Annotated in this window: 48 protein-coding genes and 4 tRNA genes (1 of these 52 cut by a window edge); 41 read left to right on the top strand and 11 right to left on the bottom strand. The window is 64.4% G+C overall.

The window, feature by feature from the left end; genetic code table 11:
* The first annotated feature begins 374 nt into the window (after positions 1-374).
* From ruvB to D002_RS0104000, 21 genes are all read left to right on the top strand, one after another.
* The gene (gene ruvB, locus D002_RS0103900) at positions 375-1,418 is read left to right on the top strand and encodes a Holliday junction branch migration DNA helicase RuvB (protein ID WP_018140603.1); all 1,044 of its coding nucleotides are present in this window, start codon (positions 375-377) and stop codon (positions 1,416-1,418) included.
* Positions 1,415-1,834 carry a tol-pal system-associated acyl-CoA thioesterase gene (gene ybgC / locus D002_RS0103905; RefSeq protein WP_018140604.1) on the top strand — a complete coding sequence of 140 codons (420 nt, stop codon included), beginning with the start codon at positions 1,415-1,417 and terminating at the stop codon, positions 1,832-1,834. The genes ruvB and ybgC overlap by 4 nt, the downstream gene beginning before the upstream one ends.
* 32 nt (positions 1,835-1,866) lie before the next feature.
* Complete coding sequence (tolQ, locus tag D002_RS0103910; protein ID WP_018874453.1) at positions 1,867-2,541, top strand: protein TolQ; 675 nt, start codon at positions 1,867-1,869, stop codon at positions 2,539-2,541.
* A gap of 3 nt (positions 2,542-2,544) precedes the next feature.
* A complete protein-coding gene (tolR, locus tag D002_RS0103915; protein ID WP_026181508.1) occupies positions 2,545-2,997 on the top strand; it encodes a protein TolR in 453 nt (150 codons plus the stop codon).
* A 10-nt stretch (positions 2,998-3,007) separates the two neighbouring features.
* On the top strand, positions 3,008-4,027 hold the full coding sequence (gene tolA / locus D002_RS0103920) for a cell envelope integrity protein TolA (RefSeq protein ID WP_018140607.1): 1,020 nt from the start codon (positions 3,008-3,010) through the stop codon (positions 4,025-4,027).
* A 30-nt stretch (positions 4,028-4,057) separates the two neighbouring features.
* Positions 4,058-5,344, top strand: a complete 1,287-nt coding sequence (tolB, locus tag D002_RS0103925; protein WP_026181509.1) for a Tol-Pal system beta propeller repeat protein TolB — start codon at positions 4,058-4,060, stop codon at positions 5,342-5,344.
* 47 nt (positions 5,345-5,391) lie between these two features.
* On the top strand, positions 5,392-5,955 hold the full coding sequence (pal, locus tag D002_RS0103930) for a peptidoglycan-associated lipoprotein Pal (RefSeq protein ID WP_018140609.1): 564 nt from the start codon (positions 5,392-5,394) through the stop codon (positions 5,953-5,955).
* 125 nt (positions 5,956-6,080) lie between these two features.
* On the top strand, positions 6,081-6,803 hold the full coding sequence (gene ybgF / locus D002_RS0103935) for a tol-pal system protein YbgF (RefSeq protein WP_051068445.1): 723 nt from the start codon (positions 6,081-6,083) through the stop codon (positions 6,801-6,803).
* A complete protein-coding gene (gene queE, locus D002_RS0103940; protein ID WP_018140611.1) occupies positions 6,800-7,495 on the top strand; it encodes a 7-carboxy-7-deazaguanine synthase QueE in 696 nt (231 codons plus the stop codon). The genes ybgF and queE overlap by 4 nt, the downstream gene beginning before the upstream one ends.
* Position 7,496: 1 nt before the next feature.
* Positions 7,497-8,183 (top strand): 7-cyano-7-deazaguanine synthase QueC, encoded by a 687-nt coding sequence (queC, locus tag D002_RS0103945; protein WP_018140612.1) that lies wholly within the window; start codon positions 7,497-7,499, stop codon positions 8,181-8,183.
* Between the two features lie 138 nt (positions 8,184-8,321).
* Entirely contained in the window at positions 8,322-9,593 is a 1,272-nt protein-coding gene (locus D002_RS0103950) for a YeeE/YedE family protein (RefSeq protein WP_018140613.1), read from the top strand.
* A 94-nt stretch (positions 9,594-9,687) separates the two neighbouring features.
* Positions 9,688-9,763: transfer RNA gene (locus D002_RS0103955), tRNA-Lys, on the top strand.
* A gap of 103 nt (positions 9,764-9,866) precedes the next feature.
* Positions 9,867-9,953: transfer RNA gene (locus D002_RS0103960), tRNA-Leu, on the top strand.
* A gap of 93 nt (positions 9,954-10,046) precedes the next feature.
* On the top strand, positions 10,047-11,354 hold the full coding sequence (gene tig, locus D002_RS0103965) for a trigger factor (RefSeq protein ID WP_018140614.1): 1,308 nt from the start codon (positions 10,047-10,049) through the stop codon (positions 11,352-11,354).
* Complete coding sequence (gene clpP / locus D002_RS0103970; RefSeq protein WP_018140615.1) at positions 11,351-11,992, top strand: ATP-dependent Clp endopeptidase proteolytic subunit ClpP; 642 nt, start codon at positions 11,351-11,353, stop codon at positions 11,990-11,992. The genes tig and clpP overlap by 4 nt, the downstream gene beginning before the upstream one ends.
* Positions 11,993-12,132: 140 nt before the next feature.
* On the top strand, positions 12,133-13,413 hold the full coding sequence (gene clpX / locus D002_RS0103975; protein ID WP_018140616.1) for an ATP-dependent Clp protease ATP-binding subunit ClpX: 1,281 nt from the start codon (positions 12,133-12,135) through the stop codon (positions 13,411-13,413).
* Between the two features lie 81 nt (positions 13,414-13,494).
* Entirely contained in the window at positions 13,495-15,960 is a 2,466-nt protein-coding gene (gene lon, locus D002_RS0103980; protein WP_018140617.1) for an endopeptidase La, read from the top strand.
* Positions 15,961-16,221: 261 nt separating this feature from the next.
* On the top strand, positions 16,222-16,494 hold the full coding sequence (locus D002_RS0103985) for an HU family DNA-binding protein (RefSeq protein ID WP_017940837.1): 273 nt from the start codon (positions 16,222-16,224) through the stop codon (positions 16,492-16,494).
* 11 nt (positions 16,495-16,505) lie between these two features.
* Positions 16,506-16,581: transfer RNA gene (locus tag D002_RS0103990), tRNA-Val, on the top strand.
* 36 nt (positions 16,582-16,617) lie between these two features.
* A tRNA-Asp gene (locus D002_RS0103995) sits at positions 16,618-16,694 on the top strand.
* A gap of 395 nt (positions 16,695-17,089) precedes the next feature.
* Positions 17,090-18,979: a SurA N-terminal domain-containing protein gene (locus tag D002_RS0104000; RefSeq protein ID WP_018140618.1), complete on the top strand. Its 1,890-nt coding sequence runs from the start codon at positions 17,090-17,092 to the stop codon at positions 18,977-18,979.
* A 340-nt stretch (positions 18,980-19,319) separates the two neighbouring features.
* Here the strand turns inward: D002_RS0104000 and D002_RS0104005 are convergent, their stop codons facing one another.
* Positions 19,320-20,120, bottom strand: a complete 801-nt coding sequence (locus D002_RS0104005) for an enoyl-ACP reductase (RefSeq protein WP_018140619.1) — start codon at positions 20,118-20,120, stop codon at positions 19,320-19,322.
* A gap of 253 nt (positions 20,121-20,373) precedes the next feature.
* Between D002_RS0104005 and D002_RS0104010 the strand changes: the two genes are divergently transcribed.
* The 4 genes from D002_RS0104010 to D002_RS0104025 are packed head-to-tail and all read left to right on the top strand — an operon-like array spanning position 20,374 to position 26,533.
* The gene (locus tag D002_RS0104010) at positions 20,374-22,233 is read left to right on the top strand and encodes a peptide-binding protein (protein WP_018140620.1); all 1,860 of its coding nucleotides are present in this window, start codon (positions 20,374-20,376) and stop codon (positions 22,231-22,233) included.
* A 46-nt stretch (positions 22,234-22,279) separates the two neighbouring features.
* On the top strand, positions 22,280-23,659 hold the full coding sequence (locus D002_RS0104015) for an ABC transporter permease (RefSeq protein ID WP_018140621.1): 1,380 nt from the start codon (positions 22,280-22,282) through the stop codon (positions 23,657-23,659).
* Positions 23,652-24,914, top strand: a complete 1,263-nt coding sequence (locus tag D002_RS0104020) for an ABC transporter permease (protein WP_018140622.1) — start codon at positions 23,652-23,654, stop codon at positions 24,912-24,914. Before D002_RS0104015 ends, D002_RS0104020 begins: the two co-directional genes overlap by 8 nt.
* 2 nt (positions 24,915-24,916) lie before the next feature.
* Positions 24,917-26,533 carry an ABC transporter ATP-binding protein gene (locus D002_RS0104025; RefSeq protein ID WP_018140623.1) on the top strand — a complete coding sequence of 539 codons (1,617 nt, stop codon included), beginning with the start codon at positions 24,917-24,919 and terminating at the stop codon, positions 26,531-26,533.
* A gap of 387 nt (positions 26,534-26,920) precedes the next feature.
* Here the strand turns inward: D002_RS0104025 and mutM are convergent, their stop codons facing one another.
* The 3 genes from mutM to D002_RS0104045 are packed head-to-tail and all read right to left on the bottom strand — an operon-like array spanning position 26,921 to position 29,898.
* Positions 26,921-27,736, bottom strand: coding sequence for a bifunctional DNA-formamidopyrimidine glycosylase/DNA-(apurinic or apyrimidinic site) lyase (gene mutM, locus D002_RS0104035; RefSeq protein WP_018140625.1), 816 nt, complete (start codon positions 27,734-27,736; stop codon positions 26,921-26,923).
* Complete coding sequence (locus D002_RS0104040; RefSeq protein ID WP_018140626.1) at positions 27,729-28,676, bottom strand: hypothetical protein; 948 nt, start codon at positions 28,674-28,676, stop codon at positions 27,729-27,731. The genes mutM and D002_RS0104040 overlap by 8 nt, the downstream gene beginning before the upstream one ends.
* A 7-nt stretch (positions 28,677-28,683) precedes the next feature.
* Positions 28,684-29,898: an EAL and HDOD domain-containing protein gene (locus tag D002_RS0104045; RefSeq protein ID WP_018140627.1), complete on the bottom strand. Its 1,215-nt coding sequence runs from the start codon at positions 29,896-29,898 to the stop codon at positions 28,684-28,686.
* 376 nt (positions 29,899-30,274) lie between these two features.
* On the opposite strand from D002_RS0104045, the gene D002_RS0104050 reads away from it, so the two are divergent.
* Complete coding sequence (locus D002_RS0104050; protein WP_018140628.1) at positions 30,275-30,505, top strand: DUF6967 family protein; 231 nt, start codon at positions 30,275-30,277, stop codon at positions 30,503-30,505.
* A 90-nt stretch (positions 30,506-30,595) separates the two neighbouring features.
* Here D002_RS0104050 and rpmG read toward each other — a convergent pair whose 3' ends face one another.
* From rpmG to D002_RS0104065, 3 genes are all read right to left on the bottom strand, one after another.
* Entirely contained in the window at positions 30,596-30,766 is a 171-nt protein-coding gene (gene rpmG, locus D002_RS0104055; protein ID WP_012983362.1) for a 50S ribosomal protein L33, read from the bottom strand.
* 12 nt (positions 30,767-30,778) lie between these two features.
* Positions 30,779-31,015 carry a 50S ribosomal protein L28 gene (gene rpmB, locus D002_RS0104060; protein WP_018140629.1) on the bottom strand — a complete coding sequence of 79 codons (237 nt, stop codon included), beginning with the start codon at positions 31,013-31,015 and terminating at the stop codon, positions 30,779-30,781.
* A 452-nt stretch (positions 31,016-31,467) separates the two neighbouring features.
* Positions 31,468-33,192, bottom strand: a complete 1,725-nt coding sequence (locus D002_RS0104065) for a bifunctional diguanylate cyclase/phosphodiesterase (RefSeq protein ID WP_018140630.1) — start codon at positions 33,190-33,192, stop codon at positions 31,468-31,470.
* A gap of 188 nt (positions 33,193-33,380) precedes the next feature.
* Here D002_RS0104065 and D002_RS0104070 point away from each other — a divergent pair, with 188 nt between their 5' ends.
* The 15 genes from D002_RS0104070 (at position 33,381) to D002_RS0104140 (ending at position 53,524) form a co-directional block, all read left to right on the top strand.
* Positions 33,381-34,313 carry a LysR substrate-binding domain-containing protein gene (locus tag D002_RS0104070; protein WP_018140631.1) on the top strand — a complete coding sequence of 311 codons (933 nt, stop codon included), beginning with the start codon at positions 33,381-33,383 and terminating at the stop codon, positions 34,311-34,313.
* A gap of 6 nt (positions 34,314-34,319) precedes the next feature.
* A complete protein-coding gene (locus tag D002_RS0104075) occupies positions 34,320-35,066 on the top strand; it encodes a type 1 glutamine amidotransferase (RefSeq protein ID WP_018140632.1) in 747 nt (248 codons plus the stop codon).
* Positions 35,063-35,551 carry a hypothetical protein gene (locus tag D002_RS0104080; protein ID WP_018140633.1) on the top strand — a complete coding sequence of 163 codons (489 nt, stop codon included), beginning with the start codon at positions 35,063-35,065 and terminating at the stop codon, positions 35,549-35,551. Before D002_RS0104075 ends, D002_RS0104080 begins: the two co-directional genes overlap by 4 nt.
* Complete coding sequence (locus tag D002_RS0104085) at positions 35,548-36,660, top strand: AI-2E family transporter (RefSeq protein ID WP_018140634.1); 1,113 nt, start codon at positions 35,548-35,550, stop codon at positions 36,658-36,660. Before D002_RS0104080 ends, D002_RS0104085 begins: the two co-directional genes overlap by 4 nt.
* An 81-nt stretch (positions 36,661-36,741) precedes the next feature.
* Positions 36,742-38,298 (top strand): Rne/Rng family ribonuclease, encoded by a 1,557-nt coding sequence (locus tag D002_RS0104090; RefSeq protein ID WP_018140635.1) that lies wholly within the window; start codon positions 36,742-36,744, stop codon positions 38,296-38,298.
* 253 nt (positions 38,299-38,551) lie between these two features.
* Positions 38,552-42,472 carry a YhdP family protein gene (locus D002_RS0104095; protein ID WP_018140636.1) on the top strand — a complete coding sequence of 1,307 codons (3,921 nt, stop codon included), beginning with the start codon at positions 38,552-38,554 and terminating at the stop codon, positions 42,470-42,472.
* A gap of 29 nt (positions 42,473-42,501) precedes the next feature.
* Positions 42,502-43,332, top strand: a complete 831-nt coding sequence (locus tag D002_RS0104100) for a carbon-nitrogen hydrolase family protein (RefSeq protein WP_018140637.1) — start codon at positions 42,502-42,504, stop codon at positions 43,330-43,332.
* A gap of 166 nt (positions 43,333-43,498) precedes the next feature.
* Complete coding sequence (gene tldD, locus D002_RS0104105) at positions 43,499-44,941, top strand: metalloprotease TldD (RefSeq protein WP_018140638.1); 1,443 nt, start codon at positions 43,499-43,501, stop codon at positions 44,939-44,941.
* 70 nt (positions 44,942-45,011) lie between these two features.
* Positions 45,012-45,275 (top strand): hypothetical protein, encoded by a 264-nt coding sequence (locus D002_RS0104110; RefSeq protein WP_018140639.1) that lies wholly within the window; start codon positions 45,012-45,014, stop codon positions 45,273-45,275.
* Positions 45,276-45,377: 102 nt separating this feature from the next.
* Entirely contained in the window at positions 45,378-46,766 is a 1,389-nt protein-coding gene (pmbA, locus tag D002_RS0104115; protein WP_018140640.1) for a metalloprotease PmbA, read from the top strand.
* Between the two features lie 171 nt (positions 46,767-46,937).
* A complete protein-coding gene (locus tag D002_RS0104120; RefSeq protein ID WP_018140641.1) occupies positions 46,938-48,845 on the top strand; it encodes a M48 family metalloprotease in 1,908 nt (635 codons plus the stop codon).
* A gap of 341 nt (positions 48,846-49,186) precedes the next feature.
* Positions 49,187-49,390, top strand: a complete 204-nt coding sequence (locus D002_RS0104125; protein ID WP_018140642.1) for a cold-shock protein — start codon at positions 49,187-49,189, stop codon at positions 49,388-49,390.
* A gap of 269 nt (positions 49,391-49,659) precedes the next feature.
* Complete coding sequence (locus D002_RS0104130; RefSeq protein ID WP_018874437.1) at positions 49,660-50,082, top strand: rhodanese-like domain-containing protein; 423 nt, start codon at positions 49,660-49,662, stop codon at positions 50,080-50,082.
* Positions 50,083-50,152: 70 nt separating this feature from the next.
* Positions 50,153-52,498 carry a bifunctional diguanylate cyclase/phosphodiesterase gene (locus D002_RS0104135; protein ID WP_026181512.1) on the top strand — a complete coding sequence of 782 codons (2,346 nt, stop codon included), beginning with the start codon at positions 50,153-50,155 and terminating at the stop codon, positions 52,496-52,498.
* Between the two features lie 42 nt (positions 52,499-52,540).
* Positions 52,541-53,524 (top strand): GGDEF domain-containing protein, encoded by a 984-nt coding sequence (locus tag D002_RS0104140; RefSeq protein ID WP_026181513.1) that lies wholly within the window; start codon positions 52,541-52,543, stop codon positions 53,522-53,524.
* A gap of 87 nt (positions 53,525-53,611) precedes the next feature.
* On the opposite strand, the gene D002_RS0104145 is transcribed toward D002_RS0104140, so the two are convergent.
* From D002_RS0104145 to purM, 4 genes are all read right to left on the bottom strand, one after another.
* Positions 53,612-55,018, bottom strand: a complete 1,407-nt coding sequence (locus D002_RS0104145; protein ID WP_018140646.1) for an NAD(P)/FAD-dependent oxidoreductase — start codon at positions 55,016-55,018, stop codon at positions 53,612-53,614.
* A 168-nt stretch (positions 55,019-55,186) separates the two neighbouring features.
* On the bottom strand, positions 55,187-55,945 hold the full coding sequence (locus D002_RS0104150; RefSeq protein ID WP_026181514.1) for a DUF3108 domain-containing protein: 759 nt from the start codon (positions 55,943-55,945) through the stop codon (positions 55,187-55,189).
* Positions 55,946-55,952: 7 nt separating this feature from the next.
* Positions 55,953-56,663 carry a phosphoribosylglycinamide formyltransferase gene (gene purN / locus D002_RS0104155; RefSeq protein ID WP_018140648.1) on the bottom strand — a complete coding sequence of 237 codons (711 nt, stop codon included), beginning with the start codon at positions 56,661-56,663 and terminating at the stop codon, positions 55,953-55,955.
* On the bottom strand, positions 56,660-56,962 hold the 3' portion of the coding sequence (gene purM / locus D002_RS0104160; RefSeq protein WP_018140649.1) for a phosphoribosylformylglycinamidine cyclo-ligase. The gene runs 756 nt beyond the window's last position; 303 of the gene's 1,059 nt are visible here — the last part of the coding sequence; the start codon falls outside the window, past its right edge; the stop codon is at positions 56,660-56,662. Before purM ends, purN begins: the two co-directional genes overlap by 4 nt.

Here is a 56,962-nt window from a genome sequence, read left to right on the forward strand (position 1 = left end):
CCCCCTGTTTTCCGAGACAAGGCGCGTCGTGCAGCGGGTAGTGGTTCTACCCGCCCGTTTCTGATGGATTCGGGGCGCAACGCAGGATCGGGCCATATTCATTCAGAATCGGGGGCACCAACCCGACAAGTGATTGAAAGAGCGGGCTCGGCCGCCCGTTGTTGATCAAAAACGGGCGCGGGAACGGCGTTGCGGTTCCCTTGTGCAGAGTGACTGCACGGCAGTCACCGCGCCTTGTTCGCACGCAAAAGCGACTCGAGCGCGGACGTGCGATTCAATCAGCGTCTCCCTTAGGGGTACTTCAGAGTCTACGGGGTGAAATTGCTCGTCCGGACCCTGTAAACGGGGCCGCTGGCACTGCATACTGCGGGGCTATGGAATCGCGCCTGGTGGATATGCAGAGTCGCTCCGAAGAAGATCGGGCGGAGGTCAGCCTGCGCCCGAAACGGCTCGCGGACTACACGGGTCAGCCTCGTGTTGTCGAGCAGCTGGGGTTGTTCATCGAGGCCGCGCGCGCACGCGACGAGGCCCTGGATCACACCCTGGTGGCCGGCCCGCCCGGGCTTGGCAAGACCACGCTTGCGCATATCGTGGCCCACGAGCTGGGTGTGGGGCTGCGTCAGACCTCCGGTCCGGTGCTGGAGCGCGCCGGTGACCTCGCGGCCATCCTGACTGCGCTGGAACCCCGAGATGTGCTGTTCGTGGACGAGATCCATCGCCTGCCGACGGTGGTGGAGGAGATCCTGTATCCGGCGCTGGAAGACGGCCAACTGGATATCGTGATCGGCGAGGGTCCGGCCGCGCGCTCGATCAAGGTGGATCTGCCGCCGTTCACATTGGTGGGGGCCACGACCCGGGCCGGTCTGCTCTCGGCTCCGTTACGTGACCGGTTCGGTATCGTGCAGCGTCTTGATCATTACACTGTCACGGACCTCGCGCATATTGTGAATCGTGCGGCCGGGCTGCTGGGTGTGGGGATCGAGCCCGAGGGCGCGGCGGAGATCGCCCGCCGCGGGCGAGGCACTCCACGCCTGGCCAATCGCTTGCTGCGCCGGGTGCGCGATTTTGCCCAGGTGCGGGCCGATGGGGTGGTGACGCACGAGGTCGCCTCCCAGGCGCTGGACCTGCTGGCGATCGACGCTTCGGGTCTGGATGCCCAGGACCGGCGCCTGCTGGAGGTGCTGGTCGAGAAATTCGATGGTGGCCCGGTCGGCGTGGAGAGCCTCGCCACGGCCATGAACGAGGACCGCGGTACGCTGGAGGATGTGGTCGAACCGTTTCTGATTCAGCAAGGCTATCTGCAGCGCACCCCGCGCGGGCGCCAGGCGACTCGGCGCACGCTGGCCATGTTTGGCCTGACGCGCATGGAGGAGGGCGATCTGCTGACGCCGGTGGCCCGGGACGCGAACTCTTCATGACGGTGGAGTTCGAATGGCCGGTGCGCGTGTATTACGAGGACACCGATGCCGGTGGCGTGGTGTATCACGCGAACTATCTCAAATTCATGGAGCGCGCCCGCACCGAGTGGCTGCGCGCCCTGGGTTTTGAGCAGGACCAGTTGCGCGCCGAATACGGAATTGTGTTCGCCGTGCGGCGTCTGGCTGTAGAGATGCAGCGCCCGGCGCATTTTAACGAGGCGCTGGTCACCACCTGCCAGGTGCAGCGCTTACGCCGCGCGAGCGTCGAGTTCGAGCAGGTCGTGCGACGTGACACGACGGTGCTGGCGACCGGGCAGGTGGGGATCGCCTGTGTGGATGTGGCGCGGCAGGCGCCGGTGGCGGTCCCCGACGAAGTGGCGCGCGCGATGCGTGCGGCGGAAGGAACAACGGCATAACGGGAGACGGACAAGTGACAGTCGATTTTTCGATGTACCAGCTGATCATGGATGCCAGCCTGATCGTGCAGCTGGTCATGGTGATCCTGGTGATCGCCTCGGTGCTCTCCTGGCTGGTGATTATCATCAAGGCGCGCTCCCTGAACGCGGCTCATCGCGCCAGCGACGAGTTCGAGGAACGTTTTTGGTCGGGTGCGGACCTGTCGCACCTGTATGAGGGCGTGCGCCGCAAGCCCGAGATGTCCGGGATGGAGCACGTATTCTCCTCCGGGTTCAAGGAGTTTCTACGTGCCCGCCAGCACGGAATGTCAGCTGGCGAACCCGCTTATCGCGCGATGCGGGTGGCCATTGCGCGCGAGACCGACGAGATGGAGCGCTACCTGCAGTTCCTCGCCACGGTGGGCTCCACCAGCCCGTATATCGGCTTGTTCGGCACCGTCTGGGGGATCATGCACGCCTTCCTCGGTCTTTCCGGGGTGCAGCAGGCGACGCTTGCGATGGTGGCCCCAGGGATCGCCGAGGCGCTGATCGCGACCGCGCTGGGCCTGTTTGCCGCTATCCCGGCGGTGATTGCCTACAACAGGTTCGCTGGAGATGTGGATCGGGTGGCAGGTCGCCTGGAAAACTTCAGCGACGAGTTCGTGGCCCTGCTGAACCGCCAGGGTGCGGGCAAGCCCGCCGAGGGTGCCGCCGGGGCGCCGGCCTAAGCCATGGCCGAGTCTCGTCGTAATAGCCGTCGCCTGCGGCGGCCCATGTCGCAGATCAACGTCGTGCCGTTCATCGACGTGATGTTGGTGCTGCTGATCATCTTCATGATCACCGCCCCGATGCTGCAGCAGGGCGTGGAGGTGGATCTGCCGGAGGCGGATGCCGAATCTATGGAACAGGACCAGCAGGCAGCCGAGCCGTTGGTCGTGACCGTCGCGGCCTCCGGGGCGATGAGCCTGAATCAGGGGCCTTACGTCAACGAGCCGCTAGCGCCGCAGGAAATGACCGAGATCGTGCGCGACTTCCTTGCCGAGAATCCGGGCACCCAGACCTTTGTGCGTGGCGATCGCAATGTGGATTACGGCCGGGTGATCGACGCGATGGTTGCCCTGCAGCGTGCCGGGGGTGGCCGTGTCGGCTTGATCACCGAGCCGCCACGCGATAACCAGGACTGAGCCAACCGCCGTGTTCGAGCTCCTGCGCCGCCACCCGTTTAGTCTGCTCCTCGTTCTGCTTCTGCACGGGGTGTTGTTCGCGGCGTTATTGCTGAATGTCAGCCTGATCTCGCCCTCGACTTCATCCTCGCGCGCGGCGGTGGAGATCGCCATGCAGGAGGACATCGAGGTGATCGATGCGGTGGCCGTGGATGCCGAGACCTTCGATCGCATCGAGCACGAGCGTGTAGTGGCCGAACAGGAACAGGTTGCCGAGCAACTTCGTGAGCAGGAAGATCAGCGTCGCGCCGAAGAACAGGCCCGGCGCGAGGAAGAGGAGCGCCAGGCCGAGGAGCAAAGGCGCCGCGAGGAAGAAGAGCGCGCGCGCCAGCAGGCCATCGAAGAGGCCGAACAGGCCCGGCGTGAAGCCGAGGAAGAGCGCCAGCGGGCGCGCGAAGAAGCCGAGGCCGAGCGGGAGCAGATCCGTCAGGAACGCGAGGCGGCGGAACGGGAGCGGCGTGAGGCCGAGGAGGCCCGCGAACGCGAGGAAGCCGAACGCCGGGAACGCGAGGAGGCAGAGCGCCAGGCTCAGGAGGAGGCGGAGCGGCGTGAGCGTGAGGAGGCCGAACGCCGTGAGCAGGAAGAGGCCGAGCGCCGGGCCGAGCAGGAGCGCGAGCTGGAGGAACAGCGCCGCCGCGAACAGATGGAGCGCGAGCGCGAGCGCATGGCCGAGGCCCAGTCTCGGCGCGAGGCTGCCGAACGCCAGGCACAGCTGGATCGAGAGATCGACGAGTGGCGTTCACAGGTGCAGTCGGTGGTGCAGCGGCGCTGGCGTCAGCCCTCGGGAGTGGATAGTTCAGACCGTGCCATTGTTCTCGTGCGTGTGAACGAGGCCGGGCGTATCATCAATTTCGATATCGAGAGCTGTTCCGGTGGGTCTGCCTTCTGCAGCTCGGTTCAGCAGACCATGGATCGTCTGTCCTCGCTGCCACGCCCGCCGGATGCGGATGCCGTGCGCGGCGGGGTGCGGATTCGTTTCGAGCCGGACTGATCGGTTACAAGCCGGGCAATGAGGAACACCATGCAACGAGTGATTCACGCAATGCTGCTGGGGCTGGCGCTGCTTTGGTCGGCCCAGGCCCAGGCCGTGCTGGAAGTGACGGTGACCGAAGGGGTGACTGGAGCGATCCCGGTCGCGGTGGCCCCGTTTGCCTGGGAGGGTGAGGGCAGCCCTGATGAGGAGGTCGACTCGATCCTGGCCGCGAACCTGACCCGTAGCGGGCTGTTCGAGGTCGAGCGCGAGGGTCTGCCCTCGGCGCCCTCGGGCCCGGCCGATTTCCTTGCCGAGCCCTGGGCGGACGCCGGTATGGAATATCTGGTGGTCGGTTCCAAGCGCCAGGACGGGGATAACGTGATCGTGGAGTTCCACGTATTCGACGTGCTGGCGGAGGAGCGCCTGGGCGGTTGGCGTATCCCCGTGCCGGCGGACATGCTGCGCCGTGGCGCGCATCGTGTTTCGGATATCGTCTACGAGCAGATCACCGGTGATCCGGGTGCCTTCAGTGCACGGATTGCATTCGTCAGCGTCGAGCGTCAGAACGACTCCCGCGAGTTTCGCCTGGAGGTGGCCGATTCCGACGGGGCCAACCCGCGCACCCTGTTCCGTTCCGAGGACCCGATCATGTCGCCGGACTGGTCGCCGGACGGGCGCGAACTGGTGTACGTGTCGTTCGAAAACCGCCGCTCCGAGGTCTTTCGCCAGAACGTGGAGACCGGCGAGCGTTCGCGGATTGCGAGTTTTACCGGCATCAACAGCGCCCCGGCCTGGTCGCCGGACGGGCGACATCTGGCGTTGAGTCTGTCACGTGACGGCTCGCCGAACATCTACGTAATGGATCTGGACTCCGGTGACCTGCGGCAGTTGACGCGTTCCAGTGCTATCGAGACCGAGCCGGTCTGGTCACCGGATGGCGAGACCATCTACTTCACCTCCGACCGAGCGGGTGCGCCGCAGATCTACGCCCAGCCTGCGGGTGGCGGTAACGCGCGGCGTCTGACGTTCGAAAGCGGCTACGCGGCCGCGGCTACGATCTCTCCGGATGGTCGTTCACTGGTGTATGTGCACGGGGGTGATGGTGGATTTCAGCTGGCGCGTCTCGATCTGGATGATCGCCGTGTGACGCGCCTCACGGACGGACGGGATGCAGAATCGCCAAGCTTTGCCCCCAATGGCAGCATGATTCTCTATGCCATGACAGACCGGGGTCGCGGTGTGCTGGGTTCGGTGAGTCGGGACGGGCAAGTCCACCAGCGGTTGGCGGCCCGTGAGGGCGAGGTACGCGAGCCTGCCTGGTCGCCCCTGAATTGAACGTTGACCCCTTATTATTGTGATCTCCTTTCGAGGAAACGAAAGCCATGAATAACGTTTTTCGCCTGACCCTTGCAGCCGTTTTGGTGGCCGCCTTGTCGGCTTGTGCCACCCCGACCCGTGATGCCGAAGACGCCGAGCGTGAAGCCGAGCGTGAAGCGGCTGCCGAGCAAGAGCGCGCCGAACGTGCCGAGCGCGAAGCGGCCGAGGCTCGCGGTCTTGGCCGCGATCGAGAGTTTGACGCGGCCGCTTTGGACGATCCCGACAGCCCGCTGGCTGAGCGTATGGTGTACTTCGACTTCGACCGCGATGAGGTGAAGTCCGAGCATATGCCGATGCTGGAGGCGCACGCGGCCTATCTGTCGCAGAATCCGGGTGCGCGGATGCGTCTGGAAGGGCATACCGACGAGCGCGGCACGCGCGAGTACAACCTGGCGCTGGGTGAGCGGCGCGCACAGTCGGTACGCCGGGTGTTGAACCTTAATGGCGCTTCGGATGACCAACTCGAGGTCATCAGTTATGGTGAAGAGATGCCGGTCGCCTTCCAGCAGAACGAGGAGGCCTGGGCCAAGAATCGCCGGGTTGAGCTGGTCTACGAATCCCGGCGCTGATTACGGGAAGTCCGATGCCTTTAGTGGTTGAACAGTCTTGCGGAAATGCCCCCTCGGGGGCATTTCTGTTTCGGTGGCCGGGGCGCTCGATTGCTCTGGCGTTCGCGTTGTTTGCCCTGGTCACCATGGCGCCGCTGGTGCCGGGGCCCGCTGGTGCCCAGGACGACACGGTGTTCGCGACGCAGTCCCAGATCCGCCAGCTGGATCGGCGCCTGGAGCGCATCGAGCGGGTCCTGGATTCCAGCGCGATGAATGAGCTGTTGCAGGTCTCCGAGTCCCTCAACCGCGATCTGCGCGAGATGCGCGGAGAGGTGGAGACGCTCCGCCACGAGGTGAATCGCCTCAGTACACGCCAGCGTGACCAGTTCCGACATCTCGATGAGCGGGTGGCGGCAGTCGAGGGCGGGGCCGTGGTAGCCGATGACGGCGCGAGTGAGGAGGTCGTGCAGCTGGATCTTCCTGAGGCCGACGAGCAGGCCGCCTATCAAGATGCCTTTGACGACCTGATGTCCGGTGACTACACCACCGCCATCCGGAAGCTGGAGCGCTTCATCGAGGATTACCCGGATGGGAATTTTGCGGCCAACGCCTGGTACTGGCTGGCTGAGGCGAAGTATGCCAGCGGCGAATTCGACGCCGCGCTGGAAGACTTCGAGCGCCTTCGCGAGGACTTCCCTGAAAGTGACAAGAGCGGGGACGCCCTGTTAAAGATCGGCTATTCGCACTACGAGTTGGAAAACTTCGACGAAGCTCGCGAGGCGCTGGAGGCGGTGCGCGCCGATTACGGCGGGACCACCCTGGATCGCCTGGCCCGCGAACGCCTGCGGCGGATCGACGAGGCCCAATGAGCGAAACATCGTTGCGGGACGCCCGCAGCGCTGACCTGGTGGATCCGGTCAGTCAGCGCCTTCGCATCACCGAGATGTTCATCTCGCTACAGGGCGAGGCGGCTCAGGTCGGCTGGCCCACCGCGTTTGTGCGCCTGACCGGTTGCCCACTACGTTGCCGTTGGTGCGACAGTGAGTACGCGTTCGAGGGTGGAGAGGCCTTGCCGCTGACCTCCATCCTCGACTGGGTCGGGCGTGCTGGCGTGCGCCATGTCTGCGTGACGGGGGGCGAGCCACTGGCGCAGCCGGGTTGTCTTCCCCTGTTGGCGGGTCTTTGCGACGCGGGTTTTGCGGTCTCGCTGGAGACCAGTGGGGCGATGGACGTATCGGCTGTCGATCCGCGCGTAGCGGTGGTTATGGATTGGAAAGCGCCCGGTTCGGGCGAGGCCGAACGTAACCGCGAGGCGAACCTTCCTCGATTGAAGGCTGGCGACCAGCTGAAGTTTGTGCTCGCCGGGCGCGACGATTTCGAATGGGCCCGGACTGAGCTGGTGCGCCTGGGGCTGGACCCCGAGGTGGAGGTGCTGTTCTCGCCCGTATTCGGCGAACTGGAGCCGCGTAGCCTCGCGGACTGGATCGTGGCCGAGCGTCTTCCAGTCCGCTTTCAGGTACAACTACACAAGCTCCTTTGGGGCGACCAGCCGGGGCGCTAGGATGCACGTACCCGCGGAGAAGGCCGTGGTCCTGCTCTCGGGCGGTCTTGACTCGGCGACCTGTCTGGCGATGGCGCGGGCCGAGGGTTTCGAGTGCCACGCCCTGTCCATTGATTATGGTCAGCGCCACCGTTCAGAACTGGATGCGGCCCGGCGTGTCGCCGCCGCTCAGGGTGTGACGGACCATCGCGTGGTTGCGGTGGACCTGAGTGCCATTGGTGGGTCGGCACTGACGGACCCGGCGATCGATGTCCCGACCACGCCGACTGAAGGCATCCCCGTCACCTACGTACCTGCCCGCAACACGGTCTTTTTGTCGCTGGCCCTGGGGCTGGCCGAGACGCTGGATGCGCGCCTGCTCTATGTGGGGGCCAATGCGGTGGACTATTCCGGGTATCCGGATTGCCGTCCGGCCTTTATCGAGGCCTTTCGTGATCTGGCGTGCGTGGCAACCCGAAGCGGCGTAGAGGGTGTGCCCTGGGAGGTGCGTGCCCCGCTCATGCATTTAAGCAAAGCCGAGATTATCCAGGCCGGCGCGCGTCTCGGCGTGGACTATAGTCAGACGATTAGCTGCTATCAGGCCGACGCGGAGGGCCGCGCTTGCGGTCGCTGCGACAGCTGCCGCATCCGCCGCGAGGGATTTGCCGCCGCCGGCGTCACCGATCCAACCCGCTACGCCACACCATAGGTCTCGCCTGAGGCTTGGGGGCCCAGGCCCGGGTAATTCCGGAATGAATTCGGGGTCGATCTCGTCTAGCGTCCGATGTATGCTGCGCACCCCATGGGTGCAGGCTTGCCCTGAAATCTTTCGTCGAGAGGATACGTGATGGAATTCTCCAGTTTTTCAACGGCCGCTTTGGCGTTCCTGGGCGGGACCTTCATTCTCGCCTTTATCATGGGCGCCGTCGCAAACAAGACCAACTTCTGCACCATGGGTGCGGTGTCCGATTGGGTCAACATGGGCGACACCGGGCGTATGCGTTCCTGGCTGCTCGCGATTGCCACTGCGATGTTGGGCGTCGCGCTGCTCGAGTTCTTTGGGGTTCTGAGCGCCGAGGGCTCCTTCCCTCCCTATCGCGGTGAAAACCTGAACTGGTTGGGCCATGTCATCGGTGGCTTCCTGTTCGGGATTGGTATGACCTATGCCTCCGGCTGCGGTAACAAGACGCTGGTGCGTGTCGGTGGCGGCAATATCAAGTCGGTGATGGTGATGATTATCATCGGGGTCATCGCCTTCTGGCTGACCAGCCGCGAAACCGTGTTTGGTACCGGCCAGACGCTGTTCCAGTTGCTGTTCGGCTGGATGGACAGCGCGGCTATCCGCCTGGAAGGCGGCCAGGATCTGGGCTCGATCATCGCCGGTGACGGCGCGGACACCGCCCGCCTGGTGCTGGGCCTGGTGATCGGTGTGCTGCTTCTCGCACTGATCTTCAAGGCCGCGGACTTCCGCCGCAGCTTCGACAATGTCCTTGGCGGCCTGGTGATCGGCCTGGTCGTGATCGGCGCCTGGTGGTTGACCAGCAACGTGCAGGTCGACGATGGCATGGGCGGCGTTTACAGCGCCCAGGAATATATCCAGGAGTGGGACTTTGTCTCCGACGCCGATGACGGCGAGCGCCCGGCCTTGTCCGCTCCCTGGGCCAACCAGTCGTTCACGTTTATCAACCCGATGGGGCAGAGCGTGGGCTACGTGTCCAGTGGCTTCGATCGCACCCTGCTGTACTTCGGTGTGATGGCGCTGGCCGGTGTGATCCTGGGTTCGTTCTTCTGGGCTCTGGTCTCCCGTAGCTTCCGGGTGGAGTGGTTCTCCTCCTTCCGCGATTTCGTCAACCACTTCTTCGGTGGGATCCTCATGGGTGTCGGCGGCATCCTGGCGCTGGGCTGCACCATTGGGCAGGCCGTGACCGGTATCTCCACGCTGGCCCTGGGTGGCTTCCTCACGTTTGCGTTCATCGTGTTCGGTTCTGCCCTGACCATGAAGATCCAGTACTACAAGATGGTCTACGAAGAGGAGGCCAGCTTCGGCAAGGCGCTGATCACCTCGCTGGTGGACATGAAGCTGCTGCCGGGTGGTCTGCGCAAGCTTGAGGCCATCTGATTGGCTGCCGGGGGTGCGCTTGCGTTTTCCCCGGCGGTTCGTACACTACGCGCCGAAGGCTCGGCACCCCCGGGCCTTCGGTAGTGCCAGTACCGGGTCGTTAGCTCAGTTGGTAGAGCAGTTGGCTTTTAACCAATTGGTCGTAGGTTCGAATCCTACACGACCCACCATATTCATCCGGTCGGCAGTCCAGATCGGCGCGAAGGCCCGCTTTTGCGGGCTTTTTGTGTTTACAGGGGCGGAACAGGCTAAAATGCGCGCCTTTTAAGCGAAGCGAAAGTGGCGGAACTGGTAGACGCGCTGGGTTTAGGTCCCAGTGGGGTAAAACCCGTGAGAGTTCGAGTCTCTCCTTTCGCACCATGAATCCCAAGAATTGGTCCCGAACCGAGGCACCGGATGGTGCCTGATCATCGGCAGGGATGACCGATATTCCGAATACTGACGAGGCCCTCCATGCAAGTTTCTGTTGAAGCCACCGGCAACCTGGAACGCAAGATGACCATCCAGGTCCCCTCCGAGCGGATCGACACCGAGGTCGACAATCGCCTGAAGTCCCTGGCCAAACGGGTCAAGCTGGACGGTTTTCGTCCCGGCAAGGTCCCGCTGAAGGTCGTACGCCAGCGTTACGGCACCGGCGTGTACCAGGAGGTGTTGAGCGAAGTCCTGCAGGAGAGCTACCGCGAGGCGGTGCAGCAGGAAGGGCTGGAGCCGGCCGGCAATCCGAGCATCGAGCCGACCAATCTCGAAGGCGGCGACGCCATCGAGTTCACCGCCAGCTTCCAGGTGTTCCCCGACGTGGAAGTGGCCGATTTCGCCGATGTCGAGATCGAGCGACCGGTCGCCGAGGTGGGTGACGAGGACATCGATCGAGTGATTGACTCCCTGCGCGAGCAGAACAAGGAGTGGGCAGACGTCAAGCGCAAGGCCAAGAAGGGCGATCGTGTGACCCTGGACTTCGTGGGCAGCCTGAATGGCGAAGAGTTTGAAGGTGGCAAGGCCGAAGACTTCCAGATCGAAGTCGGTGCCGGTCGCCTGATCGAAGACTTCGAAAAGCAGCTCAAGGGTGTCAAGACCGGCGAGGAGCCGACCATTGATGTGACCTTCCCGGACGACTACCCGGCCGAAAACCTGAAGGGCCAGACGGTGCAGTTCGCCCTGACCATCAAGAAGGTTGAAGGGCCCAAGCTGCCGGAGGTCGACGAGGAATTCGCGAAGAAATTTGGTATCGAGGATGGCTCGGTTGAGAAACTTCGCGCCGATGTGCAGTCCAACATGGAGAGGGAGCTGCGCCAGGCCCTCAAGGGTCGGGTCAAGCAGCAGGTACTGGAGGCCGTGGTCGAAAAGCACGGGTTCGATCTGCCGGACGCATTGGTGAAGTCCGAGATCAACCGCCTGCGCGAGGAGGCCGAGAAACGCTTCGGCGGCGCACAGCAGACCCAGCCGCTGCCCGACAGCCTCTTCGAAGAAGAGGCTCAGCGCCGCGTGCGCTTGGGCTTGGCCCTGCGGGCGATCATCGAGCAGAAGGGCTTCGAGGTGGATGCCGAGCGGGTCGAACGCGATCTTGAGGAAATGGCGGCTACCTACGAAGACCCGGAAGAGGTCAAGAACTACTACCGTTCCAACCCCCAGGCGAAGGGCAACCTGGAGTCACTGGTTCTGGAAGATCAGGTCGTTGACTGGGTCATCGAACAGGCCAAGGTCAGCGAGAAGAAGACCAACTTCCAGGACATCATGAATCCGAACAAGGAGTCGACTGAATGAGCCACGACATGGCCGATCAGGGTGCGCAACACGCCCAGGGTCTGAACCTGGTGCCGATGGTGGTCGAACAGACTGCCCGCGGCGAACGTGCCTACGACATCTATTCCCGGCTGCTGAAGGACCGGGTCATCTTTTGCGTGGGCCCGGTTGAGGATTACATGGCCAACGTGATCGTGGCCCAGCTGCTGTTCCTCGAGTCCGAGAACCCGGACAAGGAGATCAGCCTGTATATCAATTCTCCGGGTGGCGCGGTCACCGCCGGCATGGCGATCTACGACACCATGCAGTTCGTCAAGCCTGAAGTCAGCACCCTGTGCGTAGGCCAGGCTGCCAGCATGGGTGCGGTGCTCCTGGCGGGCGGCGCCCCGGGCAAGCGCCACACCCTGCCGCACTCGCGAGTGATGATTCACCAGCCGCTGGGCGGTTTCCAGGGGCAGGCATCGGATATCGATATCCACGCGCGCGAGATCCTGAAGATTCGCGACGAGTTGAATCGGGTGCTGGCCCATCACACAGGCCAGCCGATCGAGAAGATCGAGCAGGACACCGACCGCGACCGTTTCCTGACCGCGACCGATGCAAAGGAATACGGCCTGGTCGACCACGTGCTGACCCACCGTAGCTCCGCGGATACCTGATCGCTCCACTGCCGCAACCACGCCCCGGGCATTCGCTCGGGGTGAGGCCTCAATACCGGACTCCGGGATGGCTCGTTTGCAACTATTCGGCAAACGGGGCATGTTTTGAGGAACACTGAAATCGCAACCGAGGCAAACGGATGAGCGACGAAACCACCCCCTCCGCCGACGGCAAACTCCTGTACTGTTCTTTCTGCGGAAAGAGTCAGCACGAGGTGCGCAAGCTGATCGCCGGGCCATCCGTATTCATCTGCGACGAGTGCGTCGAGCTGTGCAACGACATCATCCGCGAGGAGATGCAGGAGGCCGGGCACACCGAACGGGATTCCCTGCCGACCCCGCACGAGATCCGGGCGATCCTCGATGACTACGTGATTGGGCAGAATTCCGCCAAGAAGATCCTTTCCGTGGCGGTGTACAACCACTACAAGCGCCTGCAGGCCAAGGCCGGCAAGGACGATGTCGAGCTGTCCAAGTCGAACATCATGCTGATCGGCCCGACTGGTTCCGGCAAGACGCTCCTGGCCGAGACCCTGGCGCGCGTGCTCAACGTGCCGTTTACCATCGCCGACGCGACCACGCTCACTGAAGCCGGTTACGTGGGCGAAGATGTGGAAAACATCATCCAGAAGCTGTTGCAGAAGTGCGATTACGATGTAGAGAAGGCCGAAAATGGCATTGTCTACATCGACGAGATCGACAAGGTCTCGCGTAAGTCGGACAACCCGTCCATTACCCGCGATGTCTCGGGTGAGGGTGTGCAGCAGGCGCTCCTCAAGCTGATCGAGGGCACCACCGCTTCGGTGCCGCCGCAGGGTGGCCGCAAGCATCCGCAGCAGGAGTTCCTGCAGGTGGACACCAGCAACATCCTGTTTATCTGTGGCGGGGCGTTCTCCGGACTGGAAAAGGTGATTCAGCAGCGGGCCGAGAAAGGCGGTATCGGCTTCGGTGCCGAGCTGCGCACCACCGAGGCGGCCAAATCCGGTGGCCAGTGGTTCAAGCAGCTGGAGGCCGATGACCTGGTGCGTTACGGGCTGATCCCCGAGTTCGTGGGGCGCCTGCCGGTACAGGCGACGCTCGACGAGCTGGATGAGGACGCTCTGATCACGATCCTGACCCAGCCGAAGAACGCGCTGGTGAAGCAATATGCCCGCCTGTTTGACATGGAAGGTGTGGAGCTCGAGTTCCGCGACGATGCCCTGGCCGCCATCGCCCACAAGGCGATGGAGCGCAAGACCGGAGCGCGCGGCCTGCGCACCATCATGGAGAACATCCTGCTCGATACCATGTACGAGCTGCCGTCCATGGAGGGCGTCAGCAAGGTGGTGATCGACGAAGCAGTAATTCGCGGCGACGCGGAGCCCTATCTGGTCTACGAAAACGAGTCGTTTGCCAAGAAGCAGGCCTCTGCGGATTCCTGACCGGAAGTGTTGCGGCGCCCTTGAAATGGGCGCCGTCGCCCCCACTTCCTTTGTACATTCGTCCAGCCCTGAGGGGGCCACATGACCGATACCCATTCCTCCCAGAACGAGGTGGATTCCCCCGTCAAGCGTGTAGCGGTCCTCCCGCTGCGCGACGTTGTGGTGTATCCGCACATGGTGATCCCGCTGTTCGTGGGTCGCGAGAAGTCGATCCGAGCGCTGGATTCGGCCATGGCGGAGAACAAACAGGTCCTGCTGGTTGCGCAGAAAAGCGCCGAGGTGGACGAGCCCGAGGCCGAAGACCTGCACGAGATCGGTACCCTCGGCAATATCCTGCAATTGCTGCGCTTGCCCGACGGCACCATCAAGGTACTGGTCGAGGGGGCCCAGCGTGCCCGCGTGATGGACGTCTCCACGACCGGTGACACGGAGAAGGAGGAAGACTACTTCGTCTCCGATATCCGCCTGATCGACGAGGAATACGACACCGAGGACAAGGAGCTGGAAGTCCTCGGCCGCTCCGCGCTGAATCAGTTCGAGCAGTACATCAAGCTGAACAAGAAGGTCCCGCCGGAGATCCTCACCTCGCTGGCCGGGATCGACGATACCTCGCGCCTGGCCGACACCATCGCCGCCCACATGTCGCTGAAGCTCGAGGAGAAACAACAGGTCCTCGAGATCGCGAACGTGCGCGAGCGTCTGGAGCACCTGGTCGGCAAGATCGAGGGCGAGATGGACGTGCTGCAGATCGAGAAGAAGATCCGCGGCCGTGTAAAACAGCAGATGGAGAAGTCCCAGCGCGAGTACTACCTGAATGAGCAGATGAAGGCCATTCAGAAAGAGCTGGGCGACATGGAAGACACGCCCAACGAGCAGGAAGACCTGGCCGACAAGATCGAGAAGGCCGGCATGCCGGAGGAGGCCAAGAAGAAGGCCACCGCCGAGCTGAACAAGCTCAAGATGATGTCGCCGATGTCGGCCGAGGCCACGGTGGTGCGCAGCTATATCGACTGGCTGGTGAACGTCCCTTGGAAGAAGAAGACCCGGGTCAGCAAGGACCTGGCGCGCGCCGAGAAGATCCTCAACGAGGACCACTACGGTCTGGAGGAGGTGAAGGAGCGCATCCTCGAATACCTCGCCGTCCAGTCCCGTGTGCGCAAGCTGAAGGGGCCGATCCTGTGCCTGGTGGGGCCCCCGGGCGTCGGCAAGACCTCGCTGGGCCAGTCCATTGCCCGTGCGACCAATCGCAAGTTCATGCGTATGGCGCTGGGCGGGGTGCGCGACGAGGCCGAGATCCGCGGCCACCGACGCACCTATATCGGCTCGCTCCCTGGCAAGATCATCCAGAATCTGGCCAAAGTCGGGGTGCGCAATCCGCTATTTTTGCTTGACGAGATCGACAAAATGGCAATGGATTTCCGTGGCGATCCGGCCTCGGCCATGCTCGAGGTGCTCGATCCGGAGCAGAACCACACCTTTAGCGATCACTACCTGGAAGTCGATTTTGACCTGTCCGATGTGATGTTCGTGGCCACGGCCAACAGCATGCACATCCCCGGTCCCCTGTTGGATCGGATGGAGGTCATCCGCCTGTCCGGGTATACCGAGGACGAAAAGGTCAACATCGCGCACAACTACCTGCTCTCGAAGCAGATCAAGGCCAATGGCCTGAAAGCCGAGGAGATCAGCATCTCGGATGCCGCTGTGCGTGACATGGTGCGTTATTACACCCGCGAGGCGGGCGTGCGCGCGCTAGAGCGCGAGATTGCCAAGGTCTGCCGTAAGGTGGCCAAGCAGCGCCTCCTGGCGAGCGAGAAGGAGCGTGCGCGCACGACCTCGGTGACGCCGAAGACGTTGGAGAAGTACCTGGGTGTGCGTCGCTTCCGCTTCGGTTTGGCCGAAGAGAACGATCAGATTGGCCAGGTGACGGGACTGGCATGGACCGAGGTGGGTGGCGAGCTGCTGACCATTGAGGCCAGCGTGGTTCCTGGCAAGGGCAAGACCCAGCAAACCGGGAAGCTGGGTGACGTTATGCAGGAATCCATCCATGCCGCTCTGACGGTCGTGCGGTCGCGGGCCGAGGCCCTGGGCCTGGAAGAGAATTTCCACGAGAAGAAGGACTTGCACATCCACGTGCCGGAGGGCGCGACGCCCAAGGATGGTCCGTCTGCCGGTATCGGCATGTGCACCGCGATCGTCTCGGCGCTGACCGGGATTCCGGTACGTGCGGATGTTGCGATGACCGGCGAGATTACCCTGCGTGGTCAGGTCCTGCCGATCGGTGGGCTTAAGGAGAAGCTTCTGGCGGCCCACCGAGGGGGTATCCGTACGGTGCTGATCCCCGAGGAGAACGAAAAGGACCTCGTCGACATCCCGAAGAACATCAAGCAGAAACTCGATATCCGTCCGGTACGCTGGATTGACGAGGTTCTTGAGGTGGCGCTGACACACATGCCGGAGGGCAAAACGACCGATACCCCGGAAAAGGTCGAGGAAGTGGTCAAGCCGGCCAAGGAATCCGGTCGCCGACGGGTTCGCCACCACTAAGCCCCTGTAATCGGGCACAAACCGCGGGCGCGACTGAGCCGGAGCCCGCGGTTTTTTTATGCCCGGAGTCACCCTCGTCCGGGGCCCCGACCGCCGGGGTGTTTGACTCCTTTTCCGGCGGCTTGCTATAACCCCAACCGCATCATCTGATTTCGTGCCGCAGGGCAGTCGCGGGACCATGGAGAAAAGGGTCCCGCCTGGTGTAAGCTACCTCCCATCCGGCAGAAAGCCTGAGTCACCACTGAGATAAGGAAGCGCTTCATGAATAAATCCGAATTGATCGACGCGATCGCCGCAGAAGCCGATGTCCCGAAGGCCCAGGCCGGCCGGATCGTGGATGCCATGGTGAGTGTCGTGGGTGATACCCTCGCCAAAGGTGACCAGGTCTCCCTGGTGGGCTTTGGTACCTTCCTGGTGCGCGAACGCGAAGCCCGCACCGGCCGTAACCCCCGTACCGGTCAGACCATCCAGATCGCCGCTTCGAAAACGCCTTCTTTCAAGGCTGGTAAAGCCCTTAAGGATCGCGTAAACTAGCGCGCTTTATTGGGTGCTTAGCTCAGTTGGTAGAGCGTCGCCTTTACACGGCGAATGTCGGCGGTTCGAACCCGTCAGCACCCACCAAGTGCAGCCCGGACCCTGGTTGCGCTGAAAGAATACGGAGCGGTAGTTCAGCTGGTTAGAATACCGGCCTGTCACGCCGGGGGTCGCGGGTTCGAGTCCCGTCCGCTCCGCCATCATCTGAGAAAGGCGCCCTTGTGGCGCCTTTTTCTTTTCTTGACTATTGCGATCCAGAATCAAAGAAGGTCAAGGGCGTTTGCACCACGGAGGACACGAAGGACACGGAGAAGGGCAAGGAATTCGGGTCCGCGGCAACGCTCGGCTTGCCCCCCGACGCAACTTCATCCTTCCACGATACTCTGTCCTTCCCGTGGATCGCTATCGACTTTCTCCGTGCCCTCCGTGTCCTCTGTGGTGCAAACGCCTTTGACCTGGCCCTTCTTCGTGCCTTCGTGTGCTTCGTGGTAGACAGCCGATCTCTGGCGCTAGCGCAGACGCGCGCGGGCGTGCCTGCTACCATCGGCGGCGGATTCCCGATTTCCTCTCCACGGCGGAGCGAGCAGAGACCAACATGCTACAAGCGATTCGTGACCGGGCGAGCGGCTGGCTCGCCTATGTGATCATCGGCCTGATTACCATTCCCTTTGCCCTGTGGGGTTTGGGGGAATACTTCGGCGGCGCCGGTCCCCTGGTGGCAGCCGAGGTGAACGGTACGGACATCGCGGTCCGCGATGTCCACCAGGAAGCGCGCACCCAGCGCAATGAAATGGCACGCATGTTCGGTGGCGAGATCCCCGATGACTTGCTGGATGAGCAAGGCATTCGGCTGCAGGCCCTGGAGACGTTGATCCGACAAGAGCTTCTGCGTCAGGCGGCCGATTCGGCAGGCTTCAAGGCTTCAGGTGACAGTGTCCTGCGCGAGATTCGGGGCATGCAGGTGTTTCAGGAACAGGGCCGATTCAGCCGCGAGCGTTACAGCCAGCTGCTCAATGCCCAGCGCATCAGCCCGGCCGATTTCGAGCAGGACATCGCGCGCAGCATCGTGATGTCTCAAATTCAGCGCGGTATCCAGGCCACAGGTGTGGTCCCGGAAGCCCTGGTGGAAGATTACAGCCGCCTGCGCAACCAGACGCGCGTGGCGAGCTGGCGCGTCTTTCAGGCCGACGATTTCGACCGTCCCGACGTCGTCGATGACGAGGCGATTCGCGAGTACTACGAGGCGAATCCCGACGAATTCACTACCACCGAGCGGGTCCGCGTAAGCTACCTGCGCCTGGATCCAGAAGGCTTGGAAGCGGGGGTCGATGTGACGGAGGACGAGATCCGCGAACATTACCGCGTCAACCGGAGCCGCTACGAAGAGCCAGAGGTGCGCGATGTCCAGCTGATCCGTATTCAAGAGACTGGCGAGGATGGCGAGGCCAAGATCCGTGAGCTGCGCGAGCGCCTGGAATCGGGCGAAGACTTCGCCGAGCTGGCCGAGGAGTACTCCGAGGACAGTCTGACCGCCGATCGTGGTGGGCGTATGGGCGAGGTGGCGCGCGGCGATCTGGACTCCACCCTGGAGACGGTGATCTTCACCCTGCCGGAGGGGCTGATCAGTCAGCCGGTGCGCACCGATCGTGGCTGGTACATCCTTGAGGTCACCTCGATCCAGGAGGCGCAGCCGCAGCCGTTCGAGGACGTCCGCGACGACGTGGAGCAGGATCTGCGTGATCGTACCGCCGAGCAGATGCAGATCGATGCCCTGGACGACCTAATGTCGCTGGCGGCCGAATTCTCCGACAGCCTGGAGCCGGCTGCCGACGCGACGGGACTCGAGATCCAGACGAGCGATTGGTTCTCCCGTGGTTCCGGTGACGACATCGCGCGTCATCGGTCTATCCGCGATGCGGCCTTCGATCCTCGGGTGCTGGAGGATGGCAACAACAGTGAGGCGATCGACCTGCAGGATGGCTCTACCGTGATCCTGCGCATTGAGTCCCACGAGCCTTCCGAGGTGAGGGATCTGGCCGATGTCGAGGATGAAATCCGCGAGCGGCTGCAGCGCCAGGCCGCCGCCGATGCAGCGCAGGCCGAGGGTGAGGCCCTGATTGAGCGTCTGCGCGAGGCCGAGGATTGGACCACGGAGGCCGACGAAAATGGCGAGTGGAGCCGGTCGGTGGATGTGACTCGCGAGAGCGCTGCGGACTTGCCAACCGGCTTGCAGGACTACCTGTTCCGTATGCCGGCTCCAGGCGAGGGTTCGGTTGAGATCGCCGGGACGCGGATCGGGGACGGTGACTTTGCCGTAACGGTCCTTGAGGCGGTCCGCATGGGCGAGGACGTGGTGGACGCCGCCGCACGCCAGCAGGCGCGGGATCAGATGGGCAATGCCTATGGCAGCGCCGAATTCCGGTCCTATCTGGCGTGGCTGGAGGAGCAGGCGGATATCAAGCGCTTCCCCGACGCTCTCGACTAGCCTGACTCGGTGTCTATAAAGGCCAAGGAACGTAACACCACGGAGGACACGGAGCCCACGGAGAAAGTCGATCGTGATTGACTGGACGGGGCGCGGGGAGCGGTGCGTTTGTCCTTTTTCGCGGAATACTTTCGCGCTGAGCAGTTCTTGCGAATTCTCCGTGTCCTCTGTGCACTCTGTGGTTCAACGCCCTTGCCTTATGGCCGGTAATGCCGAGCGGGTTTGATTGGCCGAGGCCGGGTTGAAGCCCGCACACAAGAAAGCCCGGCTCCGCTCACGCGGGCCGGGCTTTTCCATGCCTTCCACCGGAAGAGGCGGCGTCGGGGCCGAAGCCCGCGAGCTACTTCTCGAGGCCGATCTCGGCCGCGCCCAGTCCCACCGTGCTGTAGCCCGAGTCGACGTACATGATCTCGCCGGTGATCCCGGACGCAAGATCGGAGCAAAGGAAGGCCCCGGCGTTGCCAACCTGTTCGGTGGTCACGTTGCGCCGCAGTGGGGCATTGGCCTCGACGTGGTCCAGGATGCGGCGGAAGTCGCCGATACCGGCGGCCGCCAGGGTGCGGATCGGACCGGCAGAGATGGCGTTTACGCGCGTGGTTTCCGGTCCCAGGGTGCTGGCCAGGTAACGCACGTTGGCCTCGAGGCTGGCCTTGGCCAGACCCATGACGTTGTAGTTGGGCATGGAGCGTTCGGCACCGAGGTAGCTAAGCGTGAGGATGGAGGCGTCACGGTCCTTCATCATCCCGCGCCCGGCCTTGGCCAGGGCCGCCAGGCTGTAGGAGCTGACGTCGTGGGCAATGCGAAAGCCCTCACGAGTCATGTTGTCCAGAAAGTCGCCCTCAAGCTGCTCCTTGGGGGCAAAGGCGACCGAGTGCACGAGGATGTCGACCCCGTCCCAGTAGTTGTCCAGGTGTTCGAACACTTGCTCGATCTCGCGGTCATCCTCGACGTTACAGGGCACCAGGATGTCGGAATCAAAATCGGCAACCAGTTTTTCGACGCGGTCGCGCAGGCGTTCGTTCTGGTAGGTGAAGGCGAGTTCGGCGCCTTCGCGATGCATGGCCGCGGCAATGCCGTAGGCGATGGAGCGGTTGCTGGCAACGCCGACAATCAACGCGCGCTTGCCCTTCAGAAAACCCATGTGAAACTCCTTGGCTCAGGTCCGTGCCGACGCACCCGGGCGGGCGGTCTCGACGGCGCCCGACGGTTTGTGGAACCGTGGTCGGGCGCGACTGTCTTCGGGATCATACCGATGTGCCGCAAGTGCGGCCACCACCCAATGAGTCGAAGGGAATGGCTTGCTATAGTGCGAACACCTACGGTCCGTGCGACCACCCGCCCGGCGTCCCGAAATCGGGGGCGACGGCGCGCCACCGCTGCAATTCGGAGGCCTTGTGAATCGTCATTTCGGTTGGATCGCCACCCTGATCGTGCTGGGCATCCTCTTGTTGCTGGTAATGGTTCAGATCGACCGCCAGTGGCAGCGCATGGCCTCCATGCAGAACGTCATGACTGAACAGGCCCGAGACCTTCGGGCCTTGCGGCGCAGCCTCCAGGGGCTGGAATCCGACCTGGCGTCCGGCCGTTTTGCCGGGATGGATGCGGAGCGCGCGCCGCGGGTGGACGAGGTCCCCTCGGCCTTCCGCCGTGCCGCCGAAGCCGCGGCGGCCGAGGACTATGCCGAGGGCGACTGGCTGGTCCAGGCCTTCGGCACCGGGCTGGCGACCATCACGCCCTATGTCTCCTCGGATGCCTATGCCTCCGAGGTGCAGAACTACGTGCTGGAATCCCTTGTGCAGCGCGATCCACAGTCGCTGGAGTGGCAGGGTCTGCTCGCCGAATCCTGGGAATTCGACGACAGCGGGACCGAGCTGACCTTTCGTCTGCGCCCGGGGCTCCAGTTCTCCGACGGCGAGCCGCTGACCGCCGAGGATGTGCAGTTCACCTTTGATTTTCTGATGGTCGATGCCATTGCAGTGCCGCGGGCGCGGGCGTTTCTGGAGAAAGTCGAGGCCGTGGAGGCGCTCGACGAACGCACGGTGCGGTTCATTTTCGAGGAGCCGTATTTCGATGCGATGCGGGTGGCCGGCGGGTTGGGCGTGTTGCCGAAACACTTCTACGAGCGCTATCTGGACGAGCCCGAGACCTTCAACGAATCGCGGGGAATCCTGCTTGGTTCCGGGCCCTACCGCCTGGAGGACCCGACCGGCTGGACCCCGGACGCCGGCCGCATCGAGCTGGAACGCAATCCGCGTTATTGGGGCCCGGTGGAGCCGTCGTTCGACCGCCTGGTCTGGCGGGTGATCCAGAATGACTCGGCGCGTCTGACCACGTTCCGCAACCGGGACATCGACGTCTACGGCGCCCGTCCGCGTGAATACGCCCGGCTGCGCGATGACGAGGCCTTGCGCGAACGGGCCGATACCCACGAGTACATGAGTCCGACCGCGGGGTATTCCTACATCGCCTGGAACCAGCGGCGCGGGGGCGAGCCGACCCGCTTCGCCGATCCACGCGTGCGTAAGGCGATGAGCCATCTAACCGATGTCGACCGCCTGATCGAAGAGGTGATGCTGGGCTATGCGGAACGTGCGATCAGCCCGTTCAGCCCGCGCAGCGATCAGCACAATCCGGACCTCGAGCCGATCCCGTATAACGTCGAGCGGGCGCTCGAACTGTTGGCCGAGGCCGGGTACGAGGAGAAGAACCGCGACGGCGTCCTGGTCAACGAGGAAGGTGAACCGTTCTCCTTCGAACTGGTGTATTTCCAGGACAACGAGGACACCCGTCGTATCGCGCTGTTCCTGCGTGACCTGTATGCCCGCGCCGGGGTCGAAATGAAGCCGACGCCGACCGAGTGGTCGGTGATGCTGGAGAATCTGAGCCGCCAGGACTTCGATGCCATTACGCTCGGTTGGACCAGTGGTGTGGAGGTGGATATCTACCAGATGTTCCATTCCAGCCAGACCGTCTCCGGTGGCGACAATTTTATCCACTACGAAAATCCGGAGATGGATGCGGTGATCGAGGCCGCACGTGGCGAGGTCGACGAGGCCGCGCGCATGGAGCACTGGCGCGAGGCCGAACGCATCCTGCACGAGGACCAGCCGTATACCTTCCTGATGCGGCGCCAGACCCTGGCCTTCATCGACCGCCGAATCCAGAACCTGGAGCAGACGGCGCTGGGCCTGAACCTCGGGTTCGTGCCGCTGGAGGTCTACGTGCCGTTCGAACAACAGCGCCACGGGCAGTAGCCGGGATGCGAACCGGAGCCGAGTTCGCCAGGAGCCCGCGCGTGTCATGCTGACCTATATCCTGCGCCGCCTGGTCCTGATGGTGCCGACGCTGTTCGGCATCACCGTGATCGTGTTTGCCGTCATGGCCGCTGCGCCCGGTGGGATCAGCGCCCTGACCCTGGTCGAGGGACAGGGCCTGGAGCCGCAGGCGCAAAAGGCGATGGAGGAGTACTACAACCGCCTGTACGGCCTGGATCAGCCCGCACCGGTGCAGTTCGGGCGCTGGCTGAACAACATCTCCCCGGTCGGCTTTGCCCAGGACGCGGATGGCTCAATGACCGGGTGGCCGCACTTCAAGGTACCGAACCTGGGGACCAGCTTCCGCTACGGCCGTCCGGTCATGGACCTGATTGCCGAGCGATTGCCGATCACGTTGCTGCTGAATGTCCTCTCCATCCCGCTGATTTACATCATTGCGGTGGCCGTGGGGGTGCGCGCGGCGACGCGTCACGGCGAGGCCTTCGACTCCCAGTCCGGTGTGGTGCTGCTGGCGCTGTGGTCGGTGCCGACCATGCTGGCGGGGGTGTTGTTGATCGGCTTCTTCGCTTCGGACCAGTTCTGGCAGTGGTTCCCCACCGGAGGGCTGAGCCAGCGCGCGGCGCTGGACATGACCTTTCTCCCGACGGTGGAGGTGGTCTGGGCATTGCCACTGTTGCTGGTGCTGCCGTTTCTGGGTGCGGCGCTGGGAATTTATCTGGCGCGGCATCTACCGGCCCTGATCCGAGGCGGCCTCGGGGCCCTGATCGGGGCGGTCTGTGGCTGGCTGATGTTTCGGGATCTGGCTGCGGCCGGTGCCTTCAGCACCCTCGTTGCGGCTCTGGTGGGCCTGGGGGCAGGCTGGCTGATGGCGCACAGCGATTGGGGCGTGCTGCGGGGGTTCTACCTGGGCACGGTGGGTTTGGGGGCCGGACTGGTCCTGGCGCTTGGCCTCACGCCCGGCAGCATGGTGCCAGGCTTCCTGCTCGACCGGGCCTGGCATCTGGTCCTGCCCGTGCTGTGCCTGTCCTACGGCGGGCTGGCCTTTCTTGCCAAGCTGTCGCGCTCGGCGGTGCTCGAAAATCTGACCTCGGACTATGCCCGTACCGCCCGGGCCAAGGGTGTGGCCGAGCACGACGTGCTGTGGCGCCATGTGTTTCGCAACTCGTTGCTGCCGCTGATTACCGTTTCCGCGACCCTGCTGCCATCGCTGCTGGCCGGTTCGGTCATCGTGGAGGCGATCTTCTCCATCGACGGGATGGGCAAGCTGGCGGTGGAGGCGGTGCAGACCCGCGACCGCGAGTTGGTGCTGTCGATCACGCTGATCTCCGGTGTGCTGACGCTGGTGGGCTACCTGCTGGCGGATCTGGCCTATGCGATCGTCGACCCGCGGGTGAACTATGACTGAGGCCATACGTTCGGCGAACCAGCGCCGCAGCCGCTCCTGGTCGCGTCGCGTGGTGGGCGAGGTGCTGCTGCGCTGGGGCGCACGGCTTGGAATCGCTTGGATCGCGTTACTGACGCTGGTTGCGGTGCTGGCGCCACTGCTGGCCAGTTCGCACCCGCTGCTGGTGCAGACGGCCGACGGCGAGTGGGCGATGCCGTTCCTGCGTTACCTGACCGCGGCCGACGTCACACTACTCGGTATGCTGCTGCTGGCGCTGGTGTTCTGGCGTCTGCCCGGGCGGCCGTGGCGGCGCTTCGCCCTTTGGGGCGTGTTAGGCGCAATCCTGGGGGCAGTCGCCTGGCAGACGGTGTCCCCGCCGTCGCTGGTGATCTATGAGCAGTATCGCGAGGCCGAGGCCATGGGAGAGTACCAGACGGTGGTGCGTGCACTGATCCCGTATTCCCCGCGCGACTACCTGCGCGACTACGCCGATACCGGGCTCGAGGCCCCGCGCGAGGTACTGGAGCGGGTGCACTGGTTTGGTACCGACGATACCGGGGCGGACGTGCTCTCGCGCATGATCCATGCCTCGCGCATTGCGTTGTCCATCGGTTTCATCGCCACCGGGATCGCCCTGGGGATTGGCGTGATCCTGGGCGGCTTGATGGGCTACTTCTCCGGGATCGTCGATATCATCGGGATGCGTCTGGTGGAGATCTTCGAGGCCATTCCGACGCTGTTCCTGTTGCTGACCTTTGTCGCCTTCTTCGGGCGCTCGTTGTACCTGATGATGCTGATCATCGGCCTGACCTCGTGGTCGGGTTATGCTCGCTATGTGCGCGCGGAGTTCCTGCGCCTGCGCCAGCAGGATTTCGTACAGGGGGCGATCGCCTCCGGGTTGTCACTGCCTTCGATCCTGTTCCGCCACATGCTGCCCAATGGCATCGCGCCGATCCTGGTGGCCGCCAGCTTCGGTGTCGCCTCGGCGATCCTGGCCGAGGCCACCCTGTCGTTCCTGGGCCTGGGGCTGGTGGATGAGCCCTCCTGGGGCCAGATGCTGAACCAGGCAGTGCAGAGCTCCACCTTCAACTGGTGGATGGCGGCCTTCCCTGGCGGGGCGATCTTCCTGACGGTATTCGCCTACAACCTGATCGGCGAGGCCCTGCGTGACGCAGTGGACCCGCATGCCCGTTCGGCCGCGCGCACGGCCAACCGTGACGAGGGTGCACGGCCGGCCGCGGGTGCGGGCGGCGCGACCAGCGGCGGGATGCGCTGAATATGCTGGATGTGCGCAACCTGCAGATCCGCCATCGCGACAGCGAGCAGCCGCTGGTGGCGGAAGCGAGCTTTTCCATCCGCGCGGGCGAGCTGTTTGCCCTGGTCGGGGAGTCCGGCTCCGGCAAGTCGATTACCGCCCTGGCGATCATGCGCTTGCTGGATGCCGGGTTCCGGGCCAGCACCGGTGAAATCTGGCTGGCCGGTCGCGGCGGGCGCCAGGAATTGCTGGGCCTGCCCGATGCGGTGATGCAGCAGGTGCGTGGCGACCGCATCGGTATGATCTTCCAGGAGCCGATGACCTCCTTGAACCCGGTGCTGACCGTCGGTGATCAGATCGAGGAGGTCCTGCGCCTGCACCGCCCGCAGATGAGCCCGGAGCAGCGGGCCGAACGCACGCTGGAGGTGCTGCGCGAGGTGCAGCTGCCGAACCCCGAGCAGCGCCGCGACGAGTATCCGCACAAGCTATCCGGCGGCCAGCGCCAGCGCGTAATGATCGCCATGGCGCTGGTGGCCGAGCCGGACCTGTTGATCGCGGACGAGCCGACCACGGCACTGGACGTAACCATTCAGGCCGAGATCCTGAAGCTGATCGATCACTTGCGCGAAAAGAACGGCATGGCGGTGCTGCTGATCACCCACGACTTTGGCGTCGTGGCCTCGGTCGCCGACCGCGTGGCCGTGATGCGCAATGGGCGCCTGGTGGAAGAGGGCGAATGCCTCCCGCTGTTGCGCGATCCGCAGGACGATTACACCCGCAAGTTGATTCAGGCCCTGCCGGAGAACCTGCCCCCGCTGCCACCGGTACCGGGCGCCGGGCGCGAGGCCTTGCTCGAGGTCTCCGGGCTGCAGGTGCATTTCCCGGTGCTCAAGGGTCTGCTACGCCGCCAGGTCGATGTAGTGCGTGCGGTGGACGATGTCTCGTTTTCCCTGGAGAACGGCGAGGTTCTGGCCGTGGTCGGGGAGTCCGGTTGCGGCAAGACCACGCTGGGCCGGGCCCTTCTGCGCCTGGTGGAACCGACCGGTGGCGAGATCCGCTACCGGGGCGAGTCGCTGACGCGCATGCCGCGCAAGCCCCTGCGTCGGCTGCGACGCCACTTGCAGGTGGTGTTCCAGGACCCGGCGTCGTCGCTGAATCCGCGCCTGAACGTACTGACTCTGCTGACGGAACCAATGGCCGTACACGGCATTGGCGTTGACCAGGAGGAGCGCATCGCGATGGCCGGGAAGGTGCTGGACCAGGTCGCGCTCCCCGAGGACACCCTGTGGCGATATCCACACGAGTTCTCCGGCGGTCAGCGCCAGCGAATCGCGATTGCCCGCGCGCTGGTGCTGGACCCGGACGTGATCATCTGCGACGAGGTGACCAGCGCGCTGGACGTGTCAGTACAGGCCGAGGTCTTGCAGATCCTCGCGCGGCTGCGCCGGGACCGGCGCCTGGCGATGATCTTCATCACCCACGACATGGGCGTGGTCGAGTATTTCTCGGATCGAATGCTGGTGATGCATGACGGCCGCATGGAAGAGATCGGCACCACCGCCGAGGTGCTGGCTAACCCCAAGGCGGAGTACACCCGGCACTTGCTGGATGCTGTACCCCGTGTCTCGCGTTACCTCTGAACCGGGCGAGCCGGCGGCTTTGTGCCTTGGTGAGGTCGTCTTGATTCACCACGAAGCGCACGAAGACACGAAGAAGGGCGAGGTCAAGGGCGTTTTCACCACACAGGGCATGGAGTTCACGCAGAAGACCCGGGGTGGCCCAAAACGGGCAGAGCGCCAGGCGCTGAGGGTGCCCTGGGAGATTACCGCTCTTCGCGGCACTGCGGCCGGGATGACGACGGGTCTGGGTGGATCGTTGTAGCCGCGGTGGCCCGCATCGCGACGGATCACATTCATTCCATCCGGAATCTTCACCCGCTTCCGGTCTTTCTGTGACCCGCCCTTCTCCGTGTCCTCGATGCCCTCTGTGGTGAAAAGCGCTTCGCGGCCTTGCAGCTAGACGGGCGGCTATTTCTGGCAGGTGGGGCAGTAGCTGCTGGCGCGCTGGCCGATGCGGCGGGTGCGCAGCATGCCGTTGCAGATGGGGCAGGGCTCTCCCGCGCGTCCGTAGACGCGCAGGGACTGACGAAAGTAACCATGGGTGCCATCTTCACGCAGGAAGTCGCGCAGGGTGGTGCCGCCCTGTTCGATGGCTGCGGCGAGCACAGTGCGAATGTGCGCCGCCAGGCGATCGTATTCGGCTCGAGTGACTCGGCCGGCGGCGCGGCCGGGCCGGATGCCGGCGAGGAACAGCGCCTCCGTGGCGTAGATGTTGCCAACCCCGACCACAATGGCCTGATCCATGATGAAGGCCTTCACCGCGCTCCGGCGTCCGCGGCTGCGCTGGAACAGGTAGTCAGCGTCGAATTCCGGGGCCAGCGGTTCCGGTCCCAGGTCTGCCAGCAACGGATGCAGTGTGTCGTCGCAAGGTAAGGGCAGACAGCACCCAAAGCGGCGTGGGTCGTGCAGGCGGATCTGGTAGCCGTTGTCCAGATGCAGGATCAAGTGATCGTGCCGGCGCAGCGGCGTCCCCGGTGTGCAATGGCGCAGGCTTCCGGACATCCCCAGGTGTAGCAGGATGCCCGCGCGATCGGTTTCCAGCAGCAGGTATTTGGCGCGGCGGGACAGGGTTTGCACTCGGGCACCGGCTAGCTGTTGCGCCAGCTCCGTCGGTACCGGCCAGCGCAGGCGTGGCTCGCGGATCTCGAAGGTGGTGATACGGCGCCCTGCCAGCAGGGGTTCGAGCCCGCGTCGGGTGGTCTCGACCTCCGGCAGTTCAGGCATGTACGCCCTCGATCTCCAGCAATAGCTCCTGGCGGCAGATGTCGCCTCGAACCCATTGCACGATCGGGCCAGGGTGGGCCGCCTTGTAGTGTTCCGCGAGCACTGCCGCGACCTTGGGCCGGTCTTCCGGACGGCGCAGATAGACGCGCAGCCAGGAGGGCCAGGGAAGCTCACGCCCGGCCGCGTCGTGCAGGGCTTGCAGGTTGGCCAGGGTCTCGCGCGCCTGGGCGGTTACGTCGTCTGGATGGCGGCTTTCGTGGCCGACGATGCTGGCGGTCCCGGAGAGGAGGATCAGGGGGCCGTCCCGGGTTTCCAGACGGGTCGCGCGGGCAAACGTCGGACTTTTGGGGCTGTAGCGCTTGGGGTAATGGTAGGCACTTACCTGGCGTGGGTTCTCAAGTGGTTCGGCCGGGGTTCGGGTGGCGATCAGGTAGATGATCAACTGGCGCTGGTCGCTGCCGATGGCAGTGGCCGCTGGCATGCTGGCCAGAGGGATCTCCAGCGCCTCCAATGCGGCGGCGCGGCCGATGCAAAAGGCCTGATAGCGTTCTAGACCGTCCTCCTCGGCGTGGATGTCGCCAAAGAAGTTCCAGACCCGCACCAGATGGGTAAACCCGCGCGCGCGGCAGGCCTCGAGCAGTGCGCGGTAGGCCTGCTCTGTTTGTTCCTTCAGGCCGTGATCGGTGCCGGTCCAGCTCGCGAACAGGACATCATCGGACTCGAGCAGGTGGACGGGCCCTTCTTTGGCCATCCGAGACTCGCTGCTCGTGGTCCAGAGTTCTACATAGTCATCGGGAACCAAGGGGAGCAGTCCGGGTTGGACCTGCAGGTAATCGGGTCCAGCATCGATACCGGCGGGTTCGCGCAGGCGGATCCGCATCCCGGCGTCCGGTCCGATTGCGGTGGCCGGTGCTAGCTGGCTGCGCAGGGCGATGGCCATTGGTGTTCTAATTCTCCGACAGTGAGGCGAGTAAATCCTCGGTCCAGCGTACCGCCTCCAGGTACAGGCGGCTGGAGACCGGGGCGGGGACCGGGGCTTTGTCGGAGTCGGGTTCTGCACTGGCGCCCTCAAACGCCGCAATGGTCGCCAGCATGGGTGCGAGGGGGCCAGTCCCCTCCAGTAGCGCCTGCTCCATCTCGGGCGAGAGATGCAGCTCGCCCAGGATGCGACGCAGGGGAACGCCCAGGACGCGGTCCATCCCGGAGAGCATGCCCAGTGTAAAATAGCGTTCGCATTCCTCGGCGGGTAGTCCCAGGGCGCGGGCCATCAGCATGCCCATGCGTGCGCGGATCATCACCTGCTCGAGTCCCTGGGTCTGGTCGCTGGAGCCGCGCAGCACCATTAGCATGGCCAAGCGCTTGATGCGCCCCTGTCCCAGGCGCAGGATCGCGCCGTACAGGGAGTCCGTCGGGCGGTTTGCGCGGTAGGCGGGGCTGTTGGCGATGCGTAGCAGCTGAATCGCCAATCCCGGCTCGGCGGCGATCAATTCTTCCAGCTCTCCCGGTGAGGGGTCGGGTGCCTGCAATGCCTTCAGCAGGCGCAGCAGGGCGAGCTCGAGGCTCTCCAGGCGCTGGCCCTCGATCACGTGGGGGAAGGAGAGATGAAAGCCCTGAAACAGGCTGAAGCCGAGGCTCCGGCAATGGGCGTATTCTTCCGCGGTCTCGACCTTTTCGGCCAGGAGTTCCACCCCGAAGGCGCGCAGGGTCGCGACCTCCCGTTCCAGGCGCTCGGGACCGAGGGTGAGCACATCCAGCTTGACCAGATCCGCGAGTTCTACCAGCTCGGCGTGGCTCTCCTGGAACTGGTAGTCGTCTAGCGCGATGCGAAAGCCACTCCCTTTCAGCCGGCGAACGGCGGCGATGACCTCGGCGTCAATCTCTACATCCTCGAGGATCTCCAGCACGACCTGCTCCGGTGGCAGGCTGGTGATGACCTCGTGTTCAAGAAAGCCACGGGTAAGGTTGACGAAGGCCAGATGGTCTCCAACCAGATGTTCCAGGCCGATGTCGATAAAGGCGCTGCGCAGGAGATCCGATGTGGCCAGGTCGCCGTCGGTGACCGAGGCGGCGTCCAGGTGGCCGGCGCGAAAGAGGAGCTCGAATCCGACCAGGTTCTCCTGATCGTCGAATATAGGTTGCCGGCCGACAAAAATTGGTTGCATGCTTGTGCCAGGGAAACACTGATTAATGTAGACGCACGCGCTCGAGTCGCTTTTGCGTGCGTTTAATGGGCGGTGACTGCCGTGCAGTCATTCTGCACAAGGGAGTTGCAACGCCAATTCCATGTGAAAGCGGACAAGCCTCTTCTTTCAACGGCTTGTAGGGTTGGCACCCCAGGTTCCCCGATCCTGCGTTGCGCCTTGAATCCATCCGAAACGGGAGGGCCGGACCACTACCCGCTGCACGCCGCGCGTTGTCTCTGGAACACTGGGGCACCAACGCGAGCGTGTACATTAACCAGTATTTCCCTTGATCAATAAAACGGATGGGCGGCCACGACGGTGTGCGACAGGCCGGCTCAGGAGGAACCCACGCACCATGGATTCAATTGATGCGCCTTTCGGCGAAGTCGTGGAGTTGCGGCAGATCCTGCACGACTCTGGAGTACCACTCCTGCGGATTATTATCCGCGATGGTGGGCGTTATACCAAGATCGAACTGGACCCTGCGACGGCCCACCGTTGGGGCCGCGTGATGACGCAATGGGCCAACACGGCCGCCGAGGGTAGCGCGCACCCGGGGGAGGGCGAGCAGCCGGATCCGGTCTGAATTCACGCCGACACAAAAAAAGCCCGGCACCGCGTGAGCGGGCCGGGCTTTTTTCGCCTGTCGACCAGGCAATCGGGCCGGAAGGCGCGATTACTTGATCTTGGCTTCCTTGTACATCACGTGCTTGCGGATGACGGGATCAAACTTCTTGATCTCCATCTTTTCGGGCATGTTCCGCTTGTTCTTCGACGTGGTGTAGAAGTGGCCAGTGCCGGCGGAGGACACCAGGCGGATCTTGTCGCGTGCGCTCTTCGCTGCCATTGGGTACTCTCCTTACACCTTCTCACCACGGGATCGGCAGTCCGCCAGGACCGCGTCGATACCGCGCTTGTCAATAATGCGCATGCCCTTGCTGCTAACGCGCAGGCGTACGAAACGGTTTTCGCTCTCCACCCAGAAACGATGGGAGTGCAAATTGGGCAGGAAGCGCCGCCGCGTCTTGCGGTGTGCGTGCGAAACGTTGTTACCGGTCGCCGGGCGTTTGCCGGTCACCTGACATACTCGGGCCATCGGGGGACTCCGGAATTTGGGTCTACCAGAAAGACGGCGGACTATAGCGCAGGCCTTGGGGCGGTGCAAGGGAGGCACGGAGGAATCTGACAGTCGCGGAGGCCTGGATTGGGCGTGCTGCCGACCCCGCGGTGATCAGCCGTATGGTCAATCAGCGCTCCCCTAGGGAGACGCTGATTTAATCGCACGTCCGCGTTGGCGCCCCCTGTTTTCCGAGACAAGGCGCGTCGTGCAGCGGGTAGTGGTTCTACCCGCAAGCGGCGCAACGCAGGATCGGGGAACAGGGGGCACCAACCCCGCAAGCTATTGAAAGCAGGGGCTCGGCCGCTTTTGCGCGGGAACGGCGTTGCGGTTCCCTTGTGCAGAGTGACTGCACGGCAGTCACCGCGCCTTGTTCGCACGCAAAAGCGACTCGAGCGCGGACGTGCGATTAAATCAGCGTCTCCCTAGGCTCATCCGGCCTGGATGGCGCAGTTGCACCGCACATGCGGGTCGACGCCATGTGCGTGCGCCCAGGTGATGGCTTCCTCCAGCGGCATCGGGTGTGCGATGGCAAAGCCCTGGGCGGCGTCGCAGCCATATTCATACAGACGCTGCAGTGTGGCCGCATCCTCCGCGCCCTCGGCGACGCTCTTCAGGCTCAGGTCCCGCGCGAGGCTGATACTGGCCTGGGTGATTTGGGCGTCTACTGAGTGTTCCTGCATTTGCCGCACGAAGGCCTGATCGATCTTGATCGTCGTCACGGGCATCCTTTTGAGATAGGCCAGTGAGGAGTATCCGGTGCCGAAGTCATCGATGGAGAGTTTCAGCCCGGCGTCGGTCAGGCGTTGCAGGGCGGCGATGACCTCGTCGGGATCGGCCATTACCGCAGTTTCGGTGAATTCGAGGTCGAGGGCGCATGGCGGCAATCCTGAGGCGCGGACCTTCTCCAGCAGGTTCTCTGCAAATCCTGGATCGAGAAAATTGCGGGCCGAGATATTCACGCTGACCGGCATTTCCAGGCCTTCGCCGCGCAGGACCGCGAGGTCGGCCAGCGCCAGATCGATCGCCCGATCGGTGAGGCTGTGGATCAGGCCGGTACGTTCCGCCTGCGGGATGAAGTCCCCCGGGGCAATCCGGCCGCGGCTTGGATGTTCCCAGCGCAGCAAGGCCTCCATGCCGGTCAATTGGCGGTTTTCGAGGTCCACCTTGGGCTGGTAGTGCAGGCGCAGTTGGCCCTTATCCAGTGCCCCTTGAAGCTCGCCCAGGAGCTCCACGGTGTGCAGGCTGTTGTCGTCGCTGCGCCGGTCGTAGCTGCGATAGCGGCGCCCGGAAAGGCTGGCCTGGTGCATTGCGAGCCAGGACTTGGTGAGCAGGCGCGCGGGTTCGTCCTGTTCGTGGAACGGGAAGGACGAAAGCCCGGCGTGAGCTCCAAGGTAGACCGGGATATCGAGCACCTCGAAGGGGGCCTGCAGACCGTCGAGTGCTGCCTGCGTAACGCCCAGTGCATCGCGGCGGCTGCGGTGCGGAAGGATCAGCGCGAAGTGGTCGTCGTGGATATGGAACACCGTCGCGTCTACCGAGCCGGCCACGCTCTGCAAGCGTTCGGAGATTGACCGCAGCAGTGGGCGCTCGGCGGCGAAACCGAGCGCGGCGATAGTGTCCTGATAGTTGTCCATTTGCAGGCTGATCACGAACACTCGAGTGGCCGAACGCTCGGGTGCCTCCGCCTGCTGCATCAGTTGTTGGGTGTAGCGTTCCAGTGCTTCACGGTTGGGGAGGCCGGTGACTGGATTGTGATAGGCCTGTTCCAGCAGGCGATCCGAGTGCCGGCGCAGGGTGTCGAATAACCAGCCGGAAAAACCGCCGAGCGTGATGTAGATGGCGGTTCGGGTGAGCCAGTTGAGGGTTGGTTGGGCGAGGCCGACCGCAGTGTCCAGGGGCATAAACGGGCCCAGGACCAGGCCGGCCATGAGCCCGAAAGCCAGGCCGCCCCAAAGTCCGAACAGGGCGGCCCCCAGCAGTACGGGGATCAGGATGAAGTTCAGATAAGCGGTGGTGGTGCCGCCTGTCTGGTGTACCAGCAGGGCGACCAGTGCCATCAGGGCGGTGGCGGTGGCGGCGCCGGCGAACTGCCAGCTTCTTCCAATCCGTTGCGAATGGGCGTTGGGCCGGGTGCCAAACGGGGATTGCGCCATTTCGGGTCCTTTGGCTCGCGCCGCTACTTCTGCCTTGGGTTATAGACCACTTTTATCCGGTTTATGTGTCAGGTCCGGGTGATGAGCTTGGGCGCGCGCTGGCCGGGGGGCGCTGTTGCCCACGGTGGGGGCTTGATAGCATTCCGGTACGCCCTGCGGGGCACGGCAATATTCAGGGATGGGGTGGCATGGCTGATCGACGCTTGCAGGTCTTTCTTACGGTGGCACGCCTGTTGTCGTTCACCCGGGCGGCCGAAGTGCTGCATATGACCCAGCCGGCGGTCACCTTTCAGGTGCGGCAGCTGGAAGAGCAGCTGGATACTCGGTTGTTTGATCGCAATCACAATCGGGTGACCCTGACCGATGCCGGGCGTCTCGTTCAACGATATGCCGAGCGCATCTTTGACACCTACGGCGAGCTCGAGGCGGCCCTGCGCGAGTTGAAGGGCGCCGATGGAGGCGCGCTGGTGATCGGGGCGAGTACCACTGTGGCCGAATACATGCTGCCCGCCCTGTTGGGGACCTTCCGGCGCGAGCACCCGGATATCGGTATTCGGCTACGGGTCGGCAACACCGAGAACGTGGTGGTAATGGTCGAGGACGGCAGTGTCGATCTCGGCATCGTCGAGGCACCGGTGACCCATCGCAGCCTGCAGGTTCAGCCCTGCCTGGTGGATCAGTTGCGGCTGATTGTGCCGCCGGAACACGAACTGGCGGGCCGCGAGACCGCGACCGTTGCCGATTTCATCGCACGCCCATTCATATGCCGCGAGGAGGGTTCTGGGACCCGCGAGGTCATCATGGAGTACCTTGGGCGCGCTGGTTACGACCGCAACAGTCTGCGCGGCTGCATGGAACTGGGCAGCCCGGAGGCGATCAAGGGTGCGGTGGTAGCCGGTATGGGGGTCTCGGTGCTGTCCGAAGCGGTGGTGGCCAAGGAACTGGCCCTGGGCGAACTGGTGGCGCTGCCGCTGTCGCCGCCGCTGGAAAGGCCAATCTCGCTGGTGCACGCGCGGCAGAAGTTCCGCGTGCCGACGCTGGAGGTACTGATGCAGTTCCTGCATGGCTATTGCACCGGCCAGCGGACGCCCGGCCCCGCAAAAGAACCCAAACAGGATTGACGCGACATGAAGAACTACTGCGTGGTGCAGCATACGTATTCCGAGTTTCTCGGTCTGATCGAGTCGCAACTGGAAAAACGCGATATCGGCTTCTCCTATTACCGCCCCTTCGTGGGCCAGGATCTGCCGGGCTCGGCGGCCCAGTTCGATGGCCTCTGGCTGCTCGGTGGGGCCTGGCCGACCGCGGATCACGAAGAGAATCCTCAGGTCCCGGACGAGCTGTCGCTGATCGATATCTTCCGCCGCTCGAAGCGCCCGGTTGTCGGCATCGGCATGGGCGGGTTGCTGGTGGCCGAGCAGGCTGGTGGCACGGCCCACGAGGATCCGATGTACCGGGCCCGCTTCGTGACTGCACACAAGACTGCGGCGGGCACAGGGGATGACCTGGCCGAGGCCCTGGACGGCCGGCGTGTGCTGCAGCTGGTCAATGGCAGCGTGACACTGCCGGACGACCTGGAACCGATCCTGGTCGATGACGAAGGTGACTGGCTGGCCGTGCGTCCCGATGCACTGACCTATGGCGTGCTTTTCCGGCCCGAAATGAAGCCGGGCATGCTCGAGGACATCATCATGGAGGCCAAGCACAATCCGCCACCAAACATGGGCGAGCTACTGGGCGAGGCCCGCATGGAATGGGGCGACATGCAGAAGGTGACCGAGGACGTAATCGTGGCCCTGGTCAAGGAGCTCGGTCTGATGCAGGAGCGCCGCAAGATGCCGGTGTTCAGCCTGAAGATCGAGGACGAGGGATGATTCCACCCCTGGGGCCGGGCCAGCAGGGCGGCCTGCCCGGGGGTGACCTCGGGTCGGTGCTTGGCGGCGCGCGCAAGAAGGGTCGGGATGACCCGGCCAAGGCGATTGCCGAGATCGCCCAGCGCCTGTCCGCCGAGGACCAGGCCAGCCTGCTGAAGTTTGCCCGCTTCCTGGAACAGCAGTCGCCAGCTCCGGAACCGGAGCCGGTGCCCGAGCCGGAATCCATTCCGCGCCCGGAGAGCGAGTCGGTGATCAAGGCGATGCGTCGGCTGTCGGCCACGTATCACATGCTGGATCGCTCCAAGTTACTGAACGAGACCTCGGCCCTGATGGGGCAGCACGTGATGCAGGGGCGCCCGGCGGTGGAGGTGATCGACGAGCTGGAAGTGGTCTTCCGCACCCATTACGAGAAGACGGTGGCTCAGGATCCGACGCGTCAGGCGGACGCTGGTGATGACGGCGCGGCGGGAGGTGCTGCGCGATGATCGAAGTTCTGCGCCAATGGTACCAGCGTCATTTCACCGACCCGCAGGTCGTGATCCTGGCGTTTTTGCTGCTCGCGGGGTTCCTGGTCATCATCTTCGCCGGGCGCATCCTGGCGCCGCTTTTGGCCTCGCTGATCATCGCCTACCTGCTGGAAGGTGGGGTCAAGAAACTGACCCGGATCCACGTGCCGCGGTTGCTGGCGGTCACCCTCGTGTTGATCGCGTTCCTGGCGCTGACGGTGGCGGCACTGTTTAGCGTCGTGCCGCTGCTGTCGGCCCAGGTGACGCAATTGGTCCGCGAGCTTCCGGGGATGATCCGTGAGGGGCAGTCCCTGCTGCTACAGCTTCCGGAACACTATCCCCAGTTGATTACCGACGAACAGGTGCGGGACCTGATGGGAGCGATCCAGGCCGAGGCGACCCTGCTGGGTCAGCGGGTGCTTTCGTTCTCGTTGTCCTCGGCACGGCATATCGTGGACGTGGTGATCTACCTGATCGTGGTCCCGCTGATGGTGTTCTTCATGCTGAAGGACCGCGACCTGATCCTGAACTGGATCCGCGGCTTTATGCCGCAGGACACGCACCTGGCCAGTGAGGTCTGGCGCGAGGTCAACATCAAGATCGCCAGCTACGTGCGCGGCAAGTTCATCGAGATCCTGATCGTCTGGGCCGTTACCTTCCTCACCTTCAACTGGTTTGGCCTGGAATATGCGGTGCTGTTGTCGTTCATGGTGGGGATATCGGTCATCATCCCGTACATCGGTGCGGCGGTGGTGACGATCCCAGTGGCGGCGGTGGCGTATTTCCAGTTCGGCATCGGGCCCGAGTTCGCCTGGATCCTGATCGCCTACGGGGTGATCCAATTCCTCGATGGCAATGTGCTGGTGCCGTTGCTGTTCTCCGAAGTGGTCAATTTGCATCCTGTCGCGATCATCGCCGCGGTATTCGTGTTCGGTGGCATCTGGGGCCTGTGGGGCGTGTTCTTTGCGATCCCGCTGGCGACCCTGGTGCATGCGGTGATCAAGTCCTGGCCGCGCGTCGACCGACCCCCGCCCGAGGCAGCGATCACCGACGCCGAGCGCGAGGCATCCGAACCCGCTTCGAAGTAGGCCGATACTCCAGGCCGCTGCACCGCGGATTCGCGGGCGCGGCGGCCTGCCCCATTACTCGATCAATAACAAGAAGAACGCATGACCGGTACTGAGATCCTGATGAACGTGACACCCCAGGAGAGCCGCGTGGCCCTGGTGGAAAATGGCGTCCTGACCGAGTTGCACCTCGAGCGCACCCGCCGCCGCGGGATCGTGGGCAATATCTACAAGGGCCGGGTCGCCCGGGTGCTCCCGGGCATGGATGCCGCCTTTGTCGACATCGGTCTTGAACGCACGGCCTTTCTGCATGCCTCCGACGTGGCGCCGGTGGAGCGCGAGGAATTCAATGGCAATGGCCTGTCCGACGCAGAGGTCCCCGCGTCCACGGCCAACGGGAATGGCAATGGCAATGGCCACGGCAACGGTGCCCCCGCTCCCGTGGCGCGTGAAGGTATCCGCGAACTGCTGCGCGAGGGTCAGGAAGTCCTGGTGCAGGCGGTCAAGGATCCATTGGGCTCCAAAGGGGCTCGGCTGACCACGTACATCACCTTGCCGTCGCGCAATCTGGTGCTGATGCCATACCAGACCAACGTGGGCGTCAGCACGCGGATCGAAGACGAGGGCGTGCGTGCGCGGCTGCGCGAGTCCATCGAGCAGCTGCGCGATGAGCTGGCCCCGCAGCATGGCTTCATCGTGCGTACCGCCGCGGAGCTGGCCGACTACGAGGCCATGTACAACGACACGGCCTTTCTGAAGAAGGTCTGGGACACCCTGCAGGAGCAGGCTGCGGGCGCTCCTCCGGGGACCGAGGTCTATACCGATCTGCCGCTGGTGGAGCGCATCCTGCGCGACATGGTGGGGGTGGATATCGAGCGCATCCGCATCGACTCGCGCGAGACCTATCAGAAGGTCTGCGGGTTTGTGGAACGCTATCTGCCGGAGTTGATCGGTCGTATCGAGCACTATCCGGGCGAGCGTCCGATCTTCGACCTGTTCAATGTCGAGGAAGAGATCCATCGCGCGCTGGAGCGCAAGGTGGAGCTGAAATCGGGCGGCTACCTGATCTTCGATCAGACCGAGGCGATGACCACGGTCGACATCAACACCGGCGGATTCGTCGGCCATCGCAAGCTCGAAGAGACCATCTTCAAGACGAATCTGGAGGCGGCCCAGGCGATCGGCCGCCAGCTGCGCCTGCGTAACCTCGGTGGGATCATCATCATTGATTTCATCGACATGCAGGACGACGAGCACAAGCGCCAGGTGATCCGCGCGCTGGAGAAGGCGCTGGAACGCGACCACGTGAAGACCCAGACCTGCGATGTCTCCCCGCTGGGTCTGGTGGAAATGACGCGCAAGCGCACCCGCGAAAGCCTGGAGCACCAGATGTGCGAGCCTTGCCAGGTATGCAGCGGGCGCGGCTATCTGAAGTCGGCGGAGACGGTGTGCTACGAGCTGTTCCGCGAGATCCTGCGCGAGGTGCGCCAGTATGACGCTCGCGAGTTGCGGGTGCTGGCCTCGCAGAGCGTGATCGATTTGTTGCTGGACGAGGAGTCCGCCAGCCTTGCCGAGTTGCAGAGTTTCGTGGGGATTCCGATTCGTTTCCAAGTGGAGACGCTATATACCCAGGAACAGTTCGATGTGGTCTTCGTCTGACAATTGAAGGGCGCGTGGATCATCCAACGCGAAGCGACCGCCCGGGTGATGCGCGTCAATGCGTCGTCGCAAGGGCCAATGCGGCGCGGTGATTCGCGGAACCTGACGACCCGTGCGGCACGATCGGCGGATGCCATCGTTGCCGGGCATTCCCCAGGGGAGAGGACACCCAGTTGATTCGCAAAAGCGGACCCATCCTGGATACGGGTCCCGGTCGGCCGGGGAGGCTGGATTGCGACCGCGTGGGGTCGAAATGAGCACCCTGTCACAGAGTCTGCGCGTGCTACTGCGTCTTCTGCTCTTCCTGATTCTGCTCGCCGCGATCGCGCTATTGGTGTTGCGTCTCGCACTGCCACACTGGAACGGTCTCCATTCCTGGGTCGAAACCACGGCGAGCGAGCAACTCGAGCACGAGGTCACCGCGTCCCGGATCGAGCTCGGCTGGGTGGGGTGGTCGCCCGCGCTGATGATCCGAGAGGTCTCGGTTGCGATGCCCTCCGGCGAGTCGATCGCGATTGACTCGTTGGGGGTGTCGCTTCGCGCCGGCGCCAGCCTGCGCAGCCGCCACCCCGCCTTGGCTCTTCGTGTGCAAGGCGTGGAACTGCGCCTGGTACGCCATTCCGACGGACGATTTGTCCTCAGTGGCCGCGAGATCGGCCTGGGCGAGGGACGTCTGCTAACCATCCCGGTTGCACAGTGGCCTGATGTCGATGCCGAGCAGGTGCATCTGATCTGGGACGATCGTCAGGCGGGTCTCGAATCCTCACTACAACTGGAACGGGCCGCCTTGCGCACGGCCCATGACGGATCGTTGCGGGCCTACGTCAACGGCGAGCTGGAGGCCTCCAGCCCCGGCGGCCGGGTGGAAGTCGGGTTGGAGACCCCGGCGGCGGACCTGCGCGACGCGCGTTTCTTCCTGCAGGCCGATGCCGTGGAACTGGAGGCCTGGCAACCCTGGCTGGCCTATCTGGGCTGGCCGGCCCCCCAGGGCACGACCTCACTCCACCTGTGGGGGGGGCTGGACGATGGGCGCATGGCCTGGCTGCGCGGTGAACATGACACCATCCTCAGCCTGGACGGCGAGCCCGCCGGATCGGCGATTGGTCACCGCTTCGATTGGCGGGTTACCGACCACTGGCAGCGTTCTTCCTGGGCCGCGACCCGTCCCGGTTCGGGCGACCTGCGCTTGAGGTATCACCTGGAGGGCGAACCACGCCAGCTAGTGGTGGATGCGGTAGAGCTGGCGGCGCGCGACCTCGACATCGCGCCGTACGCGCCACTACTGACCTTGCTGGAGCAGGCCGAGCCGAAGCTGGCGGAGCGCATTGGCGATCTGCGACCTCGCGGCCGCCTGGATTTCGGCCGAGTGGAGGCCCGTCGCGAAGACGACCGCCTGCAGCCGGTCTGGGCCGAGGCCGACCTGCGCGATCTCGAATGGCGGGCGGTTGAGCAGATCCCGGGGGTGGAAGGCGTGTCGGGCTACCTTCAGTGGCGGGACGATACGGCGGAATGGCTGCTGGATAGCCGCGGGATGCAGGTCGATCTGCCACGGGTACTGGCGGATCCGGTGTCGCTGGATCGGGTTCGCGGGCGATTGCAGGCAGAGCGTGATCAGCAGGGGCACTGGCGCTTGAGCGGTGACGCCTTGCATGCGGCCAACGCCCATGCCGCCGTGCGGGGACGCATGCAGGTTTACCTGGACGGTCACGCGGCGGGGCCACGGGTCGATATCGCAATGGATATCCTGCGTGCGGACGGCGACCACACGGCGCGCTACCTGCCGCTTTATCACTTGCCGGAAAACACCTACCAGTGGCTGGTGGACAGTATCCGTACCGGGAAGTCCTCCGGTGGCGGCATGGCGTACCGGGGGCGCGGGCAGGACTTCCCGTTTGCCAATGACGAAGGGGTGTTCGACCTCTGGGCCGATGTCGAGGCGGGTGTGCTGGACTATCAGGACGGCTGGCCGCGGGCTGAAGCGTTGAGCGGTCGGCTCTTGTTCCATAACGCGCGCTTCCGGGCTGAGGGCGCGGGCGGGCGCATCCTCGACACCGAGGTGCGTGATACCCAGATCCGCATCGCCGATATGGAGAACGCGGTCTTGGAACTCGAAGGGCAGTCCGAGGGCGACGCCGCGGATCTGCTGGCCTATCTGCGTCAGGCTGAACTGCTTGAGCCCGCCGCGGAGATTCGCGACCAGGCCGTCGCGGAAGGACCCAGTCGCTTGAGTCTCGCCCTCAGTCTGCCGTTGCAGGAAGGCCGGATGGACGAGACCCGCGTACAAGGCGAGCTCGAATTGCGCGGGGTCGATTTCGAGGTGGCGGGTTGGCCCGCCGATCTCGGATCGGTGGAGGGGCGGGTGCGGTTCGATACCGCGGGCCGGGTGGCGACGGAGGGGCTGACGGCTCTTGTGCACGACGAGACCGTGACCTTCGGGGCGGACTGGCCGCTGAACGGCGATGAGGCCCGAATCACCGCGCAAGGGCCCCAACCACTGGCGCCCTGGTTGGCGGGGTTTCCGGAGCTTGAACCCTATCTCGAGGGCTCCGCGCAATGGGACGCCCAGCTGCGGTTGGGGCAAGCCGTGGATGGGGTTCGACTGGAACTGCGCTCCGACCTGGTCGGGGTGGCGATCGATTGGCCGGAGCCCATCGGAAAGCCGGCGGGGGAAGCCCGCGCGCTGAATCTCTCCCTGCCCCTGGGACATTCCGGCGCCGGGATCGGGCGCATCAGCCTGGGTCAGGTGCTGCGTGCGCACATGCGCCTGTCGCCCGCGGCTGCGCCGGAGGACCCGGCGGCACGCGGGGCCGAACCGGATACCGCCGGGCGCGGGGTAGGGCTGCAGGCGATGGCGCTGGAGATCGGCGCGCCCGCGGCCAGTGACCTGGCCCTGCCAGGTTCGGGTGTATCGGTGCGTGCGCGCTTGCCAGAGCTCGCAGTGGACCCCTGGCAGGCGGCCCTGGAATCGGCGCCGTGGGGCCGTGAGGTCGACATCGGTGCGCCGACCGACGATGAAAGCACCGGCGAAGTGGCGCTGACGCGTCTGGAGCTGGATATACGCGACCGGATTCTCTGGGGCGACGGGGCGTTCCCAGGACTGCGCTTCCTGGCGCGGCGCGCGGATTCCGGCTGGGATATGGAGGCGGCCTCTGACTGGCTGGCAGGAGAGGCTCAATGGCGGCCGCTGGCGGCCGATGAACGCGGTCGCCTGGAGGCGAATCTGAGCCATCTGCTGATCGAGGACCTTGACTGGGGCGACAGTGAGCCGGAATCCCAGGCGGACCCGAGACCGGTTGAGGCCGGAACCTTCGAGGACCCGCGTGTCTGGCCGTCTGTGGCCCTTGCACTCGACAGCCTGGCGCTGGGCGATTACCGTTTCGCGGACATCCAGCTAGGGCTGGAGCCGCAGGCAAATGGACTGGTGGTTCGGGGTCTGGAGGTTCGGGCCCCGGAAGGCGACCTCCATGCGGACGCTACGGGCGTCTGGCAGGTGGATGCCGAGGGGTGGCCGGAGGCCCGGCTGGATGTAACCCTGGTCGGGGATGACTGGGGGGGTGCGCTGCAATCGGCGGGCCTGTCGCGAGCGCTGGTGGGTGGCTCCGGGGACGGCACGCTGTCGTTGTCCTGGCCGGGGGCGTTGTATGCCCCCCGCCTTGCGCATTTGGCAGGCGCAATGGAACTGGCGCTGGAGGATGGCCGCCTGGCCGATGTCGAGCCGGGGGCCGGGCGCCTGTTGGGCCTGGTCAGTCTGGATGTGCTGCCAAGGCGGCTGCGCCTCGACTTCCGTGACGTATTCACCGAGGGTCTGAGCTTCAGCGAACTGACGGCGGATGCAGTGCTGCAGGATGGCGACCTGCATGTGCCCGGCCTGCGGATGGAGGGCCCCTCGGCGCGGGTGCGTTTGAGCGGACGAACGGGCCTGGTGGCGCGCGACTACGACCACGAGATCGTGGTGGTACCCAGCCTGCGCACCGCGTTGCCGATTGTCGGCGCGCTGGTGGGTGGGCCGGTGACCGGAGTGGTGGTCCTGATTGCGGAACGAGTACTGGGGATTGGTGATCAGATAGAAGAGGCGGCCCGTGTTGAGTACGCGGTGACAGGCGCCTGGGACGACCCGCAAATACGCGTGCTGGTGCAACCCGCCGCGGATACGGACGGAAGCGACAACGACTGACGCACAGTAGACTGGATGATCGGAGCAATATGAATCAGGTAGCGGCCATTCAAATGGCCTCCGGACCCCAACCCCAGGCCAATCTGCTGGAGGCCAAGCGCCTGCTGCAGGAGGCCGCGGACAAGGGGGCACGCCTGGCCGTGCTGCCGGAGAACTTCGCCTTTATGGGCATGCAGGAGACCGACATCCTCGGGATCGCGGAGGTCGCCGATGGCGCGGGTCCGCTACAGGCATTCCTGTCGGAACAGGCCCGCCGCCTGGGGCTGTGGATCGTCGGCGGGACCATCCCGCTGCAGACCGAGGGCGGCGAACGCGTGCGTTCGGCTTGCCTGGTGTTCGACGACCAGGGGCAGCAAGTGGCCCGCTACGACAAGATTCACCTGTTTGACGTACGCCTGCCGGACAGTACCGAGGCCTATACCGAATCGAAGGTCTTCGAGCGCGGTGACCAGGTCGTGGTGGTCGATACCCCGGTGGGGCGGATGGGCCTCGCGATCTGCTACGACCTGCGTTTTCCGGAGCTGTTCCGGGCCCTGCTGGACCAGGATGCGGAATGGGTCGCCCTGCCGGCCGCCTTCACCGCGCAGACGGGGCAGGCGCACTGGGATGTGTTGCTGCGCGCCCGTGCGATCGAGAATCAATGCTTCATGCTGTCGGCTGCTCAGGGCGGGTTCCATGTCAACGGGCGCGAGACCTACGGGCATAGCGCGCTGGTGGACCCGTGGGGCCGGGTTGTGGGGCAGTTGCAGCGCAACCCCGGCGTATTACTGGCCAAGCTGGATCACGCGCAGGTGAAACGTATCCGCAACAGCTTCCCGGCCGTTGAACATCGACGCCTGCCTTGCCCCGGGACCACGTGATTCGCTTATTGGATACCCAGGCCGTGGGCAGGCGCGCGATAAACCCGCAACGCCCGCGCGCTTGAAAGCGAAGCCCGCGCCCCAAGCTCCATACTGACGATCAACACGACGCGCCCCGTCCGGACCTGGCCCGGGGCGTCGGTACCGCGGCACCCGAGAGGACTTCATGATCGACAGCCTTGCGCAACAAACCCTGCTCGACCCCGCCGGCCTTGGCGACAGCGAGCTCAGCACACTCCTGGGCACCACCTTCGGACGGGGCATTGATGGGGGTGATTGCTACTTCCAGTTCTCCAGCCAGGAGCGCTGGTCGCTGGAGGATGGCATCGTCAAATCCGCCAGCTTCAATATCGAGCGCGGCGTCGGGATCCGCGTGGTGCGCGGTGAGCAGACCGGGTTCGCCTATTCCGACGACATCGCAATGCCGGCCATGCTGGAGGCGGCCAAGACCGCCCGCAGCATTGCCGATGCCGGGCAGAGCGGGCGCATCGCGGTTGCCTCGCGAGCGCCTTCGCGTCCGGTGCTGTACGCCCCGGACAACCCGCTGGATTCGTTGGACGAACAGGCCAAGATCGATCTGCTCAAGGAAGTGGATGCGGTCGCCCGGGGCGCCGACCCGCGCGTGACCCAGGTGATGTGTTCGCTGGCCGGGGTGCACGAGGTCGTGCTGATCCTGAACGCCCGTGGCGAGCTGACCACCGACGTGCGCCCGCTGGTGCGTCTCAACGTGCAGGTGATTGTCGAGCAGGGCGGGCGCCGCGAATCCGGTACCTCCGGCGGCGGCGGGCGCTCTGGCTACCGTTACTTCCTGGAGGCGGATCGCGCCGCCGGTTATGCCCGCGAAGCGGTACGTCAGGCGCTGGTGAATCTGGAGGCGCGCGAGGCCCCGGCCGGGACCATGAAAGTGGTGCTGGGCCCTGGCTGGCCGGGCGTGCTGCTGCACGAGGCCATCGGTCACGGGCTGGAGGGGGACTTCAATCGCAAGGGGACCTCGGCGTTCTCCGGGCGCATCGGCGAGCAGGTGGCGGCCAAGGGCATCACCATTGTCGACGACGGCACTCTGGAGGGGCGGCGTGGCTCGCTGAACGTGGACGACGAGGGCAACCCGACCCAGCAGACGGTGTTGATCGAGGACGGCGTGCTGCGCGGTTACATGCAGGACGAGATGAATGCCCGCCTTATGGGAGTGCACTCCACCGGTAATGGCCGGCGCGAATCCTACGCCCGTCTGCCGATGCCGCGGATGACGAATACCTACATGCTTGGCGGTGACGCCGATCCGGAGGAGATCCTGGCCTCGGTGGACGATGGTCTGTACGCAGTGAATTTCGGCGGTGGCCAGGTGGATATTACTTCGGGCAAGTTCGTGTTTTCGGCGTCTGAGGCCTATAGGGTGGAGAAGGGCAAAGTGACCTATCCGGTCAAGGGTGCGACCCTGATCGGGAATGGCCCGGATGTTCTGACCCGGGTGTCGATGATCGGTAACGACATGAAGCTCGATACTGGCGTCGGGACTTGCGGCAAGGAGGGCCAGGGCGTGCCGGTTGGCGTGGGTCAGCCAACGCTGCGTATAGACGGCATGACCGTGGGCGGTACCCAGGCGGCCTGAGCGTGACTACGCAATTGAAGGGGCGTTTCCCCGAGGCTCGCGGTACGGAATGCAACCAAGGAGGCAGCAGATGAATCTCGATTTTCTGGAGCAGGAACGGTCCCTTCCGGAAGGCCATGGCCATGACAAGATTGTCCAGTGGCATGTCTTCCGGGCACGCGAGAAGGCCGAGCAGTTCGCCCATCATGTGGAGCTGGGCGAAGGCCAGGATCTGGTCGGCGGCTGGACGCGTGACAGCGTCGGCATGCTCTATTGGGTCGGTGTACACGTCGATGACCTGGAACGCTGGGGTAACGTCGGCGCGGTTCATAAGCACGGTGCCCGGGTCGACTAGCCCCGCGCCGCCCCCTCAGTCGAGCCGCGCCCCGGGGTTTGGCCCCCGGGGCGCGGCCCACCTTTCGCTATCCCGATCAGCTACCGAGTAACGGAACCCTGCATGAGCACATCACCCGAACGCGCGATCCCGGAACCCGTGTCCCAGGAAGACGGAGTCCAGGCCCTGTCCCATTCGCCGGATTCGCTGCAGGCGCGCGTGCAGCGCACGCTGGAAGCCGCGCAGGCGCGTGGGGCCTCGGATGTCCAGGCGGTGGTGAGTCACAGCGTGGGTCTGGAGCTGGGCGTGCGCAAGGGCGAGATCGAGACCCTGGAACACGAACGCGACCAGAGCCTGTCGCTGATCGTCTACTTTGGTCAGTCCAAGGGTGCGGCCTCCACGACCGATTTCAGCGATCAGGCCCTGATCGATACCGTCGAGGCGGCCTGTCGCATTGCCCGTTATACCGAGCCGGACCCGTATGCCGGGATGCCGGACCCGGCGTTCAAGGCGGCCGAGTGGGAAGATCTCGATCTGGACCACCCCTGGGGTTGTAGCGCGGTCGAGGCCTCGGAACTGGCACGCACCATTGAGGCCGCCGGTATTGCCACCGATGCGCGGATCGAAAACTCCGAAGGGGCCAGTGTCAGCACCCGTCGCGCCATCGCCTTTCTCGGCGACAGCCAAGGCTTCATGGGTGGATACCGCAGCACCCGGCATTCGCTGTCCTGCGCCCTGGTTGCACGTGACGATGCTGGCATGCAGCGCGACTATGCCTACACGGTCGCCCGCCACGCTGAAGACTTCACCGCGGCCGAGCAGATCGGCCACGAGGCCGCCGAGCGCACCGTGCGCCGCCTGGGCGGGCGCAAACTCTCCACCCGCAGCTGCCCGGTGCTGTTCGCCCCGGAGATGGCGCGGACCCTGATCGGCAGCTTCACCCGCGCGATCTCCGGCCCGGCCCAGTACCGCGAGAGCTCGTTCCTGCTGAGCGCGGTCGGCGAGGCGGTGTTCCCCGAGTGGATGCAGATCGAGGAACGCCCGCTGACCCCGCGGGCACTGGGCTCGGCCCCCTTCGACGGCGAGGGCGTGCGGACCCGCAATCGCCCGCTGATCGCGGGGGGCGTATTGCAAAGCTACACCCTGGACAGCTACGCAGCCCGCCGCCTGGGCCTCGAAACCACCGGTAATGCTGGCGGGGCACGAAACGTGACGGTGGCCCCGGGCGACAAGGACTTCGCCGCCCTGCTGGGCGAGATGGGCACCGGCTTCCTGGTGACCGAGTTGATCGGCCAGGGTGTGAACCAGGTAACGGGCGACTACTCGCGTGGTGCCGCCGGCTTCTGGGTGGAGAATGGCGAACTGCAGTACCCGGTGGAGGAGATCACCATTGCCGGCAACCTGAAGGACATGTTCCAGCGCATGGTGGCCGTGGGCACCGACGTTGACCGCCGCGGCAACATCCACACTGGCTCTATCCTCATCGAGTCCATGACGGTCGCGGGCGACTGAATCCGTCCGTACTGCGGAGAGTAGCCTGGAGCCCGCTGGTTCTCGGTAGGGCGCGGTACTGCACTTTTCTTGTAGCCTGTCTTCCGGCGGCGCCGAACGATCGGCGCTTTCTCGGGGCTCGACCGGTCGTTACCCAGCAGCCGGTTTCCTCCCCTGTGGCGAGGAGCGGCCATGAACTTCTTTGAGCATCAGGATCAGGCGCAGCGCAGGACTCGCTGGTTGCTGGCCCTGTTCGGTCTGTCCGTGCTGGTGATCGTTGGGTCCCTGGGGCTGATGGTCTGGGCCTTCGGGGGTGGGACCGAGGCCGCTGCCTGGACCATGGGGGTGACCGCGGGGCTGATCGCCCTGGCCAGCCTGTACCGGGCCTGGCAGCTGCGCGCCGGCGGCGGCCGGCTGATCGCCCGGGAGATGGGCGGAGTGCAGGTTGATGGCAACCCCACCGACCCGCAGCGGCGCCAGCTGCGCAACGTGGTGGAGGAGATGGCGATCGCCTCGGGGGTTCCGGTGCCCGAGGTGTACGTGCTGGAGCAGGACCTGGGCATCAATGCCTTCGCTGCCGGTTTTGCGCCGAGTGACGCGGTGGTGGCGGTGACCCGTGGCGCTCTGGACAGCCTGGACCGAGCTGAGCTAAAGGGCGTGATCGCGCACGAGTTCGGGCACGTCCTCAATGGCGACATGCGGCTTAACATGCGCCTGATTGGCATTCTCTACGGGATCGAGATCCTGGCGCTGCTAGGGCAGGGCGGGCTGGCGCGGCGCCGGCGGCGACACAAGGGCGATATTGCCGAGACCGGTGGCGCGATCGTGAGCGTGACCCTGATCGTGGTTGGCTACATGGGGCTGGCGCTCGCGCGCTGGATTCGGGCCGGGATCTCGCGTCAGCGCGAGTATCTGGCAGATGCCCATGCGGTGCAGTTCACCCGCGAGCCGGAAGGTCTGGCCGGGGCGTTGAAGAAGGTCGCGGCGCGCTATGCGGGGCTCAACGGCAATACCGAAGAGATTACCCACATGCTGTTCGCCAGCGATGCGATTGGCCAGCTCTACGAGACCCACCCTCCGCTGTTGGACCGTATCCGCGTCCTGCAGCCCCACTTCGAGCCGGACGAACTGGAAGGCCTGCGGGATCAGTTGAATGCCCGTGTGCGCAAGGCCGCCCGGGAACGTGCCGTGGACGGGATGCAGCACAAGCGGGAGGGCACACTACCCGGGGGCGAAGCGGTGGGGGATGCCCTGGGCGGCCACCCTGCACTGACCCACATCCTGGGGGCCGGGATGTTGCTCGCCGCAATCCCGGGACCGCTGGCCTGGACCGCGCGTTCCGAGGCCCGGGCGGTCGAGGTGGTCTTGTACCTGCTATTGAACCCCGATTTCGAGGTGCGTGAGCAGCAACTGGGCTTGATCGCCGAGGCCGAGGGCGAGGCCCGTGCGCAGGCAGTGCGTGGGCTGCTGGACGCCGAACCGTCCTTGCGCGCGGACCTGCGTATGCCGGTGCTCGAGCTTGCCTTTCCAGCCTTGCGGCGGCTGGCCGCCGAGGAACGGGTGCGGTTGGAGGCACTGGTGGAGCGCATGATTCACGCCGATGGCCGGGTGGCGGTATTCGAATATGCCCTGGGCCGGCTATTGGCGCGGCAATTGGGTGACGTGCAGGACCCCTACACGGCGTCCCGTCCGCGGCATGCCCGGCTGGATGCACATCAGGAGGGAGCGCATTACCTGCTGGCGTTGTTGGCCCACCACGGCCACCCGGATGATCCGGACGCCGCTCGGGCGGCCCTGACGGCCGGGCTGGGTGAGCTCACCGGGGCCTTGCCGCTGGATGCCACGATTCCCGAGGCCCTCTCCGTTGCCGGTGGGGCGAGGGCCTGGGCGAACGTGCTGGATCGTGTGCTGGATCAGCTGGATGGGTTGCGTCTGCGCGACAAGGATCGGTTGATACGCGCGATGGCCGTGACCGCCCACCACGGAGGCACTGTTGGGGTCGCCGAGGCAGAGCTGCTGCGGGTAATGGCTGCCTCGCTGCATGTGCCCCTTCCCTTGGCTTCCGATGGCCTTGTCGATATCGCGGGAGATGCCCTGTAACTCGGCCTCCGAGCGCCGTTGTAGGAGAAATAACGCGTATTCGACGAAATTAAATTGTGGTTCAAGCAGCGGATAAGCAAAGTATTTCTCGCCTTCCGGAAAGAAAATCCCAAAAAACACTATCAATGCGCGGCCGTTTAGGAGGACAATGGCTGCGAGGTAACGGTAACAGGCTCCATATTGCACCAGGCGACACCCAGGAAAATGGACGTACAGATTCGCAGTACCGGCCCCGCTCGGGACCGCAGAGAATCACGATCAAGACCCACCGTCGTTCGGTTGCCCTTCAGTCTCTCCTCCTCGAAATCCCAATCTACTATGAACAAGCAGAGGTAACCGAAATGGCTACAGGTACGGTGAAGTGGTTTAGCGACGAAAAAGGCTTTGGCTTTATTACCCCGACCGATGGCTCCAAGGACGTCTTCGTCCACCACAGCGCCATCCAGGGTAGCGGCTTCAAGTCGCTGGCCGAAGGCCAGAGCGTCTCGTTTGACGTCGAGCAGGGCCAGAAGGGTCCGGCCGCCGCGAACGTCGAAGCGCAGTAAGACAACTGCCGGCGCGTAAGCGCCAGGTTGCAGAAGTCCCGCCATGTGCGGGACTTTTTTTGTGCGCGGTTTTTGTATGTGCCGATGCTCTCTGCCCCCTCGGTCGCCCGGGCGTCATGTCAGTCGCGCTAGAAATGTGCATGAAAAACGAGTTTTACGCTGGATCGTTGGGCGTGACGTGATAGGGTTCCGGCATGCATGGAGGCCTCCGTAAAACTGCTCCGAATCCCGCCTGGGCGCGCCGTTCTGGATGTGTGTTGGTGGTCGTCATGGGCATTTTGCTGTCGCTGTTCGCAGGTAGCCTTAGCGCCACCGAGGGGCCATATCGCGCCCCCGACAAGATTCCCGGTGCCCAGACCATCGATGCGTCCGAGGCCTGGGCGCTGTTCCGCGAAGGCGTGCCGTTCGTGGATACCCGGTTGCAAACCGATTACGAGGCCGGACGTATACCCGAGGCGCGCAACCTGACCATCATGCGCGCCGCTGACGACGCGCAGAACCGCTATACCCGCGAGAACCTCCTGGCGTTCATCGGTGAGCTGGATGAACCGGTTGTCCTGTATTGCAACGAACGGGACTGCTGGCGTACCGAAGCGGCGATTCACAGGGCGCAGGAGTGGGGCTTCACCAATCTCCATTACTTCCCCGGCGGCTTCCCGGAGTGGATCCGCGCGGGCTACCCTTTCGAATAACCCGATGGACTCCGCAGGCGCCGCCCAGCTCGGCCGGGGCATTCGGCTTCAGACGATCCTGGCCGGGGTCATGTTCGCCGGCCTGCTGGTGCTGGCGGGAACCCTTGCCCTCGGGACACACCTCGCAGTCGACCAGGCGGAGCAGCGTCTTGACCGTCTGGGCGTGGACGGCCAGTCGGCCGCGTGGCGCCAGACGCTAGAGAACGAGTGGCAGCGCATGCGCGCGGAGGTGCCCTCGGTTACCCGGAACGATGCCCTGATCGGTGCTATGCGCGCGGACAGGGGTATCCAGAGCTACGCCGATCCCCTCTACAATCGTTTGCGCGCGGGCGAGATTGCCGACCGTATCGTCGTGCTTGATGCCCAGGGCACCGTGCGCTACGACTCGGCCGGTACGCGCGGCGAACGGGTGCCATTGGCTGCTGCAGCCTTGGCCGATGGACGCTTCCACGAAGGCCTGCATCACGTCCCCGGCGAGCGGGTCTACGCGGGCCTGGCCGTCCCGGTCTATCGAAGCGGAAACCCGATTGGCAGTGTCGTGCAGCTGCGTGACCTGTCGACCTCCGCACTGGAGTCCATGGCGGACGCCATTGGTGGTCGGGCCGCGCTACTGGACGAGCGGGGCCCACTCGCGCTCACTGCCCCCTTCGCGATGGACTTGTCGGTGGGCCGCCGGCTGCATGAACAGCCGGCGGCCGGTCGCGTCGACCTCGACGGGCGGCATTCGCAGCTGGTGTACCTGCCGTTGACCCCGTATGCCGCCGCGCGCCCGACCGCCAATGTGGTCCTGGCGCGCGATCTGACCGAATCTGTTGCCACCCAGAAGCTGATCAACCTGACGACCTACACCGTCGCGTTCCTGGTACTGCTGGTGATCGCGGGCGGACTTTATCTGTGGCTGGGTCGCACCCTGAAGCCGATGCGAGAGGCCGTGCAGACATTGGATCGGATCGGCCATGGCGAGTTTGCCACCGAACTACGCGCCGATTCGCGCGTCCGCGAGATTGCGCGGCTGCAGGAGGTGACGCAGACCATGGCGCAGCGGCTGGGCCGCATCCTCGAGGTGGAAGAGGAGAATGCCCGGCTGGCCTTTCGCGATGCACTGACCGATCTGCCCAACCGGCGGCTCCTGCTGGAACACCTGGAGCACGCGATCCACACGGTCAATCGCACCGGGCGCCATGCGGCACTTTTGCTGATTGACCTCGACAACTTCAAGACGCTGAACGATACCTGCGGACACTCCGCGGGTGATCGCCTGTTGCAGACCCTGGCCCGGCGGTTTACCGACCGGTTGCGGGATCAGGACATCGTCGCACGCCTGGGTGGCGACGAGTTTGTGGCCCTGCTTGAGGAGTTGAGTCCGGATCGTTCGCAGGCCGGCGCGGATGCCCGGCGGATCGCCGAACAACTCCTGCGGGCCATGCGCGAACCCGTCGTCATCGACGAGATCGAGCACGTGATGTCGGGCAGTATCGGCATCACCCTGTTCCCGCGGGGCTTTGATACCGCCGAGGAGCTGCTCAAGCAGGCGGATTTCGCGATGTATCAGGCGAAACACCAGCGCGGCAACGCGGTGCGTTTTTACGATCCGGAGATGCAGCGTACGCTACTGCGCGAGGCCGAACTCGAACGCAGTCTGCGCCAGGCCCTGGAGCGCGACGAGCTGGTGATCCACCTGCAGCCCCAGGTGGATTCACACGGTCACATCCTGGGTGGCGAGGCGCTAATGCGCTGGCCGCAAGCCGATGGTGGCTGGATCTCCCCGGGCGAGTTCATTCCAATAGCCGAGAACACCGGTCAGATCCTGGATATCGGGCGCGTGGCGTTGTTGCAGGCCTGCCAGGTCCTTGCCCGCTGGCAGGGCCAGCCAGAGCTGGAGACGTTGCCGATATCGGTCAACCTGTCGCCGCATCATCTGCGCCAGCGACGCCTGATGGACGAGGTGACGAGTGTTCTGGAACGGACGGGTGCACCGGCCGAGCGTCTGCATGTCGAGGTAACCGAGAGTGTGATGGCCGATGCCTCGTCGCAACTGATCGCCAACCTGGAGGCCTTGCAAGCCCTGGGTGTTGTATTGGCGCTGGACGACTTCGGGACCGGGTACTCGTCATTGAGTTATCTGAAACGGCTACCGCTGGATATGCTCAAGATTGATCGCTCATTCGTACAGGACATCGAACATGACGCCGATGACGCCAACATCGTCGCAACCATCACCGCTATAGCTCACAACATGGGCCTGTTACTCATTGCCGAGGGTGTGGAGAACGAAATCCAGCGTGATTTCCTGGTACGCCATGGCTGCAATCGCTTCCAGGGGTACCTGTACCACCACGCGATGCCCGTTGCCGATTTCGAGGCAGTGGTCCATCGCGAGCAGGGAAGTGCCGGGAAAAATCTGGATGCACCATGAAAAGGGAATAATGCCGGGCGTTAGGGCGAGATGGAGAACGACATGAAGGACGATAGAACCCCGGGGTTTATGGAAGCCATCGCCCAGACTGGCCTGCTCACCGAGATTTGGGAACATTTCCCGGAGAACATGTTCCTGATGCGGGTCGAGGGGCCCGATTTTGTGGTTGAGGCGGCCAATCCGAAAATGACGGAAGTGGTTGCTCAGGACTGTATCGGAAAGCGGCTGCACGACTTCCTGCCGTGGTCTGTCGCGGAGGCGACGGTTGGGCATTATCGGGACTGTCTGCGCCAGGACAAACCGCTTCGTTACGAAGAGCATGCGGCGTTCCGTGATGGCCATGGCGAGGAGCGCGCGGGGCACTGGTTGACCCTGCTGGTGCCTGTGCACGATACGAACGGGGCGGTCTCGCACGTGTTTGGGATCGCCCAGGACGTCACCGAATTGCGTCTCGCGTGCGCCGATCTGGAGCGTTATAACCAGGACCTTGAAGCCGTCGTCGAGGTGCGTACCCAGGCCCTGAACGAGGCGAACCGGAAGCTGCAGGAGGCCAATACGCAGCTGGAATTGCTGGCTTCAAGGGATAGCCTCACGGGCGTCGGTAACCGCCGTTACTTTCAGGCTGGGGCCGAGCGGGAGATGGAGCGCGCGCGGCGCCATGGCAGCGCGCTGTCGCTGTTGATGTTCGACCTCGACGGCTTCAAGCAGATCAACGACCAGGACGGCCACGCGGCCGGCGACGCTGTGCTGCAGCGGGTGGCGGCTAGTGTGCAGGCCGAGCTGCGGACGAATGATCTCTTTGCCCGCTATGGCGGGGACGAATTTGTCCTGCTTCTTCCTGATACGCCCTTGGCGTCTGCTCGTCAGATGGGGGATCGTCTGCGCAACCGCGTACAGGCCGAGGCCGGGGTGGCCATCAGCCTGGGCGCCGCCGGATACCTTGCCGCCGATAATCACCTCGACACGCTCGTCCAGCGCGCCGACGCCGAAGTCCTTTCGGCTAAACGTGGACGCAAGCTGGGGTAGGGCTGGTTTGACGTTGCAGCCGCGTGGTTCGGTCAGCCTTCGGTTTTCCAGTGGCGGCGATCCTGCTTCCTTGCATCCGCTGGTGGCTCAGAGCCCGAAGATTTCCGATTTGAGGTTCCACTTGGAGGCGAGGGTCTCGGTGGCGTTGAGGAATTCCTCGGCGCGGGTCGGATGGTTCCACTGGCCCTTGGCGAGCCAGGCGAGCGCGGTTTCGCGGTCGGGGGCCAGGGACAGGATGTGGATCAGTTCGCCGGCATCACCGCCGATGACTTCACCGCCCAGCAGGGCGCCAGTATCCATGTCGCCGATCAGGCGAACGAAGCCTTCCGGTTCGTCCTGGCCCAGTGCGCGGGGGGAGGTCTCGAAGGCGGCGAAGCCGACGGCCGGTTCCAGCTCTTCGTCTTCGGCGTCGTCCTCGTCCATCCCCAGGCGTGCCATCTCGACCGCGGTGTAGATCGCGATCGGCACGAAGCGCTCGTCCTGTTCACGGGTGTTGCCGTTCTGGATGTTCTCGACCGCGATGGTGGCGTCGGCCAGGGCATGGTTGGCGGTTTGCCATTCGCTGGCGACGTCGCCGATGGCGTAGATGTTGTCGACGTTGGTCTGCAGAGTGGGGCGGCGCTGGACGAAGCCACGACGGTCGGTTTTCACGCCGATGGTGTCCAGGTTCAGGCCTTCGGTATGCGGGGTGCGCCCGGTGCCGAGCAGGACCCAGTCGACCTCGAAGCGGTTGCCCTCGCTGTCGGTGATGGTGACGCCGTCGTCCGACGCCTCGACCTTGTCGTAGCCTTTGACCCGGACCGGCTCGACGCCATCCTCGGCCAGGCGTTCCTTCAGCGTACCCAGCGCCTGGGGGCTGAACTTCTGGCCGGACAGGGGCTTGGAACGGCTCAACCAGGTCACCTCCTTGCCGAGGTGGTGGAAGATCCAGGCGAACTCGGTGGCGACCACGCCGGAGCCGATGATGGCGACGCGCGAGCCGGTCGGGGGCTTGTCGTCGAACAGCATGTCGGTGGTGAGGACGCGGCCGGGTTTGGCCTTGAACGGTGCCGGTACGCTGGCCGTCGCGCCGGTGGCGATGATCGTGTGCCGTGCGCTGACGGTCTCGGTACCGTCATCGTTCACGATTTCCAGGGTCTCGGCATCGCGGAAGCTAGCGTTGCCATGGCGATACTGGATCTTGAGGTGCTTCATGTAGCCGAGATAGGAGTTGCGGACCTCGGTGACCACGTCGTTCTGGTGTTGCCAGGCCTGGTCCATGTCGGCACTGAGACTGCCGCTGATGCCGCGGCCCTCGAAGTGGCGCTGGGCGGCGACCGTGCGGGCGGTGTGGTACCAGTCTTTCTTGGGCACGCAGCCGCGATTGAGGCAGCAGCCGCCCCAGTCGCCCTTCTCGATGATGACGACATTCAGTCCGCGCAGGGCGCCCAGGACGGCGGCACGATAGCCCCCGGGGCCACTGCCGATGATGGCCAGGTCAAAGGTTTCGCTCATGGTTGGTTAGCCCGGATGGTTCGTGAGTTTGTGCGATGGTCGCGCAGGATATTGGCTGTACGGGGATTTTCCCAGGGTACAGCGCGTCGGGGTTATACGGCTGACCGAGGAAAATTCCTCGTCTGGCCAGGGGAACAGTGAGGGCGGAGGCCATTCATCAGTGTTTCCCTAATCGTTCAGATCAATGATCGGGTCGTGCCATTCGAGCTGGGTGAGATTCAGCTCGAACACACGGCCGTCGGCCTCGTAGTCGAAACGAACCGGGACGTGGCGCAGTTCGCGGGCGAACCAGGCGGACAGGGCAACATCGCTGTCATCGGTGCGGCGATCGATGCGGACGGTCTCCACGCGACCGATCGGGGAGTCCATGGTCTCGCGTCCGGCGACTTCGAAGCGGTATTCGCGCAGCCGGTCCCGCTCCAGTGACTGGATGGTCTTCCGGTCGCCTTCCTGACTCAGCGCGCCGCTCTCCAGTTGCTGCATCATCAGGTAGAGGGAGCCGAGAAAGTCCAACGTCTGCGGGGGCACCTCTAGGTCGAAGCGGTCGCCGTTGATGGTGCCAATCGCGCGGTTGTCGTCCCAGTCGAACCGGGTTTCGACCTTGCGCTCGCGGCGCGGGGTGATCTGCTTGCTGCGCGAATGCACGAGCTGTAGCTCGCCGTTCGGGTTGGTCATCAGCGCCTCGCGGCTCAGCTCGAACCGACCCAGGACCCGCAAAAAACCGGACACATGGGCGTCCATCGCCATGCGTGTCTGCACGTCTTCGTGATTGAGGGTGATGCGCGCCTTGAGCGTGTTGCCCATCGCACTGGCCTCATAGCTCGCGGTGTACGGCGGGATCGGACGCAGGTCACGATCCGCCGCCGCCGGGGCTGCGAGGAGGGCCAGCAGAATGGCCATAACCATAGTGGGTGCGAGCCTGAACATGGCGGATCTAGCCAGCCGGTTGTGGCGGTGAAGCATTGTGCGTGTCCTCGTCGAGTTGCAGCGGCGCGCCCAGCGGCGTGCCATCGGCCTGCAGGATCCGCCCGGACCACTGAATTTCGCCTGAACACACTCGGCGAACCACCTCGGGATACAGTCGGTGCTCGGCCCGTTGCACCCGGGCGGCCAGGGTGTCGGCGGTATCGTCGGATACGACCGGCACACGAGCCTGCATGATGACTGGGCCGCCATCCAACTCTGGCGTCACAAAATGCACACTGGCGCCGTGTTCGGTCTCGCCGTCGGCCAGGGCACGGGCATGGGTATCCAGACCACGATACTTGGGCAGTAGCGAGGGATGAATGTTCAGCATGCGGCCGGTAAATCGGTCCACAAAGCCCGGGGTCAGGATGCGCATGAACCCGGCGAGAATGACCCAATCCGGGGCGTAGCCTTCAATGGCGGTGGCGAGATCGGCGTCGAAGGCCTCGCGCGTCGGGTAGTCGCGGTGGTTCAGCACTTGGGACGGGATGCCGTGTTGCTCGGCGAAGCCAAGCCCGCCGGCATCCGGACGGTTGCTGACCACACCCACGATCCGGGCCGGGATCTGGCCCTGCTCGCAGGCCTCGATCAGCGCGCCCAGGTTGCTGCCGCGTCCGGAGATCAGGACCACCAGGCGTTGCGGCGTTTCAGCGGTGATTTGCCCGGGGGCTTCGGTCATGCGGTGGCGTAGGTCACGCTGGGCTGGAAGTCGTCGCGCTCGCGGATCACGCCGATCGGCCAGCTACGGATGCCGGCTCGCGCGAGTTCTGTGCTGGCGGCTTCGACTCGATCCTCCGGGAGGATCACGGTCATGCCGATGCCACAGTTGAAGGTGCGCAGCATTTCTTCGTCGGCGATGTCGCCGGCCTGCTGCAGCCAGTTGAAGACCGGGGGGCGTGCCCAGCTGTTCGGGTCGATGCGCGCGCCGAGGGTGTCCGGCAGAACACGGGGGAGGTTCTCGGTCAGACCGCCGCCCGT

The sequence above is a fragment of the Thioalkalivibrio sp. ALJ7 genome (genome assembly GCF_000376865.1).
In the GTDB taxonomy this organism is placed as follows: domain Bacteria; phylum Pseudomonadota; class Gammaproteobacteria; order Ectothiorhodospirales; family Ectothiorhodospiraceae; genus Thioalkalivibrio.

Excerpts from the sequence above, each read along its gene's own strand:
- rpmB (WP_018140629.1), bottom strand. The coding sequence starts at position 31,015 with ATGGCCCGAGTATGTCAGGTGACCGGCAAACGCCCGGCGACCGGTAAC.
- tolQ (WP_018874453.1), top strand. The coding sequence starts at position 1,867 with ATGTACCAGCTGATCATGGATGCCAGCCTGATCGTGCAGCTGGTCATG.
- D002_RS0104095 (WP_018140636.1), top strand. The coding sequence starts at position 38,552 with ATGAGCACCCTGTCACAGAGTCTGCGCGTGCTACTGCGTCTTCTGCTC.
- D002_RS0104120 (WP_018140641.1), top strand. The coding sequence starts at position 46,938 with ATGAACTTCTTTGAGCATCAGGATCAGGCGCAGCGCAGGACTCGCTGG.
- tig (WP_018140614.1), top strand. The coding sequence starts at position 10,047 with ATGCAAGTTTCTGTTGAAGCCACCGGCAACCTGGAACGCAAGATGACC.
- ruvB (WP_018140603.1), top strand. The coding sequence starts at position 375 with ATGGAATCGCGCCTGGTGGATATGCAGAGTCGCTCCGAAGAAGATCGG.
- D002_RS0104070 (WP_018140631.1), top strand. The coding sequence starts at position 33,381 with ATGGCTGATCGACGCTTGCAGGTCTTTCTTACGGTGGCACGCCTGTTG.
- queE (WP_018140611.1), top strand. The coding sequence starts at position 6,800 with ATGAGCGAAACATCGTTGCGGGACGCCCGCAGCGCTGACCTGGTGGAT.
- D002_RS0104045 (WP_018140627.1), bottom strand. The coding sequence starts at position 29,898 with ATGCAACCAATTTTTGTCGGCCGGCAACCTATATTCGACGATCAGGAG.
- D002_RS0104075 (WP_018140632.1), top strand. The coding sequence starts at position 34,320 with ATGAAGAACTACTGCGTGGTGCAGCATACGTATTCCGAGTTTCTCGGT.
- D002_RS0104085 (WP_018140634.1), top strand. The coding sequence starts at position 35,548 with ATGATCGAAGTTCTGCGCCAATGGTACCAGCGTCATTTCACCGACCCG.
- D002_RS0104050 (WP_018140628.1), top strand. The coding sequence starts at position 30,275 with ATGGATTCAATTGATGCGCCTTTCGGCGAAGTCGTGGAGTTGCGGCAG.
- D002_RS0103950 (WP_018140613.1), top strand. The coding sequence starts at position 8,322 with ATGGAATTCTCCAGTTTTTCAACGGCCGCTTTGGCGTTCCTGGGCGGG.
- pal (WP_018140609.1), top strand. The coding sequence starts at position 5,392 with ATGAATAACGTTTTTCGCCTGACCCTTGCAGCCGTTTTGGTGGCCGCC.
- purN (WP_018140648.1), bottom strand. The coding sequence starts at position 56,663 with ATGACCGAAGCCCCCGGGCAAATCACCGCTGAAACGCCGCAACGCCTG.
- queC (WP_018140612.1), top strand. The coding sequence starts at position 7,497 with ATGCACGTACCCGCGGAGAAGGCCGTGGTCCTGCTCTCGGGCGGTCTT.
- D002_RS0104090 (WP_018140635.1), top strand. The coding sequence starts at position 36,742 with ATGACCGGTACTGAGATCCTGATGAACGTGACACCCCAGGAGAGCCGC.
- lon (WP_018140617.1), top strand. The coding sequence starts at position 13,495 with ATGACCGATACCCATTCCTCCCAGAACGAGGTGGATTCCCCCGTCAAG.
- D002_RS0104005 (WP_018140619.1), bottom strand. The coding sequence starts at position 20,120 with ATGGGTTTTCTGAAGGGCAAGCGCGCGTTGATTGTCGGCGTTGCCAGC.
- ybgF (WP_051068445.1), top strand. The coding sequence starts at position 6,081 with ATGGCGCCGCTGGTGCCGGGGCCCGCTGGTGCCCAGGACGACACGGTG.
- D002_RS0104135 (WP_026181512.1), top strand. The coding sequence starts at position 50,153 with ATGTTCGCCGGCCTGCTGGTGCTGGCGGGAACCCTTGCCCTCGGGACA.
- D002_RS0104100 (WP_018140637.1), top strand. The coding sequence starts at position 42,502 with ATGAATCAGGTAGCGGCCATTCAAATGGCCTCCGGACCCCAACCCCAG.
- D002_RS0104015 (WP_018140621.1), top strand. The coding sequence starts at position 22,280 with ATGCTGACCTATATCCTGCGCCGCCTGGTCCTGATGGTGCCGACGCTG.
- D002_RS0104080 (WP_018140633.1), top strand. The coding sequence starts at position 35,063 with ATGATTCCACCCCTGGGGCCGGGCCAGCAGGGCGGCCTGCCCGGGGGT.
- tldD (WP_018140638.1), top strand. The coding sequence starts at position 43,499 with ATGATCGACAGCCTTGCGCAACAAACCCTGCTCGACCCCGCCGGCCTT.
- D002_RS0104140 (WP_026181513.1), top strand. The coding sequence starts at position 52,541 with ATGAAGGACGATAGAACCCCGGGGTTTATGGAAGCCATCGCCCAGACT.
- tolB (WP_026181509.1), top strand. The coding sequence starts at position 4,058 with ATGCAACGAGTGATTCACGCAATGCTGCTGGGGCTGGCGCTGCTTTGG.
- clpP (WP_018140615.1), top strand. The coding sequence starts at position 11,351 with ATGAGCCACGACATGGCCGATCAGGGTGCGCAACACGCCCAGGGTCTG.
- D002_RS0104000 (WP_018140618.1), top strand. The coding sequence starts at position 17,090 with ATGCTACAAGCGATTCGTGACCGGGCGAGCGGCTGGCTCGCCTATGTG.
- D002_RS0104150 (WP_026181514.1), bottom strand. The coding sequence starts at position 55,945 with ATGTTCAGGCTCGCACCCACTATGGTTATGGCCATTCTGCTGGCCCTC.
- tolR (WP_026181508.1), top strand. The coding sequence starts at position 2,545 with ATGGCCGAGTCTCGTCGTAATAGCCGTCGCCTGCGGCGGCCCATGTCG.
- D002_RS0104145 (WP_018140646.1), bottom strand. The coding sequence starts at position 55,018 with ATGAGCGAAACCTTTGACCTGGCCATCATCGGCAGTGGCCCCGGGGGC.
- rpmG (WP_012983362.1), bottom strand. The coding sequence starts at position 30,766 with ATGGCAGCGAAGAGCGCACGCGACAAGATCCGCCTGGTGTCCTCCGCC.
- D002_RS0104130 (WP_018874437.1), top strand. The coding sequence starts at position 49,660 with ATGGGCATTTTGCTGTCGCTGTTCGCAGGTAGCCTTAGCGCCACCGAG.
- clpX (WP_018140616.1), top strand. The coding sequence starts at position 12,133 with ATGAGCGACGAAACCACCCCCTCCGCCGACGGCAAACTCCTGTACTGT.
- pmbA (WP_018140640.1), top strand. The coding sequence starts at position 45,378 with ATGAGCACATCACCCGAACGCGCGATCCCGGAACCCGTGTCCCAGGAA.
- ybgC (WP_018140604.1), top strand. The coding sequence starts at position 1,415 with ATGACGGTGGAGTTCGAATGGCCGGTGCGCGTGTATTACGAGGACACC.
- D002_RS0104020 (WP_018140622.1), top strand. The coding sequence starts at position 23,652 with ATGACTGAGGCCATACGTTCGGCGAACCAGCGCCGCAGCCGCTCCTGG.
- mutM (WP_018140625.1), bottom strand. The coding sequence starts at position 27,736 with ATGCCTGAACTGCCGGAGGTCGAGACCACCCGACGCGGGCTCGAACCC.
- D002_RS0103985 (WP_017940837.1), top strand. The coding sequence starts at position 16,222 with ATGAATAAATCCGAATTGATCGACGCGATCGCCGCAGAAGCCGATGTC.
- D002_RS0104040 (WP_018140626.1), bottom strand. The coding sequence starts at position 28,676 with ATGGCCATCGCCCTGCGCAGCCAGCTAGCACCGGCCACCGCAATCGGA.
- D002_RS0104065 (WP_018140630.1), bottom strand. The coding sequence starts at position 33,192 with ATGGCGCAATCCCCGTTTGGCACCCGGCCCAACGCCCATTCGCAACGG.
- D002_RS0104025 (WP_018140623.1), top strand. The coding sequence starts at position 24,917 with ATGCTGGATGTGCGCAACCTGCAGATCCGCCATCGCGACAGCGAGCAG.
- D002_RS0104125 (WP_018140642.1), top strand. The coding sequence starts at position 49,187 with ATGGCTACAGGTACGGTGAAGTGGTTTAGCGACGAAAAAGGCTTTGGC.
- D002_RS0104110 (WP_018140639.1), top strand. The coding sequence starts at position 45,012 with ATGAATCTCGATTTTCTGGAGCAGGAACGGTCCCTTCCGGAAGGCCAT.